This is a genomic window from Flavobacterium sp. B114r (assembly GCF_056824125.1).
Genome location: NZ_CP124858.1, coordinates 5,651,800 through 5,709,470 on the forward strand (window position 1 = coordinate 5,651,800; position 57,671 = coordinate 5,709,470).

51 protein-coding genes and 3 tRNA genes (2 of these 54 only partly in view) are annotated in these 57,671 nt (G+C 33.4%); 34 read left to right on the plus strand and 20 right to left on the minus strand.

Annotated features, from left to right (window positions below; genetic code table 11):
* The 10 genes from QLQ94_RS23480 to QLQ94_RS23525 form a co-directional block, all read left to right on the plus strand.
* Positions 1-557, plus strand: the 3' portion of a protein-coding gene (locus QLQ94_RS23480) for a hypothetical protein (protein WP_271334318.1). The gene continues 133 nt to the left of window position 1, outside the view; 557 of the gene's 690 nt are visible here — the last part of the coding sequence; the start codon falls outside the window, past its left edge; it ends in the stop codon at positions 555-557.
* A 5-nt stretch (positions 558-562) separates the two neighbouring features.
* Positions 563-1,342 carry an indole-3-glycerol phosphate synthase TrpC gene (trpC, locus tag QLQ94_RS23485; RefSeq protein WP_271334319.1) on the plus strand — a complete coding sequence of 260 codons (780 nt, stop codon included), beginning with the start codon at positions 563-565 and terminating at the stop codon, positions 1,340-1,342.
* Positions 1,343-1,508: 166 nt separating this feature from the next.
* Complete coding sequence (locus QLQ94_RS23490; protein WP_482498698.1) at positions 1,509-2,132, plus strand: phosphoribosylanthranilate isomerase; 624 nt, start codon at positions 1,509-1,511, stop codon at positions 2,130-2,132.
* A gap of 12 nt (positions 2,133-2,144) precedes the next feature.
* Positions 2,145-3,326 (plus strand): tryptophan synthase subunit beta, encoded by a 1,182-nt coding sequence (gene trpB, locus QLQ94_RS23495; RefSeq protein ID WP_271334321.1) that lies wholly within the window; start codon positions 2,145-2,147, stop codon positions 3,324-3,326.
* A 158-nt stretch (positions 3,327-3,484) separates the two neighbouring features.
* Positions 3,485-3,805 carry a gamma-glutamylcyclotransferase family protein gene (locus QLQ94_RS23500; RefSeq protein ID WP_271334322.1) on the plus strand — a complete coding sequence of 107 codons (321 nt, stop codon included), beginning with the start codon at positions 3,485-3,487 and terminating at the stop codon, positions 3,803-3,805.
* A 66-nt stretch (positions 3,806-3,871) separates the two neighbouring features.
* A complete protein-coding gene (trpA, locus tag QLQ94_RS23505; protein ID WP_271334323.1) occupies positions 3,872-4,633 on the plus strand; it encodes a tryptophan synthase subunit alpha in 762 nt (253 codons plus the stop codon).
* A gap of 600 nt (positions 4,634-5,233) precedes the next feature.
* Complete coding sequence (locus QLQ94_RS23510; RefSeq protein WP_271334324.1) at positions 5,234-5,863, plus strand: TetR/AcrR family transcriptional regulator; 630 nt, start codon at positions 5,234-5,236, stop codon at positions 5,861-5,863.
* Positions 5,853-7,172 carry a TolC family protein gene (locus QLQ94_RS23515; RefSeq protein WP_271334325.1) on the plus strand — a complete coding sequence of 440 codons (1,320 nt, stop codon included), beginning with the start codon at positions 5,853-5,855 and terminating at the stop codon, positions 7,170-7,172. The genes QLQ94_RS23510 and QLQ94_RS23515 overlap by 11 nt, the downstream gene beginning before the upstream one ends.
* A 12-nt stretch (positions 7,173-7,184) precedes the next feature.
* The gene (locus QLQ94_RS23520) at positions 7,185-8,264 is read left to right on the plus strand and encodes an HlyD family secretion protein (protein WP_271334326.1); all 1,080 of its coding nucleotides are present in this window, start codon (positions 7,185-7,187) and stop codon (positions 8,262-8,264) included.
* A gap of 4 nt (positions 8,265-8,268) precedes the next feature.
* Positions 8,269-9,855, plus strand: coding sequence for an MDR family MFS transporter (locus QLQ94_RS23525; RefSeq protein ID WP_271334327.1), 1,587 nt, complete (start codon positions 8,269-8,271; stop codon positions 9,853-9,855).
* A 489-nt stretch (positions 9,856-10,344) separates the two neighbouring features.
* On the opposite strand, the gene yaaA is transcribed toward QLQ94_RS23525, so the two are convergent.
* Complete coding sequence (gene yaaA / locus QLQ94_RS23530; protein WP_271334328.1) at positions 10,345-11,103, minus strand: peroxide stress protein YaaA; 759 nt, start codon at positions 11,101-11,103, stop codon at positions 10,345-10,347.
* 341 nt (positions 11,104-11,444) lie between these two features.
* Here yaaA and QLQ94_RS23535 point away from each other — a divergent pair, with 341 nt between their 5' ends.
* On the plus strand, positions 11,445-12,875 hold the full coding sequence (locus tag QLQ94_RS23535) for a CCA tRNA nucleotidyltransferase (RefSeq protein ID WP_271334329.1): 1,431 nt from the start codon (positions 11,445-11,447) through the stop codon (positions 12,873-12,875).
* Between the two features lie 364 nt (positions 12,876-13,239).
* Positions 13,240-14,265 carry a COX15/CtaA family protein gene (locus QLQ94_RS23540; RefSeq protein ID WP_271334330.1) on the plus strand — a complete coding sequence of 342 codons (1,026 nt, stop codon included), beginning with the start codon at positions 13,240-13,242 and terminating at the stop codon, positions 14,263-14,265.
* A 196-nt stretch (positions 14,266-14,461) separates the two neighbouring features.
* On the opposite strand, the gene QLQ94_RS23545 is transcribed toward QLQ94_RS23540, so the two are convergent.
* The 9 genes from QLQ94_RS23545 to QLQ94_RS23585 all read right to left on the minus strand — a co-directional run bounded on the left by QLQ94_RS23545 (position 14,462) and on the right by QLQ94_RS23585 (position 21,558).
* Entirely contained in the window at positions 14,462-15,229 is a 768-nt protein-coding gene (locus QLQ94_RS23545; RefSeq protein ID WP_271334331.1) for a LytR/AlgR family response regulator transcription factor, read from the minus strand.
* Positions 15,230-15,266: 37 nt separating this feature from the next.
* The gene (locus QLQ94_RS23550; RefSeq protein ID WP_482498703.1) at positions 15,267-15,635 is read right to left on the minus strand and encodes a 2TM domain-containing protein; all 369 of its coding nucleotides are present in this window, start codon (positions 15,633-15,635) and stop codon (positions 15,267-15,269) included.
* 17 nt (positions 15,636-15,652) lie between these two features.
* Positions 15,653-15,970, minus strand: a complete 318-nt coding sequence (locus QLQ94_RS23555) for a 2TM domain-containing protein (protein WP_271334333.1) — start codon at positions 15,968-15,970, stop codon at positions 15,653-15,655.
* Positions 15,961-16,290, minus strand: a complete 330-nt coding sequence (locus QLQ94_RS23560; protein WP_271334334.1) for a 2TM domain-containing protein — start codon at positions 16,288-16,290, stop codon at positions 15,961-15,963. The genes QLQ94_RS23555 and QLQ94_RS23560 overlap by 10 nt, the downstream gene beginning before the upstream one ends.
* Positions 16,291-16,292: 2 nt before the next feature.
* Positions 16,293-16,595 carry a 2TM domain-containing protein gene (locus QLQ94_RS23565; protein ID WP_271334335.1) on the minus strand — a complete coding sequence of 101 codons (303 nt, stop codon included), beginning with the start codon at positions 16,593-16,595 and terminating at the stop codon, positions 16,293-16,295.
* 2 nt (positions 16,596-16,597) lie between these two features.
* Positions 16,598-17,959, minus strand: a complete 1,362-nt coding sequence (locus tag QLQ94_RS23570; RefSeq protein WP_271334336.1) for a histidine kinase — start codon at positions 17,957-17,959, stop codon at positions 16,598-16,600.
* Positions 17,960-17,980: 21 nt separating this feature from the next.
* Positions 17,981-18,604 carry a hypothetical protein gene (locus QLQ94_RS23575; protein WP_482498705.1) on the minus strand — a complete coding sequence of 208 codons (624 nt, stop codon included), beginning with the start codon at positions 18,602-18,604 and terminating at the stop codon, positions 17,981-17,983.
* A gap of 45 nt (positions 18,605-18,649) precedes the next feature.
* The gene (locus QLQ94_RS23580; RefSeq protein WP_271334338.1) at positions 18,650-19,057 is read right to left on the minus strand and encodes a DUF2141 domain-containing protein; all 408 of its coding nucleotides are present in this window, start codon (positions 19,055-19,057) and stop codon (positions 18,650-18,652) included.
* A 341-nt stretch (positions 19,058-19,398) separates the two neighbouring features.
* Complete coding sequence (locus QLQ94_RS23585) at positions 19,399-21,558, minus strand: TonB-dependent receptor (RefSeq protein WP_271334339.1); 2,160 nt, start codon at positions 21,556-21,558, stop codon at positions 19,399-19,401.
* 137 nt (positions 21,559-21,695) lie between these two features.
* On the opposite strand from QLQ94_RS23585, the gene QLQ94_RS23590 reads away from it, so the two are divergent.
* From QLQ94_RS23590 to QLQ94_RS23630, 9 genes are all read left to right on the plus strand, one after another.
* A complete protein-coding gene (locus QLQ94_RS23590; RefSeq protein WP_271334340.1) occupies positions 21,696-22,154 on the plus strand; it encodes a DinB family protein in 459 nt (152 codons plus the stop codon).
* Positions 22,155-22,185: 31 nt separating this feature from the next.
* Positions 22,186-22,752 (plus strand): sugar O-acetyltransferase, encoded by a 567-nt coding sequence (locus QLQ94_RS23595; RefSeq protein WP_271334341.1) that lies wholly within the window; start codon positions 22,186-22,188, stop codon positions 22,750-22,752.
* Positions 22,753-22,759: 7 nt separating this feature from the next.
* Positions 22,760-23,149 carry an SMU1112c/YaeR family gloxylase I-like metalloprotein gene (gene gloA2 / locus QLQ94_RS23600; RefSeq protein ID WP_271334342.1) on the plus strand — a complete coding sequence of 130 codons (390 nt, stop codon included), beginning with the start codon at positions 22,760-22,762 and terminating at the stop codon, positions 23,147-23,149.
* A 331-nt stretch (positions 23,150-23,480) separates the two neighbouring features.
* Complete coding sequence (locus tag QLQ94_RS23605) at positions 23,481-24,794, plus strand: chloride channel protein (RefSeq protein WP_271334343.1); 1,314 nt, start codon at positions 23,481-23,483, stop codon at positions 24,792-24,794.
* 3 nt (positions 24,795-24,797) lie between these two features.
* Positions 24,798-25,397: an HPP family protein gene (locus QLQ94_RS23610; RefSeq protein WP_271334344.1), complete on the plus strand. Its 600-nt coding sequence runs from the start codon at positions 24,798-24,800 to the stop codon at positions 25,395-25,397.
* Between the two features lie 257 nt (positions 25,398-25,654).
* On the plus strand, positions 25,655-26,194 hold the full coding sequence (locus QLQ94_RS23615) for an IS1096 element passenger TnpR family protein (RefSeq protein ID WP_271334345.1): 540 nt from the start codon (positions 25,655-25,657) through the stop codon (positions 26,192-26,194).
* Positions 26,195-26,293: 99 nt separating this feature from the next.
* Positions 26,294-26,653 (plus strand): four helix bundle protein, encoded by a 360-nt coding sequence (locus QLQ94_RS23620; protein WP_271334346.1) that lies wholly within the window; start codon positions 26,294-26,296, stop codon positions 26,651-26,653.
* Between the two features lie 153 nt (positions 26,654-26,806).
* Entirely contained in the window at positions 26,807-27,865 is a 1,059-nt protein-coding gene (locus tag QLQ94_RS23625) for a nucleoid-associated protein (RefSeq protein ID WP_072963648.1), read from the plus strand.
* Positions 27,866-28,124: 259 nt separating this feature from the next.
* Positions 28,125-30,494 carry a GAF domain-containing protein gene (locus QLQ94_RS23630; RefSeq protein ID WP_271334347.1) on the plus strand — a complete coding sequence of 790 codons (2,370 nt, stop codon included), beginning with the start codon at positions 28,125-28,127 and terminating at the stop codon, positions 30,492-30,494.
* Between the two features lie 12 nt (positions 30,495-30,506).
* Here QLQ94_RS23630 and QLQ94_RS23635 read toward each other — a convergent pair whose 3' ends face one another.
* Positions 30,507-31,688 carry a Pycsar system effector family protein gene (locus tag QLQ94_RS23635; protein WP_271334348.1) on the minus strand — a complete coding sequence of 394 codons (1,182 nt, stop codon included), beginning with the start codon at positions 31,686-31,688 and terminating at the stop codon, positions 30,507-30,509.
* Between the two features lie 26 nt (positions 31,689-31,714).
* Here QLQ94_RS23635 and QLQ94_RS23640 point away from each other — a divergent pair, with 26 nt between their 5' ends.
* Positions 31,715-35,449, plus strand: coding sequence for a metallophosphoesterase (locus QLQ94_RS23640; protein ID WP_271334349.1), 3,735 nt, complete (start codon positions 31,715-31,717; stop codon positions 35,447-35,449).
* Between the two features lie 214 nt (positions 35,450-35,663).
* Here the strand turns inward: QLQ94_RS23640 and QLQ94_RS23645 are convergent, their stop codons facing one another.
* Together QLQ94_RS23645 and QLQ94_RS23650 are read right to left on the minus strand one after the other, a co-directional pair.
* Complete coding sequence (locus tag QLQ94_RS23645) at positions 35,664-36,524, minus strand: SdiA-regulated/phytase-like domain-containing protein (protein WP_271334350.1); 861 nt, start codon at positions 36,522-36,524, stop codon at positions 35,664-35,666.
* 85 nt (positions 36,525-36,609) lie between these two features.
* Positions 36,610-37,662: a hypothetical protein gene (locus QLQ94_RS23650; protein ID WP_271334351.1), complete on the minus strand. Its 1,053-nt coding sequence runs from the start codon at positions 37,660-37,662 to the stop codon at positions 36,610-36,612.
* Between the two features lie 95 nt (positions 37,663-37,757).
* Here QLQ94_RS23650 and QLQ94_RS23655 point away from each other — a divergent pair, with 95 nt between their 5' ends.
* From QLQ94_RS23655 to QLQ94_RS23670, 4 genes are all read left to right on the plus strand, one after another.
* Entirely contained in the window at positions 37,758-38,666 is a 909-nt protein-coding gene (locus QLQ94_RS23655; protein ID WP_271334352.1) for an ABC transporter ATP-binding protein, read from the plus strand.
* Between the two features lie 7 nt (positions 38,667-38,673).
* On the plus strand, positions 38,674-39,510 hold the full coding sequence (locus tag QLQ94_RS23660) for an ABC transporter permease (RefSeq protein WP_271334353.1): 837 nt from the start codon (positions 38,674-38,676) through the stop codon (positions 39,508-39,510).
* Between the two features lie 72 nt (positions 39,511-39,582).
* Positions 39,583-41,871, plus strand: coding sequence for a T9SS type B sorting domain-containing protein (locus QLQ94_RS23665; RefSeq protein WP_271334354.1), 2,289 nt, complete (start codon positions 39,583-39,585; stop codon positions 41,869-41,871).
* 116 nt (positions 41,872-41,987) lie between these two features.
* Positions 41,988-44,429 carry a T9SS type B sorting domain-containing protein gene (locus QLQ94_RS23670; protein ID WP_482498711.1) on the plus strand — a complete coding sequence of 814 codons (2,442 nt, stop codon included), beginning with the start codon at positions 41,988-41,990 and terminating at the stop codon, positions 44,427-44,429.
* A 115-nt stretch (positions 44,430-44,544) separates the two neighbouring features.
* On the opposite strand, the gene typA is transcribed toward QLQ94_RS23670, so the two are convergent.
* Positions 44,545-46,341: a translational GTPase TypA gene (gene typA, locus QLQ94_RS23675; protein ID WP_271334356.1), complete on the minus strand. Its 1,797-nt coding sequence runs from the start codon at positions 46,339-46,341 to the stop codon at positions 44,545-44,547.
* Between the two features lie 168 nt (positions 46,342-46,509).
* Here typA and QLQ94_RS23680 point away from each other — a divergent pair, with 168 nt between their 5' ends.
* The gene (locus QLQ94_RS23680) at positions 46,510-48,219 is read left to right on the plus strand and encodes a PAS domain-containing sensor histidine kinase (protein WP_271334357.1); all 1,710 of its coding nucleotides are present in this window, start codon (positions 46,510-46,512) and stop codon (positions 48,217-48,219) included.
* Between the two features lie 5 nt (positions 48,220-48,224).
* Complete coding sequence (locus tag QLQ94_RS23685) at positions 48,225-48,638, plus strand: response regulator (RefSeq protein ID WP_271334358.1); 414 nt, start codon at positions 48,225-48,227, stop codon at positions 48,636-48,638.
* Between the two features lie 339 nt (positions 48,639-48,977).
* Here QLQ94_RS23685 and rpsT read toward each other — a convergent pair whose 3' ends face one another.
* From rpsT to proS, 5 genes are all read right to left on the minus strand, one after another.
* Positions 48,978-49,229 (minus strand): 30S ribosomal protein S20, encoded by a 252-nt coding sequence (rpsT, locus tag QLQ94_RS23690; RefSeq protein ID WP_271334360.1) that lies wholly within the window; start codon positions 49,227-49,229, stop codon positions 48,978-48,980.
* A gap of 155 nt (positions 49,230-49,384) precedes the next feature.
* Positions 49,385-49,456: transfer RNA gene (locus tag QLQ94_RS23695), tRNA-Glu, on the minus strand.
* Between the two features lie 44 nt (positions 49,457-49,500).
* Positions 49,501-49,572 (minus strand) — tRNA-Glu (locus tag QLQ94_RS23700).
* A gap of 45 nt (positions 49,573-49,617) precedes the next feature.
* A tRNA-Glu gene (locus QLQ94_RS23705) sits at positions 49,618-49,689 on the minus strand.
* A 77-nt stretch (positions 49,690-49,766) separates the two neighbouring features.
* Positions 49,767-51,245 (minus strand): proline--tRNA ligase, encoded by a 1,479-nt coding sequence (gene proS, locus QLQ94_RS23710; protein WP_482498714.1) that lies wholly within the window; start codon positions 51,243-51,245, stop codon positions 49,767-49,769.
* 101 nt (positions 51,246-51,346) lie between these two features.
* On the opposite strand from proS, the gene QLQ94_RS23715 reads away from it, so the two are divergent.
* The 6 genes from QLQ94_RS23715 to QLQ94_RS23740 all read left to right on the plus strand — a co-directional run bounded on the left by QLQ94_RS23715 (position 51,347) and on the right by QLQ94_RS23740 (position 56,990).
* Positions 51,347-52,348: a hypothetical protein gene (locus QLQ94_RS23715; RefSeq protein ID WP_271334362.1), complete on the plus strand. Its 1,002-nt coding sequence runs from the start codon at positions 51,347-51,349 to the stop codon at positions 52,346-52,348.
* Positions 52,349-52,402: 54 nt separating this feature from the next.
* Positions 52,403-53,905, plus strand: coding sequence for an OmpP1/FadL family transporter (locus QLQ94_RS23720; RefSeq protein ID WP_271334363.1), 1,503 nt, complete (start codon positions 52,403-52,405; stop codon positions 53,903-53,905).
* 12 nt (positions 53,906-53,917) lie between these two features.
* On the plus strand, positions 53,918-54,049 hold the full coding sequence (locus QLQ94_RS23725) for a hypothetical protein (protein WP_271334364.1): 132 nt from the start codon (positions 53,918-53,920) through the stop codon (positions 54,047-54,049).
* A 75-nt stretch (positions 54,050-54,124) separates the two neighbouring features.
* On the plus strand, positions 54,125-55,438 hold the full coding sequence (rimO, locus tag QLQ94_RS23730; RefSeq protein ID WP_271334365.1) for a 30S ribosomal protein S12 methylthiotransferase RimO: 1,314 nt from the start codon (positions 54,125-54,127) through the stop codon (positions 55,436-55,438).
* A gap of 42 nt (positions 55,439-55,480) precedes the next feature.
* The gene (locus tag QLQ94_RS23735; RefSeq protein WP_271334366.1) at positions 55,481-56,050 is read left to right on the plus strand and encodes a hypothetical protein; all 570 of its coding nucleotides are present in this window, start codon (positions 55,481-55,483) and stop codon (positions 56,048-56,050) included.
* A 34-nt stretch (positions 56,051-56,084) separates the two neighbouring features.
* Positions 56,085-56,990 carry an N-acetylmuramoyl-L-alanine amidase gene (locus tag QLQ94_RS23740; protein WP_271334367.1) on the plus strand — a complete coding sequence of 302 codons (906 nt, stop codon included), beginning with the start codon at positions 56,085-56,087 and terminating at the stop codon, positions 56,988-56,990.
* A gap of 548 nt (positions 56,991-57,538) precedes the next feature.
* On the opposite strand, the gene QLQ94_RS23745 is transcribed toward QLQ94_RS23740, so the two are convergent.
* Positions 57,539-57,671, minus strand: partial view of an outer membrane beta-barrel protein gene (locus QLQ94_RS23745; RefSeq protein ID WP_271334368.1) — the final stretch only. The gene runs 962 nt beyond the window's last position; only the last 133 of its 1,095 coding nucleotides appear in the window; its start codon lies beyond the right edge, outside the window; it ends in the stop codon at positions 57,539-57,541.

Consider the following 57,671-nt stretch of genomic DNA (forward strand, 5'->3'; position numbering starts at 1 on the left):
CAGAAATGACAAAATTTGATAAAAAGGTGGTTTCATTAGATCCTATTTATCAATTTACAAAAGCCCAATTAAAACAAAGAATCGACGAAACTAAAGAAACCGTTATAAAACAAACGAGAGCTAATCAGGAGAATTTCGTTTGGAAAAACATTAAAAACGTAGATGAATTGGAGCAAATTCGCATGAGCGCAATGGCCAACTTTATTGACGATTTTGAAATAGGAAAAGAACAACAAAGATATATTTATCATCAGTTGCCGACGCCAACAAAATACGAAGCATTGGAATTTGATTTGGGCTTAAGCTCCCATTTTTTGATTCTATATTCGCAACTAGGATTGGATTTTCACATTCAATCAATTAGTGAGATGTTACGAATATGTAAAGAAATAAGAATATTTCCGATATTAAATTTAAATGCAGTGAAATCGGAAATTTTAGAAGACATCATTAATCATTTTAATTCTGATTTCATCGTAACTCTTGAATCCTCAGACTATGAATTTCAGAAAAACGGAAACGAAACATTGGTAATTAAACAAAAAAAGATCAATTAAAGAATATGAATATTTTAGATAAAATTATAGTTGACAAAAAAAGAGAAGTAGTTCTTAAAAAATCAATCATTCCGGTTTCGCAATTGGAAAGTTCTGTATTTTTTGAAAGACAAACGATTTCTCTAAGTCAAAAACTAAAAGTAAGTTCTACTGGAATTATTGCAGAACACAAACGTCGTTCTCCTTCAAAATCTGTTATTAATCACAGTTTTACGGTTGAAGAAGTAGTAAAAGGATATGAAAACGCAGGCGCTTGCGGAATTTCTGTTTTAACTGACGGAAAATATTTTGGTGGTTCTCTAGACGATTTACTTTTGGCAAGAGCAAGTGTAAATATTCCACTTTTGCGAAAAGAATTTATTGTCGACGAATACCAGATTCTGGAAGCAAAAGCTTTTGGAGCAGATTTGATTTTATTAATCGCAGCGGTTTTAACGCGTGAAGAAATCAAATCGTTATCTGAATTTGCAAAGAAATTAGGATTAGAAGTTTTATTGGAAGTTCATAATAAAGAAGAATTAGAAAAATCGATTATGCCAAGTTTGGATATGATTGGTGTGAACAACAGAAACCTAAAAACTTTTGAAGTAAGTCTTGATTTCAGTAAACAATTAGCATCACAAATTCCGGATGATTTCGTAAAAGTTTCAGAAAGCGGAATCTCGTCTATCGAAGCTATTTCTGAACTTAGACCTTACGGTTACAGCGGATTTTTAATTGGAGAAAACTTCATGAAAACTGATAACGCAGGAAAAGCAGCAACAGAATTTATAAAAGGCTTATAATAAATACAAATTTCACGAATAAGCACGAATAAAAATCAATAAAAACTTTGCGCCTTTGCGCCTTCGTGGCAAAACAAAACACAAAGCTTTGCGAACTTAGCGTTTTTAAGCACAATCAAAATATAAAAAACTTAGCGCCCTTTGCGGTAAAATACACACCACAACAATGAAACTCAAAATATGCGGCATGAAATATCCCGAGAACATAATCGAAGTAGGTTCACTCCTACCCGATTATATGGGATTTATTTTCTACGAAAAATCCGCCCGATATTTTAACGGAACAATTCCGGAACTGATAAAAACCATCAAAAAAGTTGGGGTTTTTGTAAACGAATCAGTTGAAAATATTATCAAGAAAATCGACGAACACAATTTACAGGCCGTTCAGTTACACGGGACAGAATCTGTTGAATTTTGTCAGGAATTAAAAAATAAGATCAATAAAAGAATCGAAATCATAAAGGTATTTTCAATTGGAGACGATTTTGATTTCGAGGTTTTACAACCTTTTGAGGATGTCTGTGATTATTTCCTGTTTGATACCAAAGGGAAATTACCCGGAGGAAACGGAGCAACTTTCAACTGGAAAATATTAAAAAATAATAAATCCAACAAACCATTCTTTTTAAGTGGTGGTATTGGACTTGAAGAAATAGCAGCGATTAAAAATCTAAAATTAACGGTTTATGCCATCGATGTAAACAGTAGATTTGAAATCGAACCTGGATTAAAAAACAAAAATTTATTAACCAATTTCAAACGAAAACTTGAAATTGTCAACCTTTAAAATTTCAACAAAATGAATTTTAACGTCAACGAAAAAGGATATTACGGAGAGTTTGGAGGAGCATACATTCCTGAAATGCTGTATCCAAATGTAGAAGAATTACGTGAGAACTATTTGAAGATAACAAGCGAACCAGATTTTAAAGCTGAGTTCGATCAATTGCTAAAAGATTATGTTGGGCGCCCTAGTCCGCTTTATTTTGCCAAGCGTTTGTCTGAAAAATACAATACCAAAATTTATCTCAAAAGAGAAGATTTAAACCATACGGGAGCACATAAAGTAAACAATACCATTGGACAAATATTGGTTGCAAAACGTTTGGGTAAAAAAAGAATTATTGCTGAAACCGGAGCTGGCCAACACGGAGTTGCAACGGCAACAGTTTGCGCTCTTATGGGATTGGAATGTATCGTTTATATGGGGGAAATCGACATTGCGCGCCAGGCACCAAATGTGGCTCGTATGAAAATGTTAGGCGCTGAGGTTCGTCCGGCACTTTCAGGATCAAGAACTTTAAAAGATGCTACAAACGAAGCAATTCGCGACTGGATCAATAATCCGGTTGACACGCATTATATTATAGGATCTGCAATTGGACCGCATCCTTATCCGGATATGGTAACTCGTTTTCAGAGTGTAATTTCTGAAGAAATCAAATGGCAGTTAAAAGAAAAAGAAGGACGTGAAAATCCTGATTACGTAGTCGCTTGTATTGGTGGTGGAAGCAACGCTGCAGGAACTTATTATCACTTTTTGCATGAACCAGAAGTTGGAATCATTGCCGTTGAAGCAGCCGGAAAAGGTGTTGATAGCGGATTTAGTGCAGCAACAAGTAAATTAGGAAAAGTAGGCGTTATTCACGGTTGCAAAACTCTTTTAATGCAAACTCCTGACGGGCAAATCACAGAACCTTATTCAATTTCTGCAGGTCTGGATTATCCTGGTGTTGGCCCAATGCACGCACATTTAGCACAAACAGGTCGTGGAGAATTTTTCTCGGTTACAGATGACGACGCTATGAACGCTGGTTTACAATTGACTAAATTAGAAGGAATTATTCCGGCAATCGAGAGTGCGCATGCGTTTGCAGTTTTGGATCAAAAGAAATTTAAACCTACAGATATTGTAGTAATCAGTCTTTCTGGTCGTGGCGATAAAGATTTAGACAATTACATCGATTATTTTAAATTGTAATAAAAATCGTAATTTCGGCATTCTCCGCCGCGGCGGATCGGGCTGTCTGCTATATCCCAATTAACAGAAAATAAGGATAAAAAGCCTTGTTTTTCTAAATCGGGAGATTTCGCTCGCATCCCTAACGCAAACAAATAACGAGAAAAATAATAATTATTATGGAACAGTTCTTTTCTTACGGAACATTACGATCGAAAGAAATTCAGATGCGAGTTTTCAATAGAATCTTAAACGGAACACCTGACCAGCTCAATGGTCACAAACTAAAGGATCTTCAAATCGAAGAAGAATTTGGAATTGAAGATTATCATGTAGCAGTAGCCAGTGAAAATCCTTCGGATACAATAAAAGGTATTCTTTTCACTATTTCGACTGAAGATTTGGCTAAAATAGATTTATTTGAATCTAATGCCTATAAAAGGGTTCAAGTAACTTTGAACTCCGGAACTGTTGCATGGATTTATACCGAAAATAAGTAATTATAGATAATATAAATAGCTGTCTAACCTGTTTAGAAAAACGTGTTAGGATAAAAAATAAAAACAATGAACAGAATAACTCAAAAATTACAAGAAGATAAAAAGATACTTTCTATCTATTTTTCGGCGGGGTATCCTAACTTAAATGATACCGTTCAAATCATTCAGGATTTAGAAAAAAACGGCGTAGACTTAATCGAAATTGGTTTGCCTTTTAGCGATCCTTTGGCTGATGGACCAACCATTCAGGCGAGTTCTACTCAGGCACTTAAAAACGGAATGACCACTCAAATTCTTTTTGATCAGCTAAAGAACATCCGCGAAAGCGTAAAAATTCCGTTGATCATTATGGGATACTTCAATCCAATGTTACAATACGGGGTTGAAGCTTTTTGTAAAAAATGTGCAGAAATTGGTATCGATGGTTTAATTATTCCTGATTTACCGGTTGACGTTTATGCAGATGAATACAAAGCAATTTTCCAAAAATACGGATTAATCAATGTATTCCTGATTACGCCACAAACTTCTGACGAACGCATTCGCTTTATCGACAGCGTTTCAAACGGATTCATTTATATGGTAAGTTCTGCAAGTGTTACAGGTTCTCAATCCGGTTTTGGAAATACTCAGGAAAGTTATTTCGAAAGAATTTCGAATATGAATCTTAAAAATCCACAAATTATTGGTTTCGGAATTTCGAATAAGGAAACTTTTAATCAGGCTACTAAATTCGCAAAAGGAGCGATTATAGGTAGTGCTTTTATTAAACATTTAAGTGAAAAAGGAAGTGGAAAAATTGAAGAATTTGTTGGGGAGATTAGGTAAATAAATCATTAGTTCAACAATCTAGATATCGTTTTGTTATTTCGAAGAATGAGAAATCACATCAAAAACGCTACAGAGAATAGCACCAGTCTTTATCGAATTATAAGTGTGATTTCTCATTCTTCGAATAACAAACTAAACGAAAATATTCTCATGAAAATGACTTACCTAGCACCAATAGCTATCAGGCAATGTCTTTAAGTTAAGGAAAAATATACAATGCTTTTGTCTAATTGATCTCGCGCAAAGTCGCAAAGCCGCCAAGTTTAAATCCATTTTCTTTGCGACTTTGCGCGATTTTTTTTAGCTATAATTGCCACAAAAGGCTTAATTTAATAACATTGAGCTACCGGGAGCCACAAAAGATTGAAACGGATAGCGGGATTAGCTCCTAAAAAAGTTGCTTTTATCATAGACAAAAAAAACACAAGGCTGAATCAATATCAAATGGTATTTTTTCAGCTTTTTTTATGTCTTTAAAAATTAAATATTTACAAAAAACAACTACAAGGTTTTCTGTTAAAATTATGTTAAAACAAAATTAAACAACTGTTTAATTTAAACGCTTGTTTAATTTTGTACCCGATTAGAAACAATATCATGTACAACATCGAATTAAACGATAAAAAAATTAAAATTCTTGAGGTTGCTGAAAAGCTTTTCTCTGAAAAAGGATTCGAAGGTACTTCCATACGAGACATCTCAAAACATGCAAAAATAAATATTGCCATGGTTTCGTATTATTTTGGTTCAAAAGAAAGACTGCTTGAAGCGCTAATCATCTACAAAACTTCTGATTTAAAACTACAGCTCGAAAATTTATTACAGGAAAATCTCGAACCTATTGAAAAAGTCAATAAATTAATCGAAATTTACATTAACAGGATTAGTTGTAACAAAGGGATTTTCAGGGTATTGCATTTTGAAATCAATGCAAAAAAGAGAGAAAAAAGTTTTATTGCTTTTACAGAGTTAAAAAAAGGAAACTTAAAATCTGTTGAGAGCATTATTACTCAAGGTCAGGAAAAAGGAATCTTTAGAAAAGATGTAATCATTCCTCTTATCACTCCTACTATCATTGGAACTTTTTTTCACTTTCATATGAATAAACCTTTCTTCGAAGAATTACTGAATTTAAAAACAGAAGCAATGTACAATGATTACATTAAAAACAGTCTTACAAAGCACATTCAACAAACTATAAAAGCTCTACTTGTTTATGAAAATTAATCAATTAATGCTCTTTGGTATTTTCTTTATCGGAATTTCATCAATAGAAGCACAAGAAAAAACAAGTTTAACCTTAGACGAAGCCGTAAAAATGGCTTGGGAGAAGAGTAACGAAGTTACGCTTGCCAATACTAAGGTAAACACAAAAAAGTACGAATTACAAGAAGTTAAAAACAGTCAGTATCCGGATATTAAAGTTTCCGGCCAATATCAACGACTTACAAAAGCTTCAATTAGTATGCCTAATCAGGGTGAAAATGCATCTCTGGCATCTCCTGACAGAGCAATGCTTGGAATGGCCAATTTAAGTTTGCCTCTTTTTGCAGGATTTAAAATTCAAAACAGCATTAACGCTTCTGATAATTTATACGGAGCTGAAAATGCAAATGCTGCTAAAACAAAAGAAGATGTTACGTTACGTGTAATTACTTACTACACCGCTTTGTATAAAGCTCAAAAAACTTTGGATGTTTTAAACGAAAATCAAAAAAGCGCCAAACAGCGTGTTACTGATTTTATTGAATTAGAGAAAAACGGTATCATTCCTAGAAATGATTTATTAAAATCGCAATTATTAGTTTCAAAAACACAATTATCAATTGATGAAGCAAATAACAATCTTAATAACATCAACTTTTATCTAACTACTTTATTGAAGTTGGATCCTGGTACAAAACTTCAGGTTAATGAAGCTGATTTCTTTAATTTAAAAACCAGCAATGCACCAACATCTGATGTTTTAGCTTTACAAAACAGAAAAGATTTAGAAGCTATTCGTTTTCAACAAAAAGCTTCGGACGCAAATATTAAAGTTGCAAGGGCAGCCTACTATCCTACATTAGCATTACTTGGTGGTTATACTGCTTTAGATCTTAAAGACATCATTACTGTAAAATATGCGATGAACTTTGGTCTGGGTTTAACTTATGACATCTCTGGAATTTACAAAAATAGTGCTCACGTAAGAGAAGCTGAAAGCAGAGCTTTGGAAGTTAAAAATACAGAAGCCGTAATGACAGACCGTATTAAGGTTGAGGTTCAAAAATCTATCGAAGATTATGACTTAGCCATCAATCAAAGTGTTGTCTATGACGAAGCACTTCAACAGGCATCTGAAAATTACAGACTTGTTAAGGATAAATTCGACAATGGTTTGGCGGATACCAATGATTTGGTTGAGGCTGATGTTGAGCAATTAAGTGCCAAAATAAATACAGCTGTGTCCAAAGCAACTATTATTCAAAAATATTACGAATTACTTTCAGTATCAGGACAATTATCACAATCATTCAATCTTTCTAAAATATAATCGATAGCTCTCATGGAAAAGAAAAAAACAAATACTAAATTCATCATTATACTAACCGTGTTGGTTTTAGTGGGCGGAACATACGGAATAACAAAATACTTACACTCCCAAGCTCACGAAGAAACAGATGATGCTCAAATCGAGAAAAAAATGAATCCAATTATTCCTAGAGTATCTGGATATATTAGTAAGGTGTATGTAAAAGATAATGACTTTGTAAAAAAAGGAGATACTTTATTTACTATCGACAAAAGAGATTACCAATTAAAAATCGACGAAGCTAACGCTGCTTTGCTAGGTGCTGAAGGTCAATACGAAGCTGCAAAAGCTGATATTGGTAGCGCAAATGCAAACATATCAGTTTCTGATGCGAATATGAGATCTGCAACTGGTTCTATCGAAAGTGCGAAAATTAGATTAAGACAAATTACAAACGATTATAACCGTTACAATAATTTGTACAAAACACATACGATTACAAAACAACAATACGAGCAGGCTTTATCTTCAAAAGAAGAAGCAGAGAATCAAGTACGTGTTTTAGAACAACAACAAAGAGCAAGTTCTTACCAAAAATCTGTAATTCAATCGAAATCTAAAGTTTCTGACAAACAGACTGAAGTTGCTGCTGCAAATATCAAAAGAGCCAAAACAATGTTGGATGTTGCTCACTTAAACTTAACCTATACTGTTGTAACTGCAGCAATTGACGGTCAGGTTTCTAAAGTTGACATTCAGCCTGGACAATTGGTTCAACCTGGACAATCTTTGTTCTATATCATCAATAATAATGAAGCGTGGGTTGTAGCTAACTTTAAAGAAACTCAATTGAACAAAATGATTGTGGGACAAAAAGTAAGCTTAAAAGTAGATGCTTACCCTAACTACGAATTCAAAGGAACTTTAACTTCTTTCTCTCCTGCAACAGGATCACGTTTTTCATTGTTACCTCCTGATAACGCAACGGGTAACTTCGTAAAAACAATTCAGAGATTACCGGTAAAAATTAGTTTGGATGAATCGAATGATCCTGAAAAAGTAAAATTACTAAGACCAGGTATGAATGTTGACGTAGACGTACATTTAAAATAATATAATGACAGCAGTACAAGGAGATGATGATTTAGTAGAATACGGTTATAGACGTGTGATTATTACGATTACTGCAGTACTTTGTGCACTGTTGGAAATTGTAGATACCACGATTGTAAACGTAGCACTAACAGACATGCGAGGTAGCCTTGGTGCTACTTTGACTGATGTGGCTTGGGTAATTACAGCATACGCAATTGCGAATGTTATTGTAATTCCGATGACGAGTTGGCTTTCGCAGCAATTTGGAAGACGTAATTATTTTGTGGCTTCTATCATACTATTTACAGTCTGTTCCTTTTTATGCGGAAATGCCACTAATATCTGGGAACTGGTAGCTTTTAGGTTCGTACAAGGTATGGGAGGAGGAGCTTTATTAGTAACAGCTCAAACTATTATTACCGAAAGTTACCCTATAGCAAAACGTGGTATGGCACAGGCTATTTACGGAATGGGTGTAATTGTTGGTCCAACCTTAGGTCCGCCTTTGGGAGGTTATTTAGTAGATAATTACTCCTGGCCTTATATCTTTTATATCAATATTCCGTTAGGAATTATTGCAACTATTCTGGCACTTACTTTCGTAAGAAGCCCAAAATATGGAGAAAAATTAAAAGCAAACCAGGTAGACTGGTGGGGAATTATACTTTTGGCTTCTTTTATTGGATCACTGCAATTCGTTCTCGAACATGGTCAACAAGATGATTGGTTCAATGATTCGCTTATTGTAACCTTAAGTGTTGTTACGGTTCTTGGATTGGTATTATTTATATGGAGGGAGCTTACTTATAAATATCCAATCGTAAACCTGAGTGTTTTAAAAGATGGGAATTTAAGAATTGGAACAGTAATGTGTTTTATTCTTGGTTTCGGTTTATACGGATCAACTTTAATTATCCCAATTTATACGCAATCTGTTTTAGGATGGACAGCGACTGATGCCGGATTATTATTGATTCCGGGTTCGATCACAACAGCGATCATGATGCCATTTGTTGGTAATATGATTCAAAAAGGTGTTCCGCAAGGTTATATGGTTGGAGTTGGATTTTTAGTATTCTTCTTTTTTACCTTTATGATGCAGACACGTATGACTCCTGATACTGGAGTTGAACATATGTACTGGCCTTTGATTTTAAGAGGAATTGGATTGGGATTACTATTTGTACCTATCACAACGCTTTCGCTTTCTACATTAAAAGGAAAACATATTGGTGAAGGAGCTGCTTTTACCGGTATGATGAGACAATTAGGAGGATCATTTGGTATTGCGATTATCACGACATTTATAACTCGTTTTAGTCAGGAACACAGAGTGAATTTGATTAATAATTTAGATCCTACAAACCACCAGGTTCAGGAACGCATCATAGGAATGCAAAGAGCTTTTGAATCAAAAGGCTATAGTTCAGATGTAGCATTACAAAAAGCGTATCAGGCTATAGATTATGCCGTTTTAAAACAAAGTACAGTAATGTCATACATTGATATTTTCATGTACCTAGGAATCATGTTTTTATGCTGTATTCCGATTATATTTTTCATTAAAAAAGGAAAAAACAAGATTAATCCTGCTGATGCAATGCATTAATAATAATTATTTATAATACGAAAAAGCCGGGCTATTTATTTAGTCCGGCTTTTTTATTTAACATAATTGGAATAATTCGGCTAAAGCCAATTTTAGATTTTATTAATTTCCTCCAGCTAAAGCTGGTGTCTATTCAATTTTAAACTGAAACAATTACAAACCTATGAACCTTTGTTTCTTTGAACCTTTGTACCTCAAATCAAAAGGATTAAAATCCCTCCCTACAATATAGTTCGAGTCTCCGACTCTCTTACAAAAAAACTTAGAATCTTAGCAACTTAGAGACTTAGCATCTTTTAAAAAAAAATCCCTCCCTACAATATAGTCCGAGTCTCCGACTCTCTTGCAAAAAATTTAGATTCTTAGCAACTTAGAGACTTAGCATCTTTTAAAAAAAAATCCCTCCCTACAATATAGTCCGAGTCTCCGACTCTCTTGCAAAAAACTTAGAACCTGAGCAACTTAGAGACTTAGCACCTCAAAAAAAACCTATCTTGTAAAAACCAAATGATTTCCTTCTGAAAGATTAGCATCAAAATGATATCCCTCATAATCGAAACCTTTTAAGTCATCAATTGTTTCTGCATTCGTATCGATAATATAACGAACCATCATACCTCTTGCCTTTTTGGCAAAGAAACTGATGATCTTAAGTTTCCCATCTTTATAATCTTTAAAATCCGGAGTAATTACAGGAACTTTTAAGGCTTTTACATCTACAGCCGAAAAATATTCATTACTGGCTAAATTCACAAACAACTCTCCTTTTTCAAGTTCTTTATTTAAAGCTTTAGTAACGGTTGGTTTCCAGAATTCATGCAGATTCTTGTATTCGCCAATTGGCAATTTTGTTCCCATTTCTAAGCGGTACGCCTGCATCAAATCTAATGGTTTTAAAACACCATAAAGTCCGGATAAAATTCTAAGTTTATTTTGTAAGACCTCTAACTTTTCAAGCGGAATTGTATACGCATCTAAACCTGTATAAACATCTCCATCAAAAGTATAAATTGCCGGACGTGCATTATCAGGCGTAAAAGGCGTTTTCCAATCCTGATTTCTTTTCCAGTTTAAATCTGCTAATTTATCTGAGATAGACATTAATTCAGATAGTTCAGACGGTTTTTTTTCTTTTAAAACTTTATGAACCTGACGCGCTTCTTTTAAGAAAGCAGGTTCTGTATATTGGGTAGTTGGTAATTCTTTTTCGAAATTTAAAGACTTCGCCGGCGATATAACAATTTTCATGTGTGCGTTTTTATAGAATTCAAAAATACAAATTGAATTTCTAAAAAGATATTATTGCAATTGATTTGTTTGATAACGGTATCAATGTTTTTTTTGCCACGAATTACACGAATTATCACTAATTAGATTCAATCGAATTAAGTTTACAAAAATAAAATTCGCGGAAATTCGTGCAATTCGTGGCAACCATTTTTCTGATTGATAAAATTCTCCACCTCAAACTGTGAATTTATTCAAAAAAGTGGACTATAGATTATAATAGGCATTTTCTATGTTGTAAATTTGCACACGTTTCATTCTTCTTAAAGAATAGAAATGTATTATTTAAAATTAGTGAATTAGTGGCTATACAAACAAACTATAAAGCAGCATTACAACATAAAATCTTCGAAGTTATTTCGAAAGCATCTCAGGAACTTAACGTCGACAGTTACGTAATTGGCGGATTTGTTCGGGATTTGCTTTTAAATCGGGGTTCTAAAAAAGACATTGATGTTGTTGCCGTTGGTAGCGGTATCGAATTGGCACTTAAGGTTTCTGAATTACTTCCAAAAAAACCAAAAGTACAAGTTTTCAAGACTTACGGAACAGCAATGTTGCGTTTTGAAGACACTGACATTGAATTTGTTGGCGCCCGAAAAGAATCTTACAATTTTGAGAGCCGAAATCCTATCGTCGAAAACGGAACTCTTGAAGACGATCAAAATCGTCGTGATTTCACGATTAATGCATTGGCACTATCATTGAACGAAAAAACGTTTGGCGATCTTTCTGATCCTTTTAATGGTTTGGCTGATTTAGAAAATAAAACAATCAAAACACCTTTAGATCCCAGCATTACTTATTCTGATGATCCTTTGAGAATGTTGCGTGCTATTCGTTTTGCCAATCAGTTAGGTTTCGAAATCGAGAAAAATTCTCTTGATGCAATTACCAAAAATGCTGAGAGAATCAATATTATTTCCGGAGAACGCATTGTTGATGAACTGAATAAGATTCTATCTACTGATAAACCTTCTATAGGTTTTTTACTTTTATATCAAACCGGGCTTTTAGATATTATTTTACCAGAGTTAACAGCGCTTAATCAGGTGGAAGAAATTGAAGGTCACACTCATAAAAACAACTTTTATCACTCACTTGAAGTAGTCGATAATATTTGCCCCAATACAGATGACGTCTGGTTGCGCTGGTCGGCTTTGTTGCATGATATTGGAAAAGCACCAACCAAACGTTTCAACAAGAAACAGGGATGGACTTTTCACGGACATGAATTTCTTGGCGGAAAAATGGCAAAGAAAATATTCGAGCGTTTGCATATGCCTTTGAATCACAAAATGAAATTTGTGCAAAAAATGGTTATTATGAGTTCTCGCCCTATTGTTTTGGCACAGGATATTGTGACAGACAGTGCGGTGCGTCGTTTGGTTTTTGATGCAGGCGAAGATGTCGAGGATTTAATGACTTTGTGCGAAGCAGATATTACAACCAAGAATCCATCGAAGTTTAAGAAATATCATAAGAACTTTGAAATCGTTCGAAAGAAAATTGTAGAAGTTGAGGAACGCGATCATGTGCGTAATTTTCAACCACCAATTTCCGGTGAAGAAATTATGGAATTGTTTGATTTAAAACCTTCACGAGAAATCGGAATGTTAAAAGAAGCTGTAAAAGAAGCCATTTTAGAAGGTGATATTCCTAATGAATATCAGGCTGCATATGATTTTATTATTAAAAGAGCAGAAAAGTTAAACTTAATACCTAAAAAATAATGGATCTATTAGTGGCTATTTTTTCTATTATTTTAATATTAATAGTTTTAGTAACTAATATTATTTTTATTAGAAAAATCAATAGAACTAAAAGTAGTAATTATAAATATAAAATCTTCTTTTTTTTAATCAGTATTGCTTCCATATCTGCTATAATGATTATAGGTGCAATATTTCAAAATACAGTTCTAATTGATTATTTTAAAATAACAATGGATATTAAAAGCTATCAATATAGAATAATAGTCATGACAGTGATCTTAATTATCAATATTATAGCAAACTTTACTTTATTAAAACTTTATTTAAAAAGAATAGGAAAAAGCAAAAACAAAATTAACGAGATCGAATTAATTGGAATAGAATGAAAAAAGAGAATAAATCAGTGATCATTTGGTTACTATCAGGTTGTGTTTTATTATTTTTAATGGTTGTTGTTGGCGGAATTACCCGTTTGACAAATTCAGGTTTATCAATGACGGATTGGCATTTGGTAACAGATACTTTCCCGCCTTTGACGGATGCAAAATGGAATGAGGCTTTTGAACAATACAAGAAGTTTCCTGAGTACCAAAAAATCAATATTCACAATGATTTTCAATTAGCCGATTATAAATTTATTTACTTCTGGGAGTGGTTTCACCGTTTTATTGGTAGAATCATCGGGTTGGTTTTCTTTGTCCCTTTTGTTTATTTCTTAATCAGAAAGAAATTAGATAAATCTACCATCAAAAAATGCATCGTTCTTTTGGCAATGGGAGGTTTTCAGGGTTTTCTGGGTTGGTTTATGGTTCGCAGCGGATTAATCGACAATCCTGATGTAAGTCATTTCAGACTTTCATTGCACCTTACTTTTGCCTTTATCACTTTTGCTTATACTTTATGGGTGGCGCTGGATTTAATTTATCCGGAAAGAACAATTACTAAAGTAATTCCACTTCGAAATATTGCACGATTTGCTTTGGTGGCACTATTAATCCAAATTATTTATGGCGGATTTGTGGCGGGTTTAAATGCGGGATTAATCCACAATCATTGGCCATTAATGAGCGACGGAGAATTTATACACGATTCTGTTTTTATTGAACAGCCTACTTTAATCAAAAACTTAATCGAAGGAAAAAGCGGTGTCCAGTTCGTGCACAGGACTTTTGCTTATGTTGTTGTTGCTTTCATTTTGTTTTTATATTACAAAAGCACAAAATTTTCGCTTACTCGAATGCAAACTAATTCGGTAAAAACTTTGGTTGTTTTTGTATTTATTCAATTTGCATTAGGGGTTTTTACGCTTTTATACAGCGTTCCTCTGGCTTTAGGATTAATTCATCAGATTATGGCTTTCTTCCTCTTAAGTGCCATGACTTTTACATTGCACAGATTGAGCAAGTAGATAACAAACTTTTATATAAAAAAACCTTCGGACGAAGGTTTTTTTATGTTTTTTTACGAACCTAAACCGTATTGAACTTAAACCGGATTAAAATCCGGCCCGATAAAATAGATCGAGCCGATGGTTCTTTAATATTGGATTGAATTCCTGAAGAATGACAAATATTGTATCTATGGATTTTAATTATAAGAACTTTTTAACTCAGCCAATTTTTAAAATCCTGTACTTTTTCGCGGCTTACAATTACTTCATCTTCTTTATAAGTTGGTAAAATTACTTTAAGTCTGGAGTTCGTATACACCTGAATTTCTTTTATTGCCGTAAGCGGAACAATAAATTTTCGGTTTACACGAAAGAAATTTTTTTTATCTAATTCCTGTTCTAAAATTTCTAAAGTCGCATCGATCAGATAATTTCTATTATCGAAAGTATGAATATAAGTGCCTTTATTTTCACTAAAAAAACATTCGATTTCGTCTGTTGTAATTACTTTTAAATGTTGCCCAATTTTAACGGTAAATCGTTTCTTGTAAATCTTTTCGAAAGGATTTGACAACATTTGGCGAATTTGCTCGAAGTCAAGCTGAAGATTTTGATTTCCCGGATTTACTTTCGGAATTCGGGTTTTGAATTTAGTAACTGCAACTTCTAAATCATCTTCGTCAATAGGTTTTAAAAGATAATCGATACTATTAAGTTTAAAAGCTTTCAACGCATATTCATCGTATGCTGTTGTAAAGATAATAGCACTTTGAATATCTATCTTTTCGAAAATTTCAAACGACAAGCCATCTGATAACTGAATATCCAGAAAAATCAGATCCGGATGCTGATTATTAGCAAACCAATGAATTGATTCTTCTACAGAATGCAGCATGGTTGCTACAGAAATATCTAACTTTTCGAGTTTTCGCTGCAATAATCTTGCTGCCGGTTTTTCGTCTTCTATTATTAATGTGGTCATTTAATACGATGCAAAAATTGAAAATTTTAATTTAAAGTTACTCCCATTTATTCTTATTCTGAGCTTCTTTCTCCATATATTTATGGATTTTCTTTTGCTCCCAATCTTTACTAAAAAAGACATCAGGACCAAATACGCTGAAGGCATGAATTAATAAAGCAATTCCCCAATAAAATGCTGTAGAATAGATTTCCCAATTTCTCAAACCTCTTATTTCAAAATGATTTCCTACATAACCTCTACTCAAGCTTGAAATAATGATAAAGGCATTCACTATGATATAAACCTTCAAGTGCGAATAAAAACCTTTAATCCTTTTCACTTTTCTATATGCATTATTATAATTTTCGTCTGTACTAAATTCATGTCTGTAATCATCGTACATGCGTCGTCTAAATCGTCCCATTTTTTATAATGTATAAATTATTGCCATTTATTTTTATTCAATTTTTCTTTCTCCATGAATTCTTTGATTTTTCTTTCTTCCCAATCTTTTCCCAGAACCGGGAATACTTCAGAAACCTTCAATCCATGAAAAACAACTCCAAATCCCCACCACATCAGGGGCCAGTAAAACCATAAGTGTTCTGGCGAAGTATATAAATTGATAAAAATCAAAACTACATTTACAGCGATAAATGCCGTCAGGTTTCCATAAAATCCCTTGATACTCTCCACTTTCTTTTTAGCCAGGTAGTATTTATCCTCTTCATTATAATTTACATCCATGATTACTCCCATTTTTGTTTTTTTATTTTTTTCTCTAAAATACTTTTCAACTTACGTTCTTCCCATTCTTCTCCAAAAATCCTGAACGATACAAATATGTCAATCGCAGAAACTAAGAAAAAAACGGTCCAGACTATCATTACAAACAGATTAATATGTTTTAAAGGAAAGAAATTAAAGGGAACTCCAAAATACTCCTTCAAAATAAAAAAAATCACTCCTACGATATAGACAAACATGTGCGAATAAAAAGCTTTCAGTTTAACTACTTTTTTGCTTGCCATTTTTTGAAGTTCAAAATCTTCCTGCTCCTTATAAAAATTAGTTTCCATAATTATTCCCAGGTTTGCTTGTTATTCTCTTTTTCTAAAATTTCCCTGATTTTTCGTTCTTCCCATTCTTTATTAAAAAATGGCGAATATTTAAAAGCTTTTAATCCATGCAATACAATAGCCATTCCCCATCCCAACAAACACCATATAAAATAAAGAAAACCAGGCGAAGTCATAAGATTTACCACTATTACAATAGGATTACAAAGAAGATAAACAGTCAAATGCTGATAAAATTTCTTGATTTCTTCTACTTTTTTTTGTGCCTGAAAATAACGTTCCGCTTCCGTATAATTTGTTTCCATAACTATTTCCAGGTTTGTTTGTTATTTTCTTTCTGTAAAATCTCTCTGATTTTTCGTTCTTCCCAATCTGAGCTGTAACCAAAAACTTTAAAGGCATGCATTACTACTCCAAATCCCCAGCCTAAAGCCGAAAACCAAAACCACTGAAAGCCCGGTGAAAACCTTAAATTTATAAATACCAAAAACGGAATCACACAAACATATGAGATAACATTTCCGTAAAAACCTTTTAGTTCTTCTACCCTTTTTTTAGCTCTGAAATAAGCTTTATTTTCATCTGTATTATATTCTGCATTTGTTTCCATAACTGCAACTTGTTTCGTTAGAATTGGAATCTTAACCGTAAAGTTTTTATCATTTTGCTCTATCAGTACTTTTCTATTGGTTATAATTCCGTATCGATTTACAATATTCTGCAAGCCAACTCCCTGCCTGTCCTGCAAAACTTCTTTTTTCTGAAAATCATTTTGTATCGCCAAATAATCCCCCTCAATAAAAATTCTGATATGCAACGGTTTTTGTTCACTTACAACATTATGTTTTACCGTATTCTCTAATAAAAGCTGCAATGATAACGGAACCACTTTTGCATCCGGATTTATATTTGTTGTTGGCAATTCGTAAAACAAACTATTTTCGAAACGCATTTTTAACAAATTCATATACGTTTTCGCGAATGACAATTCATCTTCAACCGAAACCAGTTCTTTGTCTTTTTGCTCTAAAACGTAACGATAAATTTTAGACAATGAAGTGGTGAAACGTTGCGCATTTTCCGGATTTTCTTCGATTAAGGAGCTTAAAACATTTAAACTGTTAAAAAGAAAATGCGGATCAATCTGATTTTTTAAACTTTCGAATTTAGCATTAGCCGTTCCTGCAATTATTTTTTGTTGTGTTATTTCAAATTTCGAAGCCCTTTTCCATTGTACCATAAAACTTCTGGCCTGCATGAAAGTCGAAACTCCTAAAGCCAGCATGATATAAAACAGGTGTATCCAGATCATTCTTTCGCTAAAGAATTTATCTAAAGGCAGATTCTGAAGATAAACAAAAATGTAATAATTGATTCCTAATACTACCGGGACCGTGTACAAAACAGTAACCAGAATACCGTAATAGACCCTTAAATTGGTTTGTTGCAGCCAATCCCATTTTTTATCCAGCAGTACATTAATATACCCATTGCCAAAACCTACCAGAAAAGAATACAAACAGCTTATAAAAAAGGTAATAAGAACGTTTTGAATGTTTAAGTCTTTTCCTAAACAAGCAGAAAATATTATTGTAAAGATCACAGAAATTTTGAAGGATACCATTGTTCCACTTTTCAAATCTGCATATGTACTTCTATGATCTTTCATTATAATCCGCTTATATTAATTTTATTTTTTACAGTTTTTTTGAGTTTCCAAAGCTCTGTCTAATCCCCATTTTGGAGAAAAAGGCGTTTCTGGCTTAAAAGTAGCAAAAAGTTCAACAGCTTTATCAACTTGCACACAAAGTGGCTTTGTATCAACCCCTGTCCATTTTGCGCCACCCAACTGATAATCAGCCTCACCAAAAACGATTCTCGGATTATTTGGGTCTATTGCTTTTCCTTTTGCATAAGCTTCCATTACTTTAGCCGAATATTTCATTCCGTTTGTCATTGGGTCTGTGACCACCCAAGCCGTATATATCAAAGCCTGCATCGCATATAACTCGGCATTATTTTGATCTTTTATCAATTCAACATCCAATGCGTCTTGCGCTTTAGTCAATAACAAATCAATCTTTGTTTTATCTTTTTCAGTAAAAGCCGATGTAGTATTAATAAGTGCTACATAATAATTTGGCAAATAACTTGTTTTTTCTGCCGCTGCAATTCTTTCAAACATTGCCGAAGCTTCTGTGTTTTTCCCTTCTTTCCAAAGCCCAAAAGCTTTTCCCATTCCTTGTTCAAATTGTGTTTGTGCAGAACTTATTACTACTACAAGCAGTGTAGCCAAAGTGATGATTTTTTTCATTTTTTAAGTAATTTTAATGGTTATTTTTAAGTGGTTAGTTATTATTTACAATATAATTTCAATTTTCGAATCTTTGTTGACAACAAATTTGGCATCTTTATAAGCAGGAGGCCCCATAAATCCTTTGGCATTGTTTGAAGCGGCATAATCTTCAGAAGGTATCCCCATCATATTTTTATCAAGTTTTCCGTTATTGTTTTCATCGTGATACGTCGAAATTGCATATTCTCCGGCAGGAATACCTTCAAATGTTACGATAACTTCGTTGTTTTTAATTTTCGAAGCCACACTTTTATAAATAGTTTTAAGAAATGTTTCATCTGAATTGTACAATCCTACCTTCACCATTCCGGTATTATTTTTTAAGCCTGAAACCGAAACAGTAAGATTTACATTTTGAGCAGACATTAAACTACAGATAAATAATGTGATTATTGTAATAATTTTGGTCATGAGTTCTTTTTTTTTAAGTTATTAAGGTTCTGAGTTGATAAGTCTTTAAGTTTTTTTGATGATTAAAACTCTGATTGTAATTTTGAGTCTCTAAATTTTTAAGGTGCTAATTATCTAAGTTTTTTTCTTAGTGTCTTAGCAACTTAGCCCCTTTATTATTTATACTTCAAAAGTACTTTGGTTTTTATTGTTATAAAATTAATTGATACTGAGTTGTTGATTTTTGCGACTGAATTGTTTTTTTAAAGGTTCTGAGGTTCTGAGTTGCTAAGGTTCTAAGTTTTTCACTTAACAACTCAGCAATAAAAACTCTGCAACTAAGAACCTTAGCAACTTAGCAACTATAAATTCTTCAATTGATTCTCATTCTTATTATCACTGATCGTCCAGAAGAAACCTACGAAGAAAAATCTGTCTGCGGTTGGTACAACAGCTTGTCTTTGGTAAACTCCGCTTGGATCAGGTAATTTTGCATAATCATACCCAAAAACGTTTTGAGCTCCTAATACATTCGAAACAGAAAAATAAAGAATCTTTTGAGTTGTTAATAAATATGCCCAGTTAAAACTCAAACTATTGTAAGACTTCGTTTTTCCGTTCATGAATTGTGTCTGGTTCGGATCATTATACGGGCGACCAGAACTAAAACTATTTGTGAAGCCTATTTGTGATTTCCAATCCGTGATGAAATATTTTGTTACAATCGACAAACTGTGATTGGCAATAAAGTTAGGAGTTGCCATGGTTGGAAAATTCTTGTATTGTCTTTCGGAATCGATATAAGAATAAGAAATCCAATATTCTAAGTTTTTATACAAATTGCTGTCTCTCCAGAACAAGTCCAATCCTTTTGCATAACCTGAACCATTATTATTGAAAACTGAATTGTACTGAATATCCTTTGTATCATATTGAACCAGATTGCTGTAATCCTTATAATAAGCTTCGGCCCTAAAAGTCTGACCTGGTTTTGTAAACTGATAATTCAGGATATAATGCCTTGCTTTTTCACTTTCGAACTGGTGATATTTAGAATATTTAATATAATCAACCACGGGAGTTTGAGAAAAATCTCCGTAAGCAAACGAAAACTGGCTGCTTTTAGAAACCTTGTAAGCCATCGAAGCCCTAGGTGCAATATTAGTTTCATCCAGTAAACTATTATTCGAAAGGCGGAAACCAACTTTTAATGCCAGCTTTTTCGAGAACAAAATATCTCCTTCTGTATAAAAAGCAGCAATATTAGAGTCGTAACCGTTTGAAGCTTTTATTGAAATATTATCATTAAAATTTTCATTGTATTTCGTGATAAAATAATCAGCCCCAAAAGACAATTTAAAATAGTTCGAGATGTTTTTTCTTAATTTCAATTTAAGCTGAGCAGCATTTTCGTTACTATCAACATCATTGATATCATATTTTATTTTGTTATTGCTATAACCGTAACTCACTCCCGATGTAATTTGCCAGCCGGTTCCAAAATCGCCTTTATAAGAACCATTAAAATAAAAGTTATTATTATTTAAATCCGTCCTGATTGGATTTACAAAATTTACATTTTTCTGATTCAAATCGAATTTTTCAGCATCAAAAGCAGCATACAATTTAAAAATTCCTCGTTCAAAATGATAGCGGTACACAGCTTCTCCTCCCAAAGATTGGTAAGGATTATTCCAATCTACATTTTGAGGAATCACCGCCTGATAAGGCGCCAAATTTACATAACTGGTATTGATACTAAATGAACTTTTTTTCCATTTTTGCGTGTTTCCAATTCCTAAACCAACAGTCATTAAAGAAATATCGGTTTTATTCTGGTCTGGTTCATCCTGCGTATTCAACAATAAAACACTTGACAAAGCTTCGCCATATTCAGCAGAATAACCTCCGGTTGAGAACGCAATTCCGCTAAACAAAAAAGGCGAAAATCTGCTTCGGGTTGGCAAATTATTTGTTGTTGCACCATAAGGCTGCGCTACACGAAGTCCGTCTACAAAAGTTTGCGTTTCGCTGGCTTCTCCCCCACGAACAAACAAACGTCCGTCTTCACCTACTGTTTGTGTTCCCGGTAAAGTTTGCAAAGCGGCAATAATATTTCCGGCAGATCCGGCAGTCGTAACAATATCTAAAGGTTTTAATACCGAAACCCTCGCTTTATCTCCGGATTCTAATGTTCCGGCAGTAATTACAACAGCATCAAGTGCATTGACGTTCTCTCTTAATTTTACAGTTTGATCTTTGTAATTCGTAACATCAATTTCTTTTTTGAATGTATCATAAAGTAAAAAGCTTATCACTAAAACCTGGTTTCCTGTTGCCGTTGTTTCAAAAGAAAAATCACCTGTTTCAGAACTTGTCGCTCCGTCATAAGTCCCATCAATATAAACATTTGCACCAGGAACAGGTTTCCCTTTTTGATCTGTTACTTTACCGGAAATCGTGTTTTGGGCAAAAATAAGAGAAGTAAATAATAATAAGATTAAAGTAAAATTGGTTTTCATTTCATTGGTTTTATGAGGCAAATATATTTTAACAGTTTTAGTTAAAAAATATTAAATAACCCAATTGTAGAATTTTGAGGATGAGTTGTAAAATACTTATTTGTATATTAGCTTTTGAGTTTTAAAAACGATCGATTATGTCAGAAAGTAAAAGAATTTCGAATCTATATCAATCCATTTATAATGGAAATCCATGGCTGGAAGTTAACTTGACAAATACATTAGAAAATGTAACTGCAGAGCAGGCTTACAGAAAAATAAACCCTAATCTTAATACCATTTGGGAAATTGTAAACCATCTCATTCAATGGAGAAGAAACATTTTAAGGCGCGTTGAAGGAGAAGTAGTTACAGCACCTGATCATAATTATTTTGTTCCTGTATTAGATCCTTCAGAAGCAGCATGGGAACAATCTCTTCAAAATTTGGCAAAATCACAAGAATCATGGAATACCTTTTTTGAAGATTTTGATGATGCCGATTTAGAAAAAATATATGTAAATAATGAGCATACATATTATGAGCACATTCACGGAATTATTCAGCATGATGTCTATCATCTGGGACAGATTGTTATTTTGAAGAAGTTGCTTTAAGACAAAAGACCGAAAAAAATATAATGCACTTATGAATACTGAAAAAGAAAAAATGATTGCGGGAGAATATTATCTTGCCGGCGATCCCGTTTTAGTTAAGGAACGCCGAAAAGCTAAAAATCTTCTCCACCGTTTAAACGTAACGGAATATCGTTTGACAAAAAAAGCAAAAGAAATTCTAACTGAATTAATCCCTAATACGGGAAAGAGTTTTTATATAGAACCCCCATTTCATTGTGATTACGGTTATAATATTTTTTGCGGTGACAACGTTTATTTTAATGTAAATTGTGTTGTTCTGGATTGTGCTCCTGTAAATATTGGATCGAATGTATTTTTTGCTCCCAATGTTCAAATTTACACAGCAACTCATCCACTTGACGCCGAATTAAGAAAAACACTCGAGAATGCATTACCCATTTCGATTGGAGACGATTGCTGGATTGGCGGGAATTCTGTTATTTGCCCTGGAGTAACTATCGGAAAAGGATGTGTGATTGGCGCAGGATCTGTTGTTACCAAAGACATTCCGGACAATTCATTAGCAGTTGGAAATCCGGCAAAAGTCATTAGAAAATTAAATCAAGAACCCCAATAAATTAAAAATGCTTACCTTAAATAAAGTTCACCATATTGCCATTCTGTGTTCTGATTATCAAAAATCTAAAACTTTCTATACAGAAGTTCTGGGTTTAACGATTATTAGGGAAATCTATCGCGAAGAACGTCAATCCTACAAACTCGATTTAGCCTTGAATGGTTCTTATATAGTAGAGTTATTTTCTTTCCCTAATCCGCCACAACGTCCGTCAAGACCTGAAGCTGTTGGTTTACGTCATTTGGCTTTTGAAGTAATTAATCTTGAAGAAACAATTGCTTTTTTAAACACAAAAAAAATCGAGTCAGAACCTATCCGAATTGATGAAACGACTGAAAAGCGATTTACTTTTATCGCTGATCCTGATTTGTTGCCTATTGAGTTTTATGAGCGATAAATTTTTGGCACGAAGGCACTAAGACACAAAGTTTAATTTTCAAATTAATGATTAAAACCAAATGTTTTCATTTCGACCGGAAGGAGACTGTAACGCTACAAAGATTGGCGATTTATACATGAGCAGAATGGCACACGGATGACACGGATTCGCAAGCGAAAACGCTGATAATCGCGGATTTTTATTTTTTTTCAATCTGTTTTTTTGCGACTTAGTACCTTTGTGGCGTCTTTTCTTGTTGAAAGAATTATCTCTCATAACAACTTTTAACACAATATATTGAGTGTTTTTCATTAAAAACCGAATTTGATTATCTAATTTTGTAATCCGCATGAAAATATTGCGATTTCAAAATCCACATCTGATGAACAAAACGGCGAAAATCAAAAAAAATCATCAATTTATTGTCCTTCAAAAATTAGTTATTGTTTCTGTTCTAATTGGCTTTTTATCCGCCTTTTTAGGAATCTCACTCAAAAAAATCACGGAATATTACGAAGAAATCTTCTTTCATGAAGTCACGGTAAATCCTGTTTTTTATATTGTTTTCCCGGTTTTCGGCTTATCTGTTATTTATTTCCTGAGACAATATTTATTTAAGAAAAAAGAAAACAAAGGCATTAAAGAAGTTTTTGAAAGCACAAAATCAACTTCAAAAAACTTACCTTCTTATAAAATTCCATCACACTTCATCAACGGATTATTGACTGTTGCTTTTGGAGGCTCAACCGGAATCGAAGTTTCTACCGTTGTTGCTACCGCCACAATTGGATCTGTTGCCCAACAAAAAGAAAACGTATTTCGTAAATATAAAACCGAATTAATTTGTGCCGGAGTCGCAGCCGGAGTTACAGCTTTATTCAGCAGCCCAATTGCAGGAATTTTATTTGCCCTTGAAGTTATTTCCCGAAAAGTAACACGTGCTTTTATCATATCGAATATTATTGCTGTTTCAGTTGCTTTTGGATTACTTTCTATTTTAAAAGAAGAACCTTTGTTTGCCGTTTCAATCACGACCTGGCATTTAAAAGCGATTCCGTATTTTATTCTTTTAGGAATTTTAGCCGGAATGAATTCCGTTTACTTGACACGTTGTGTATTGTTTTTTAAATCTCAATTTGGAAAAATCGATACACATTATTATAAAATCCTTATTGGCTCTGTTGTTTTAAGTATTTCCTTATTTATATTCCCACAATTATATGGTGAAGGATATCACGCTATTAAAGGCATTTTTAGTAATTCAGCTGAAATTCCGTTAACGTTAACTTTGGCGTTTACTTTTGTTGGCGTTTTATTACTAAAACCAATTGTAACTTCTATAACATTAGCTTCAGGAGGCGACGGTGGTGTTTTTGCACCAAGTCTTTTTATTGGAGCCTTTCTGGGATTATTACTGGCATCTGTTTTAAATACCTTTTTTCACGTACATGTAATTCCGGTTAACTTTATGATTATCGGAATGGCTGCTGTCTTAAGTGCGAGTATTCATGCTCCTTTTACAGCAATATTTTTAGTATGCGGATTAACAAATGATTATACTTTATTTTTACCGATTTTGGTGGTTTGCCTAATTTCAAAATATACAGCAAAACTCATTTATCCTTATACAGTCTATTCTTATTCTCCAAGTTTAATAAAATAAAAAATGCCAGTTCAAAAAATAAAAAGAGGTTATCGCAAAACCCGTTACATTCTTTACAAAGAAACTTTAGTTAATTATAAAGAACATTTTTGGTCATTTTTAGGATCATTTGTCGGCATCGGAATTTTGGCTTATTTTGAATCTATACATTTTGCAGGCCCGGACGTTGTTTATTTAATTGGTTCTTTTGGGGCTTCGAGTGTTTTAATTTATGGTATTATTCAAAGTCCGTTCTCGCAACCCCGAAATTTAATTGGCGGTCATTTAATTTCAGCATTTATAGGTGTTACAGTAAATAAATTAGTTCCGGATATTGTCTGGATTGCGGCTCCTTTGGCAGTTTCTCTTTCGATTATTTTTATGCAAATTACCAAAACCCTGCATCCGCCCGGAGGTGCGACAGCTCTTATTGCTGTTACAGCTTCAAAGCAAATAAAAGATCTGGGGTATATGTACGTGATTTCACCCGTTTTGGTTGGTGTTCTGATTTTATTTGTAACGGCTTTAATTTTTAATAATATGACTTCCAGCAGAACTTATCCGAGTCATAGTACGTATCACAAACATTATCACAAGATTAGAAAAAGACTGGTTGGGAGGTAAATTTTAAACCAAATACAGGTGTCATCCTGAGGACTAATTTCTTTCAAAAAAGAAATATAAATGACGGATTCTTTGGGTGTCATCCTGAGCGGAGTCGAAGGGCGCAACAATTGGAACGTAGGCTTCGACTCCGCTCAGCCTGACAATCGGAATGTGCTCAACCTGACAACTAAAAAATCTTTTCAACAAATCGTAATTCACAATTCGTATTTCGTTTTTAATATTTTACCTTTGACCTTTCAATAAAAACAAAGATTATGGTTTATAAATTTAGAGTAATTCTAGACGCCGAAGAAGATATTTTTAGAGACATTGCAATTCTTGAAGATGATACTCTTGAAGATTTACACAATGCTATCTTCAACGCTTTTGGTTTTGACGGAATGGAAGTAGCTTCGTTTTATACCTGCGATGAAACTTGGAATCAGGAAGATGAAATTGCACTTTTTGATACTGGCGATGTTCCCGGTGAACAAAGAACCATGAGCGATTATAAATTATCTGATCTCTTAGACGAGGAAAACACCAAGATTATCTACGTATACGACTTCATTAATATGTGGACATTCTTAGTTGAATTGGCTGCTATCGAAGATCAGATTGCAGGAGTTCCTTATCCTGAAACATTATTCTCTCACGGAGAAATGCCTGATGAAGCCATAGAAAAAAGTTTTGAAGCCGATATGCATGACGATATCTACGGCGAATTCGAAGATGACTTAGACGAAGATGATCTTGATATGTTCGAAGGCGATGATAGCTTTGAAGATTTTGGGTTGGAAGAGAATTGGAATTAGTTTTTTGAGGTTCCAAGGTTCAGAGTTGCTAAGGCTCTAAGTTTTTTATATTGAAGCTTTTTTCTTATATTTATTTTTAATACATAAAAATAAATATAAATGAGCAATTTTAGAACTCTTCTTATTTGGCAAAAGTCAATGGCCTTAATTACCAAAATCTACCTTATAACAAACAAATTTCCAAAAGAAGAAATCTTCGGATTGACTTCCCAAATCAAACGTTGCTCTATTTCAATTCCTAGCAATATTGCTGAAGGATCAGGACGAGAAAGCAATAAAGATTTTTTACGCTTTTTAAATATTTCAATAGGTTCTTTATTTGAAATGCAAACTCAATTAGAAATTGCTAAAAATATAACCTATCTTAACGAAGAAGAATTTAATAATTTATATGAGGACAGTCGCGAAGTAGAAAGAATGTTGGTTTCGTTTATTAAGAAATTAAAAGATAGAAACTAAAAAACTCAGAACCTTAGCAACTTAGAGACTCAGCAACTCAAAATATGAGGACAGTCGCGAAGCAAAGAGAATATTAGTTTCCGTTTATTTAATTAAAATACAGAAACTAAAAACTTAGAACCTTAGCAACTTAGAACCTCAGCACCTTTAAATATGATCAACTTATTCAACACCCACATCGAGACGCTTGCGATACACCGCGTAGGAAACAAAAGCAGAAACGAAGCGATTTTTTTATCGGAACAACCATTTAATTTAAATGATGAAATTGTGCCTTTGATAAAAGAGTACTTCTTTAAGCCTTTTAGAGAGAAAGAAGAAAACTATTATCAGTTTGCTCATGAAGTCGATTTGGATTACAACGACATGTTTAAATATGCTTCGGAGATTTTTGACAATCCGAATAATTTGCAGGAGGTTTCAAAAAGAATCACTACACATTTATTCGAGCAGTCAAATCACCCGCACATTAAAAACGGAGAGGTTTATGTAACGTATTTAACGAACCTTAGTATTGACAATAATGTAGTTGATGCTATCGGGATTTTTAAAAGTGAATTACAAGCAGACTTTTTACAATTTGAAGAAAAAAATAGTAACCTTGAAATGATCCTGCAACAAGGAATCAACCTAAGCAAATTAGATAAAGGTTGTTTGATTTTTAATTATAAAAAAGACGAAGGATACAAAATTCTAACTGTTGATAGTAACCGTTATGACGCGCGTTATTGGTTAGAGCATTTTTTATCTGTTGATGCTTTTGAAGATGAAAACTTTATCACCAAAAAATACTTGAAATTCTGTCAAAACTTTGCAAAAGATGTTGTTTTGCCGGCAGAAGACAAAAAAGAAGAGGTTATGTTTATGAACAGATCTGTGAATTATTTCGCAAAAAATGATCAGTTTGAAGAACAAAACTTCCTGAATGAAGTATTAGACAATCCAGACTTGATTCCTGAATTCAAAAATTATAAAGTTGATAAAGGAGAAAAATACAGCATCGAAGATGTAACCTCATTCCCTATCGCCAACGCAGCAGTTTCTGACGCTAGAAAATCGATTAAAAACGTTATTAACCTGGATACGCACATTCAGATTAAAATGGATTTCATCAACCCTGAAAGTGCAGAAAAATTTGTTGAAAAAGGCTGGGATGAAGAAAAACAAATGTATTACTATTTAGTTTACTTCAATAAAGAAGAAAAAAGCTAGTAGTTATTCATTTTCTATTACTTACTTAAGACAAAAAACGGCAACTACATTCATTTGTAATTGCCGTTTTTTTATTTTAATTCATACTTAATTCATCGTTTTATGCTTTATCAAAGTAAATAATTAGTCAAAATAATTCATCTTCCTGAAAAGACTGATTTAAAGCGATTAAAATCTATGGAACTATAAGCGAAAGAAATAATAAATTGGTGTACATTCTTAATATTTGCTTAATTTTGTAGTTAAAAAAAAACGGAACATGGATATTCATTTATATAAAGAAAGTCCCTTTACAACTATAATTTCATTTCATAAATTAATTGAAACGCTAGAAGAAATTGCTTTATCAAATGTTGATTACCGAGCCAACTACGCCACAGCCTTATTAAAACAAATAGAACCAATTCCTGAATTTAGAACTGGTATCCAGGATTTTTCGATTATTAAAAACAATGAAGCTTTAATTAAAAATTTATTAGCAGATTTGTTTCCGACTGCTTTAACTAATAATGAAATTAAAGCGGTTACGATTCCTTTTCAAAATATATCGTTTAATTATACAGATCGTTTCAAAAAAATCCTTCGCAATGCCGGAGATGAATTCTATATGGAAATTCGTGATTTCGACGATCATCAATTTTATATTAATAACTGTTGTCTAATTTTAGGCGTGTATTACAAACAAAAAATAGATTTCAACAAACCTTTTTTCTATGATATTCCGGATGAAGACGGGGTCGAAAAACACTATCGTATTCTATACAATGCAGATTTCATGGAAATTATTCCAAATGAAAACTCTCTTGATCTTACTCAGGATGATATTGATTTATTAATGGATAATTATGGAGATATTGAACTTTGGAAATCGAAATTCCCACCTGGAAGCTGGACTTTAAAAGGATTCGGAATTGTTTCTTTATTTGATGCAACGACTGAAAGTGCCATTTCTAATTTAAAAAGCAATTTACTCAAACCAGATGCTCAATCAGTGGCAACTGATGAAATAGTGACCAATATTTTTAAATCAATATTTAAAATTCCTGATCTAAAAGTAGGCTTTATCATCTATAATCCTGAAGAAGAAAAATTCATCAGACCCATAAAATTCGACAATCAGCTTCAGAGTTTCCTGCTTTCAAAAGATCAGGAAGTCGATTGCAAAAATGCTTTCTTCGGATGTTCATTTGAGAATTTATTAGATAATAAAGAACCTTTTATAATTTCTAACGTAAATAAATTCATTGAACAATCATCTAATAAAAAACTTGGCGAACATTTACTAAAACAAGGCATTCAGAGTTGTGTTTTTGCACCTGTTATCAAAGACGATCATTTATTAGGGATTGTTGAATTGGTTTCTAAAAATGTAATGGACTTAAATAGTGTCAACGCGACAAAACTCGAATTGGTACTTCCCTACTTAACAGATACAATCGATCGCTATAATACAGATATGCAGCATCAGATTGCATCTATTATTCAGCGTGAATACACGACAATTCATCCAAGTGTATATTGGAAATTCAAAAAAGAATCCCAAAATTATTTTCAGAATGCAAACCATACCAAAGATTATATTTTTAAAGAAATAGTCTTTAAAAATGTGTATCCTTTATATGGCCAAATCGACATCAAAGGCTCTTCTGAACATAGAAACGAAACGGTTAAAAAAGATCTTAAAAATCAATTAACAGCTCTATTAAAGATTTTCGAATCTCAGGATCCTAATACGAACTTAGTACTTCTGGAGCAAAGAAAATTTGAATTGGAATCTTTTCGAAATGATTTAGATTCTCCTTTAAAAGCAGATACAGAACAGTATATTCAACGTTATATCGAAGAAGAGATTCATCCTCTTTTAAAGAACACACCCGAAACTCAAAAGAGTAAAAAACTAGAGCGTCAGTATTTTGAAAGTCTTGACGAAAAAAGCGGCTTATTTTATCAGGAAAGAAAGAAATTTGATAATGCAATGTCTATTATCAATAAAAGACTGGCGACTATTTTAGATAAAAAGCAAATCGAAGCACAACAAATTTATCCACACTATTATGAGCGTTTTAAAACCGATGGTGTTGAGCATAATTTATATATAGGAGCCTCTATTGCGCCTACAAAACCTTTTGATATCATGTATTTGCACAACTTGCGTTTGTGGCAATTGCAGACTTTATGCGAAATGGAACTGGAGCATCATCAACTTAAGGAATCTTTGCCGTATGAGTTGGATGTAACTTCATTGATTTTGGTATTTAGTGCTGCGCTTTCGATCCGTTTTAGAATGGACGAAAAACGTTTTGATGTTGACGGAACTTATAATGCCCGATATGAAGTGGTAAAAAAACGTATTGACAAATCGAATATTAAAGGCACAAAAGAGCGTATTACAGAAAAAGAAAAGATTACGATTGTCTACTCTCAAAATAGCGAAGAGGCAGAATATCTAAAATACATCAAATATCTGCAGCACAAAAAAATCCTTGAACCATCAATTGAACAATTTGAGGTTGAAGATCTTCAGGGTGTTTCAGGCTTGAGGGCCATTCGTGTAAAAGTGATTAACAACAATACAAATCCGGTAAAACAAAAAATTACTTATCAGGACTTATTAGATGAGCTTAACTAATTATAGTTAAGCTTATTGAATAGTTTTAAATGCGATTACAAAAGCAACAACCGTCACAATGATTCCAATCATGAAAAAGTTGTAAGCAATACGCAATAAATTATATTTACGCTGTAGCACTAATCCCAGATAATATAAATCCTTGATCATGGTTGAGTATAAATAATCCCGATCTTTCATCATTTCATTCATTGCCCAGTCATACTCTTCTAAAGGCATTTTGTAGAAATTCCCAAAAAATAATAAATTTATCTTTTTAGCCTCGATATCTTCTCGGGTAAAAACTCCCGTCGTAACTTTTGGTCTTGTCGAAAGAATCGCAAAGATGATAGTAACGACACTAGAAATTAACATTATAAATGTTGGGATCACCAAATGCGCATTCTTCGGACTGTCTAATTTTGGAATAATAGATGAAAGTGCGATCGAAATAATAATTGCATTTACAGACAATAAAATATTCGCTTTACTATCAGCAATTCCGCTTAATCGCGTATGATTTCCCAGAGTAACACGAAACAAAGTATCTACGCCACGATCCGGTTTCTCTATTTTATCTTTCTTTTTATTTTCGTCTTCGATTTTATCTGCCGCTTTCTTTTGTTGCTTTTCAATTTTCTTTTGCACAAGTAGTAAGTTTTTCTCTTTTAAAGGTTGCCATTTTCTCAAGGCATAATCAGTATAGAACCGATGTTTGTTCATTAAAAAGTTTAAATTTTCTTTCGCCCATTCTGAATTCGAAAAATTTAAGTTCCAGGTATTTTTTAATTCAATACGCAATAACTCACAAGTAGTTGCATATTCATTTCCCATAAGGTGCGCAAAATCAGCATCTTTAATTATTTTTTCTAAATGAGTTTTTGGAATATACTCTTTTACCGTGGCCATAATTAAACTGGAAACGGTTGCAATAAACTCATCAGATTGCTCTTTTTCTTTCAAAAAAGCTGTTGCAATTTTCACACTTTCTTCTTCATGATTTTCATAACCTTCTACATATCCGGTGTCATGAAACCAAGCCGCAACAAGAAGCTTTTCTTTATCATTTTCTTTAACATCTTCTTTTTTACAGAGCTCTTTTACGGCATTTACTACCGATAAAGTATGGTTAAAATTATGATAAGAATATAAATTAGAAAGTTTATCTTTGAGTAAATTACTGACGAAATCTTCGGATTGTTCTATTAAATTCATAGAGAATATTTTTACACCACTAAATTATGAAATTGTTTTTGGATAATCATTTTATTACTAAAATTAAAAACTGTTCTTTAGCAATAGTTACATTATTACTTGCCTATTCCTGTGCGACGCATAAAGCACAATACGGGAAAAATGTGAGCGCTAACGAGACAGAAAACGCAACTGATACTATAAAAATTGCCCATACTCTTTATTTAGTTGGCGATGCAGGAAATGCAGATGAACTTCAAGCACAGCAAACACTTGAATTGTTGCATAAAAAATTAAAAAAAGCGAGCAAAAAATCGACTTTGATATTTTTAGGAGATAATATATATCCTAAAGGTTTTCCTGCTAATGATGATGCTTCAGAGAAGGCTTTGGCAGAAACAAAATTGACAAACCAATTAAAATTAACAGAAGGTTATCGAGGAAAAACAATCGTTATTCCCGGAAATCACGATTGGTATAACGGTATCAAAGGTCTTGAACGCCAGGCTGATTTTGTAACGAAATACCTAAATGATAAAAAATCATTCCTGCCAAGAAAAAGTTGTGCTATAGAAGATGTCAAAATCGACAGCACCACTACCATAATTACAGTTGATAGTGAGTGGTTTCTGGAAGACTGGGATAATCATCCTACAATTAATGACAATTGCGACATTAAAACCAGAGAAGATTTTTTTGATGAATTAGAAAGTCTTTTAAATAAAAATCAGGAAAAAACAGTTATTCTTGCTATTCATCATCCTTTGATGAGTAACGGAACTCATGGCGGACAATTCTCATTAGAGAAACAATTGTTTCCGTTAGAACAAAAAATACCATTACCCATAATTGGCTCTTTTATCAATTTATTGAGAAAAACATCCGGAGTAAGTCCGCAGGATATTCAGAACAAGCAATACACTATATATGCCAAGAGAATTAAAACGCTTTTGCAAAAGCAGAAAAATGTAATCGTCGTTTCCGGACACGATCACAATCTGCAATATGTTAACAAGGAAAACATTAAGCAAATTATTAGTGGTGCAGGATCAAAATCTGAAGCTGCCAGAGCTATAAATCCTACTGAATTCTCTTATGGAGGAAATGGTTATGCAACATTGACTTTATTTAAAAGCGGTGATGCAAAAGTGTCTTTCTACGGAAATGAAAACAACAAAGAAAAGCTGCTTTTTGAGCATGAAATCATTAAGGCAAAAGAAATTAATTGGGCTGCAAAAGTCGATAATAAATTCCCTGCAACGGTTACCACTTCAATCTATTCTGAAAAAATGACCCAGAAAAGTATTTTTCATAAATTCTTATTCGGAAATCATTACAGAAAATATTACAGCTTACCAATTGAAGCCAAAGTTGCAACCGTAGACACATTAATGGGTGGTTTGAAGCCTATTCGTGAAGGCGGAGGACATCAGTCAGTTTCTTTACGAATGTCAGATCCTAAAGGCAGAGAATATGTAATGCGTGCATTGAAAAAAAGTGCAACCGTATTTTTACAATCTGTTGCATTTAAAGATCAATATGTTGTTAACGATTTTGAAGATACATATGCCGAAAATTTCCTTTTGGATTTTTACACCACTTCTCATCCTTATACTCCTTTTGTGATAGGGAATCTGGCTGATCATTTAGGAATTTCCCACACAAATCCCATTCTATATTATATTCCGAAACAAAATGGCTTAAAAGAGTTTAATTCGAATTTTGGAGATGAATTATATATGGTTGAAGAAAGACCGGCTGATAATCATCTGGATGCGAAAAATTTTGGCAACCCGACTAATATTATTAGTACCGGTGATATGATGAAGAATCTTCATAAAGACGAGAAATACTCGGTTGATGAAAAAGAATATATAAAAGCACGTTTATTTGATATGCTTATTGGCGACTGGGACAGACACGATGATCAGTGGCGTTGGGGTGAATATAAAAAAGAGGGAAAGGTAGTTTACAAACCTATCCCGCGTGATCGTGATCAGGCTTTTTCAAAATATGACGGAACTTTGCTTTCGTTGTTAATGAACATTCCTGCGCTTCGCCATATGCGTAGTTTCAAAAAAGAAATCGATAATGTAAAATGGCTTAACAGGGAACCATATCCAATGGATTTGGCTTTCCTGAAAACTGCCGAAGAAAAAGACTGGATTGCCCAGGCGAAATATATTCAGGAAAACTTATCAGACAGTGATATCGATAATGCATTTAAAAGCCTTCCAAAAGAAGTTCAGGATGAAACGATTGAAGATATCAAACGAAAATTAAAAAACAGAAAAAAGGAACTTCAAAAATATGCTTCGAAATATTTTGATGTTTTGAGTCGTACTGTAATGCTTGCGGGAACAGATAAAAAAGATAAATTCATAATTAATCATGATGCTCATAAAAGTATCGAAATCAAAGCATACCGAATTAAAAAAGACGGTGATGAATTGGTATACACTAAAAAAGTGACTGATGCCAAAACTAAAAATTTATGGATTTATGGTTTAGATGACAATGATGTATTTGAGGTTGTTGGGAATCATAAATCAAAAATTAAAATTCGTTTAATTGGTGGTCAGAACAATGATACTTACAACATTGAAAACGGAAAAAGAGTTATTGTCTATGATTTTAAATCAAAACAAAACACTTATAATCTTGACGCTAAGACTAAAACAGAATTGACTGATGATTATGATGTGAATTTATACAATTACGAAAAACCAAAGTATAATGTGATATCAGGATTACCAAACATTGGTTATAATCCTGACGATGGTGTAAAAATGGGTGTAAATTTAAATTATACCGTTAACAATTTCAAACAGAATCCCTATACACAAAGACACGTTTTAAACGCATTCTATTATTTTGCAACAGGAGGTCTTGAATTTAATTATGCTGCACATTTCCCGGGATTATTGGGTAAATGGGTTATTGATGTTGACTCTCAATATACAACTCCAAATTTTGCAATAAATTATTTTGGATATGGAAACGAAACGGTAAATAATACTGATGCCTTTGGGATGGATTATAACCGTGTTCGTATTCAGAAATTTAATGTTTCAGGAGCGATCAGGCATGTTGGCAGATACGGAAGCGAATTTAGCTTTCAGCCTATGTTACAACAAATGAGGGTCGAAGAAACTAAGGACAGGTTTATTGACGCACCAAATATTATAAACCCAAATGTTTTTGACAGTCAGGTATATGGTGGGGCAAAAATTAAATATTCGTTTAAAAATGCTGACTTTGCTGCAAAACCTACATTAGGAATGGCTTTTATGGTTTCCGCAGCCTGGATGGCGAATTTAAGTGATTCTAAACAAAACTTTCCAACTATAGAAAGCTACTTAGGTTTTACGCATAAAATCGACCATAACGGCAAATTAGTACTGGCTTCTATCGTAAAAGGAAAAGCTATTTTAAATAATAACTATGAGTTTTACCAAGGGGCAACTTTAGGCGGCGATACTGATTTACGTGGTTATAGAAATGAACGCTTTTTAGGAAGTTCGTATTTTTCTCAAAGTACGGATTTACGACTGAGCATTGGTAAAATACAAAAAACAATTGCGCCTTTGACTTACGGAATCCTTGGTGGTTTTGACTATGGAAGAATATGGCTTGATGGTGAAAGTTCCAGAAAATGGCACCAGGATTATGGTGGCGGACTTTGGATTAATGCTATCAATGTTCTGACAGCAAGAATATCTTATTTTAAATCTCCTGACGAAGAAGGCAGGGTGATTTTTGGAGCTGCATATAGCTTTTAGTAACGTACTGAGGTGCTAAGCTGTTAAGCTTCTAAGTATTTTTTTAGCTTAGGGTAAAAGCAGCAAAGATTTTAGCCACGAATTTCACTAATATATAATTTATGGAGATTCGTGAAATTCGTGCCAAACTTTTTTATTCTTAATTTGTTTTGTCAGTTGAAACTTCTTTTTGTAAAGCTTAATGACTAGAAGCTTAGCAACTCAGAACCTTAAATTACTTTAATTTAAACTCGTAAACGTTCCCTCCTACTTTTTTTGTTTTTTCGTCGGCGATCAGTAATGTATTGTTGTCTTTAAAAACAACTGCTTCTTTTTGCGAATAGTGATTTAGTTTTATTTCTGTTTGAGTTCCTTTGTGAAACAAATCATCTTTGAAACCAGTAAATAAAACAATCTTATCATGACTTAATAAAACTACTTTTTTTCCATCAGGACTAATTGTTGCTCCGGTTAACACACAATGACTGTAATTATCACAGGTTTTAAATTCACCAATTTTAGTCGCTTTTTGAGTTCCTGCAGCATTTAATATTTTATAAACAAAAGCTGTTCCGTCAAAATCTTTGCTTCGGTTTTTAGTAAAAAGGTAAAAATAATTTCCATGTTCAAAAAAACCTTCAACATCAAAGAACATTTCTTTTTTCTTTGGCGGAAATTCAGTTTGTTCCGGATATGAGAAAGAAATTTTATATTCGGCCACAGCAAGATCTTTATTCAATTGGTCTTTATTCACTTTATAAATACACAAATCTTTGCGTTCATTATCATTGTTTCCAAAATCTCCAATATAGATATTGCCGCTTTTATCTTTTGTAATATCCTCCCAATCTACATTTGTAGCGTTAGAAATGGTGATAGTTTTAGCCAATTTACCTTCTGAATTAATAGCGTAGATTGCATTTTTATTTCCACTGTCTTCTAAAGTATAAATTAAATTTGTCTCTGGAAAATAGGTAATTCCAGAAACCTCCTTTAATTTTTTAGGAAGCGCATAAAGTGTCTTAAAATCAGTATTTGATTGTTGCTGACAAGCCAGTAAAGCAATAGAAACCCCAAGTAAAAAAAACTTTTTCATAATATTATTTTTATTTTCAATCATATAATATAATTTAAAAACATTACGTTGATATGAACTTATTTAACTTATATGGTTAATAATTTTAAATCAAATTTGTGTTTTTAAAGTTGCGCGTGATAAACTCAAACGCTGCATACATAATATGCCCCATTGATTTGGCATTTTTAAACTTCATATCATTTGTATAACGGTACAATTCCATTTTTAGTTGATTCAAATGCTCTTCGGTCGAAATAGTATCGTGACACATTATATTCAATAGTTTTTTGATTCTGTTTTCTGCAGAATGAATACGTTTAGCAAGAATTGCTCTTTCTTCGTCTTTGTATTGAATAATAGATCGGTCTTCTAATTTTTCTTTGATCAGTTGTATCATAGGATAATTTTCCTTGAAAAACTGGGGACGATAAACTTTAAAATTCCCTTCGTAACATTGTTGGTCAAAATCAATTGGACGAATTTTATAAACTACCTGATCAAAATCGTGAATTGGCACAATCACATAATTATAAGCTCGCATATCGCCCAAAAGTCTGATCATACAACGTTCATTAAACTTCACGAACTCTTTTGCAATCTGGGATTTTTCAGTCTCGGTGCAATTATGCAACAAAGTGTCCATAAAAACATCACCCGGAATCCCTATAATATGTTCCTCGATTAAAGTGTCTTTGTAGACCAAGAAGTTAATTTTATCAGGCGAAAGAATATCCTCTAATTCCAGTCCGTAAATTCTCGAGGCATCAGCTTTTTTAATATAGAAATGAACATAATTATCATTGAGAATATTTCGAACTTTAATTCTAAAAGGTTTTGAGTTTCCAAAAGTGCAATAATCAATCGCATCAACATTCAGGAACTGGATGATCTCGCTATTTCCGTCAGAATGCAAAAGCGAATAGATTTTTTTCAGATTTAAGTCAATTTCGCTTCTTTCGAATTCATTATAATAAACCCTAATCCACAAAGTATCCGTTTCATTTTTATCATATACATTTACAGAACCTGAAAATCGCAATAAATCATCATAGAAGACAGACACTTTCGAAATGCGCTCGTATCTTTCTAAATAACTTAAAAGCGATGGTATTAAGGGATAAGATGGTTTTTTTAAAACCATTAAAGGTTCACTCATTTTGAATATCTTTATTACAAATTTACATTAAATAAAATTTAGCGTAACAATATACAGACTGAATCGTCATACTAAAAACTAAAACTGAAATAAATTTGGAAACCATACTTACTATTGAGAATCTTCATAAAAGATACGGGCGAATTCAAGCCTTAAAAAATGTTTCTTTTGAAATACAAAAAGGCCGCGTTTATGGCATTTTAGGACCAAACGGAAGCGGTAAATCGACCACGTTAGGGATTGTTTTAAATGTTGTAAACCGTACATCAGGAAGTTACAGCTGGTTTGGAGGAAAAGTTCAGACTCACGAAGCCCTAAAAAAAGTTGGGGCTATTATAGAAAGACCTAACTTTTACCCGTACATGACTGCCGAAGAAAACCTGAAATTGGTTTGTAAAATAAAAAGTATCAATTATGCTAAAATCAACGAAAAACTTGATTTAGTAGGTTTAACCGAAAGAAAAGAGAGCAAATTCAGCACTTTTTCTTTAGGAATGAAACAACGTCTTGCGATTGCATCAGCCCTTTTAAACGATCCCGAAATTTTGATTTTAGACGAACCTACAAATGGTTTAGACCCTCAGGGAATTCATCAGATTCGTGATATCATCAAAAAAATAGCTTCGCAGGGAACTACAATCTTACTTGCTTCGCATTTATTAGATGAAGTCGAAAAAGTTTGCTCGCATGTAATTGTTTTACGAAAAGGCGAAATTCTTTACTCAGGTTCAGTAGATGCCATGTCTGCAAACGAAGGCTTTTTTGAAGTTATGGCAGATGATAATACTACACTAAAAAGTATCCTGATAACACACGCAGCAATAGACAGAATTGCAGAAGAAGACGGGAAAATTTTGGTTTATTTAAAATCAGATTTATCAGCATCAGAACTCAATCAGTTTTTATTTTCTAAGAATATTACATTAAATCATTTAGTAAAACGTAAAAACAGTTTAGAAGCTCAATTTTTAGAATTAACCAAAAACACCACTACCAAAAACTAACTAAGCCATGAACAGACTTCTCTCTATAGAATTACAAAAAATCTGGAAAAACAAAGCCAGCCGTGTCCTTACTTTAACTTATTTCATATTACTTTCGTTCATTGCATTAATTGCTTCAATAAAGTTTGATATAGGACCAATTCATATCGACCCATCCGAAATGGGAATTTTTAATTTTCCGTTTATCTGGCATTTTACTACTTATTTTGCAGCAGTGCTTAAATTTTTTCTGGCCATAGTTATTGTATCCATGATGGCCAATGAATATAGCTACGGTACTTTGAAACAAAATCTAATTGATGGCTTAAGCAAAAAAGAATTTATTTTATCTAAATTTCTAACTGTTGTCCTTTTTTCTTTAGTCTCTACTGTTTTCGTTTTTATTATGAGTTTAATCCTCGGATTGTGTTTTTCATCCTATAATGAATTTGGCATAATTTTCAGTGATTTGGACTACCTGTTGGCTTTTTTCGTAAAATTATTAGGATTCTTTTCTTTTTGCCTTTTTCTGGGAATTTTAGTCAAAAGATCTGCATTTGCACTTGGTTTTTTATTAGTCTGGGTATTTATCGAATCAATAATAAAAGGTCTTTTAGTTTTTAAAATCTTCCCAAATAGCAATACAGGCTCGTATATCACACAATTTCTTCCTTTAGAGGCAATGTCAAACTTAATTGTTGAACCTATTTCAAGATTACAATTGATAAAAACCATTGGCACACAAATGGGCGTTGAAAATACTAAAGATTATAGTGTACATTATTTCTCGATTTTAATCGTTTTGGTCTGGACATTTTTATTCATTTACTTTTCTTACAAACTATTAAAAAATAGAGATTTATAGTATATTTGCTACGCTATGAATTATTTTAAAGTTTTTTCCTTTGTTTTGTTTTTCTGCTGTTCATCCGTAAAGATGAATGCGCAAAATATTACCGTAGATGATACAAGAACTCCCCAACAGCTTATTGAGAATACTTTAGTAAACAGCTCTTGTGCTGCTGTTTCAAACTCAACAGGCAACGGAGATACATTTAGGCCAGGGAAGCAAAGTTTTGCTTATTTTAATAGAAATGGAAGCAGTTTTCCTTTTGAGGAAGGCGTAGTATTACTAACGTCAACAAGTCAAAGTGCGGTTGGACCATTTGTTAGCAATGCTAACGACGGTCAGGATGACAATACTGGATGGGGACGTGATAGCGATCTGGACGATATACTGGGAATCACTTCTGTAAATACTACAGTTTTAGAATTTGATTTTATAGCTTACACAAGTTCCCTGAGTTTCAATTATATTTTTGCTTCAAATGAATATCAATATAATTATCCTTGCGACTATTCTGATGGATTTGCTTTTTTAATCAAAGAAACCGGAACTACTGATCTTTACAAAAATTTAGCCGTATTACCCAATACAAATACCCCCGTTTCTTCTGTAAATATTCGCCCAAAAATTGAACCTGGAGTAAGACCGGGCGGCATTGCTTACACAGGCTGCGAGGCTTCAAACCTAAATTATTTTAATGGAACAAATGGCAGTACAAGTCCGGTAAATTACGCTGGGCAAACTGTAGTTATGACCGCAGAAGGCACAGTGGTTGCAGGAAAAACATATCATGTAAAATTGGTAATTGGTGATGCTACGATTAAGTTGCAAAATTCAGCTATTTTTCTTGAAGCCGGGAGTTTTGCTTCAAAAATTGTACTTGGAGGAGATCGTACCATAGCTACTAATAATCCTGCATGTTTTGGAGAAAAGATTATTTTAGACAGCAAACTAACAGCTGCTGATTATAATTTTAAATGGTCAAAAAAAAGTGATCCTACAGTTACTTTGGGTACAAATTCAACTTTTGAGGTTACAGATGCCGGAAATTACATAGTAGAAGCCACTGTAAAAGGCACAACATGTATATTATCCGGGCAAATTAAAATTGAGTATGCTCCCGAAATTCTATCAACTAATACGACCTTACTACAATGTGATGCTGATACAGACGGAATTACAGTTTTTAATTTAACAAAAGTTGACAATATCGTCAAGAATAATGTAGCAGAGAACCTTAATAAAGGATATTATGAATCATTAATTGATGCTCAGGCAAAAACAAATCTAATAGGAACACCTCAGAATTATACAAATAAAATTCCTGACCAAATTCTTTTCGCCAGAATTGAAAACCAATACGGCTGTTTTAAAATTGCCGAAGTAAAATTACAAGTTCCCACCACAGCAATTCCGGATCAAAATCCAATTGCGACTTGCGACGGAGATGACAAACAAGATGGTTTTTATCAATTTGATTTTAGTGCAGAAGTTACTCCACAAATTTCAGCAGGTTTACCCGGAGGATTAGTTTTTAATTATTACTTAAATACTAATGACGCATTAAATGATATGAATGTTCTACCAAACATCTTTAAAAATACCGTTGCTTTTAACCAAATTATTTATGCTAAAGCCACGAACGGAGCCGATTGTTTTGATATTACTCCAATTACTCTTGTTGTAAATACTTTTGATCCTCCAAGTTTTCAGGATGAATCAATATATTTATGTAAAGGAGAAAATACAACACTAACTGTTGCTACAGGTTTTACCAGTTATTTATGGAGTACAGGAAGTACTGCCAATTTCATCACCGTAAATTCTGCCGGTGATTATTCCGTAGTTGTAACAGATGTAAACGGTTGTGAAAAAACGAAAAAATTTAAAGTAACTTTATCTGAACCTGCTTTAATAACCGAAACTGTTGTTAAAGATTTTTCAGGGGTTGATAACTCCGTTTTAATAAAATATACCGGAAGCGGTAATTACGAATTTTCTTTAGATGGAAATGTTTTTCAGGATGATCCGTTGTTCACTAACGTAAAACCGGGAATCTATAATGCAATTGCGAGAGATAAAAATGGTTGTGGATTGTCTAATTCACTTATTACTTATGTTCTGGACTATCCAAGGTTTTTTACTCCAAACGGAGATGGCTATAATGATTTATGGCTTATCACAAACATAGATAAGCTTCCTGATTATAAAATCTATATTTTTGATCGTTATGGCAAATTTTTAAAACAGATGGATCAAAATAGCAGTGGCTGGAATGGTCTTTATAATGGCCAGCAGTTACCCGCAGACGATTATTGGTTTACTTTAGAATTTGTAGACGGCAAGACTGTGAAAGGACATTTTAGTTTAAAAAGATAATTTTTTTGATTTTAAAAAATATTGATTCTGCAAAATATTAAGAATTGAAATAAACATTTTTTTACAAATAACTAAAAATAACTGATTTATCTTATATTTACATCTTACTTAACAAGATGGGACCATTTAAATTATCATTTTTTTTATTTTTTATTTCAATACATTTTTACGCACAAAATGATTGCACTGATGCAATTACTGTCTGCGGAAATTCAGGGTTTCAGGGTTTATCTGTTAGTGGATACGGGAATGTTAATGAGTTTTCTTTTTCAAACAGTTGCATGCAACGTGAAAATAATAGCATTTGGCTAAAACTTTCTATTAAAACCGCAGGAACTTTAGGGTTTATTCTAAAACCGGACAGCACAAATCTAAATGAAGATTTTGATTTTATAATCTTTGGACCCAATGCAACATGCAACGCTCTTGGCAATGTATTGAGATGCTCAAGCACAAATCCGTTAGAGGCACAACTTAGTAATAATTACACCGGAATGACCGGCACAGCTACAGATATCTCTCAAGGTCCGGGACAAAATGGGAACGGCTATGTTAAGTGGATAAATGTTAATCCCGGCGAATCTTATTTTCTTGTCATTGACAGACCAATAGGAACCAGTAATTTTTCACTGGACTGGCTCGGAACAGCAACTTTTAATACTCCTCCGGATCTGAATGTCTTAAATCATACTGCTCTTAACATGGAAGACGCAGATATCAGCGGGACTGAAAATCAATCGTTAACTTTTGATTTAACGAAGAACAACGCTACAATAATTGGAGGACAATCTGATGTCAAAGTAACTTTTCATTTATCTTCTAATGATGCCATAACAAATTTAAACCCTATTGCAAATCCAACGCAATATAAAAACATTCAGAATACGCAGATCATTTTTACCCGAATTACGAACACTATAACTAATTGTTACAATTGGACATCTTTTACTATTAAAGTTAGCGACAAGGTTATTTTCCCGAAAAACAAATACGAAACCTGTGATGAGAATGATGCAAATGGTAAAGATGGAAAAACAAAAATAGATTTAAACAAAGTTACGGCTGCCATTTTTGATAATAAAAATGTATCTAACCTGACCATTAATTATTATTTCTCAGAAAATGATGCAAAAAACAATACTAATCCAATATTAAATAATTTTATAAATAATATCCCTTTTGAACAATCGCTCTTTATCGCAGCCTTTAGCGAGAAACTAAGCCGTTCTATACAAGAAATTAAATTAATTATAAATCCTCTTCCTGACATTATAAATTACACATTGGTACAATGTGAAACAGGAATATCCCCAAAAGGTTTGTCTCTTTTTAATTTAAATGAAGCTAATTCGGCTTTTAATACGAGTCCGGATGTTACAACAACTTATCATATAAGTAATGAAGATGCTTTAGACAATAAAAATCCTTTAAACGCCACGTATACAAATATCAGTAATCCGCAAACAATATTTGCACGCAATACAAATCAAAATACTACTTGCGCCACCATTAATAATTTGACATTGAAGGTGAATGCAATTTCAGAAACAGTATACAGCTTAGATCCTGCTTGTGACGATGATGGCACTGAAGACGGATTATACAGTTTCGATTTAACAAAATCAAACATACCAATTCCGGCCAGCCAAACTTTAAAATATTACTCAAACGAGAATGATGCCTTATTAGAACTTAAGCCAATTCAAAATCCTGCATCTTATCACAATGAAACTCCCTATAATCAAGATGTATTCGCCCGAATTGAAGAAGGAAATGATTGTTATGCAATCAGCAAAATTAGATTAGAAGTAAACAGACTTCCTAATCTTAAAACAAATACGACTACAAATGTATGCGAAGATAACCCGGCATATTCTACAATTTTAGAAGCAGGATTATTAGATAGCACTACTTCGTCCAGTGATTTTACTTACCAATGGAAAAAAGATGGTGTAGAAATACCAAACAAAATTACTTCAAGTTTAGAAGTAAATAAAACCGGCATTTATGAAGTGACGGTAAGAAACAAATCAAACTGCACAAAAACAAGGACTACTGAAGTTACTGCATCAAATCTTGCAAAAATTCTAAGTATTGATATTGAAGATTTAATGATGGGCGATTCTAATAAAATAACTATAAATATTGTTGGAAAAGGAGATTACGTATACAGTCTTGACACACCAAATGGTCCTTATCAAGAGTCAAACGTTTTCGAAAATATAACTTCAGGTATTCATGAAGTTTACGTAAATGATAAAAAAAATTGTGGTACAACAAATAAGATAGTTGCCGTCATTGGTGCTCCAAAATTTTTTACGCCAAATAACGATGGTTATAATGATTACTGGAATATTAGCGGACTTACTGCTACAAATAAAAATGCCACTATTTATATTTATGACCGCTTCGGGAAATTATTAAAACAAATTCGTCCGTTAGATCCAGGATGGGACGGGCTATTTACCGGAAATCCTCTTCCGGCAGATGATTATTGGTATACATTAAAACTAGAAGATAACCGGGAAGTAAAAGGTCATTTTAGTTTAAAAAGATAATCGCTATAAAATTCTAAATATTTAATAACAGATTCTCGAATATCAGTACGGGATCAAAAAAAATCCCAAACTCCTTAATTGGAATTTGGGATTTTTATATTGAAATTTAAATTTATTAGAATTTAAATCTTTTTCTATCAGTTTCTGTCAAATAGATTTTTCTCAAACGAATAGACTTTGGTGTAACCTCTACATATTCATCTTTTTGAATATACTCTAAAGCTTCTTCAAGAGAGAAAATAATTGGTGGGATGATTCTTGCTTTTTCATCATTTCCAGAAGAACGAACGTTAGATTGTTTTTTCTCTTTAGTTACGTTTACACACATATCATCGGCACGAGAGTTTTCTCCAATTACCTGACCTTCGTAAATTTCAGCATTTGGTTCAACAAAAAACTTACCACGATCTTGTAATTTATCGATAGAATAAGGAATCGCTTTTCCTTTTTCCATAGAGATCAATGAACCTTTGTTACGTCCAGAAATTTCTCCTTTGTATGGCTCATATCCTATAAAACGGTGTGCCATAATAGCCTCACCTGCTGTTGCAGTAAGTAATTGATTACGCAATCCAATAATTCCACGAGATGGAATATTAAATTTCACAATCATACGTTCCCCTTTAGTTTCCATAGAAAGCATTTCTCCTTTACGCAATGTAACGAATTCAACTGCTCTTCCTGAAAGATTTTCTGGCAAATCGATTGTCAATTCTTCAATTGGCTCACATTTTTTACCATCAATTTCTTTGATGATAACTTGTGGCTGACCAATTTGTAACTCATACCCTTCTCTTCTCATTGTTTCAATAAGAACAGATAAGTGAAGTACTCCACGACCAAAAACCATGAATTTATCAGCAGAATCAGTTTCACCTAACTTCATAGCTAAGTTTTTCTCTAATTCTTTTGTCAATCTTTCTCTAATATGACGAGAAGTTACAAATTTACCCTCTTTACCAAAGAATGGTGAATCGTTGATTGTAAACAACATACTCATTGTAGGCTCATCAATTGCGATAGTTTGTAAAGCTTCAGGATTTTCAGAATCGGCGATTGTATCTCCAATTTCAAAACCTTCAACTCCAATAATAGCACAAATATCTCCAGCGATTACTTCTTGTACTTTTTTACGGCCTAAACCTTCAAAAGTATGTAATTCTTTAATACGTGATTTTATAACTTTACCATCTCTTTTTACCAAAGAAATTGGCATACCTTCTGTCAATACACCTCTTTCAAGACGACCAATAGCGATACGACCTGTAAATGCAGAGAAATCTAAAGATGTAATCAACATTTGTGGTGTTCCTTCAGATACTTTAGGAGCCGGTACGTTTTTGATAACCATATCCAATAATGCTTCAACATTATCAGTTACGTTTTCCCAATGATCAGACATCCAGTTGTTTTTAGCAGAACCATAAACAGTTGGAAAATCTAATTGCTCTTCTGAAGCACCTAATTCAAACATTAAGTCAAAAACTTTCTCATGAACTTCTTCAGGAGTACAGTTTTCCTTATCAACTTTATTGATAACTACACAAGGCTTAAGACCTAAATCAATAGCTTTTTGTAATACAAAACGCGTTTGTGGCATTGGACCTTCAAAAGCATCAACTAGCAAACATACACCATCGGCCATGTTTAATACACGTTCTACTTCTCCTCCAAAATCGGCGTGACCAGGAGTATCGATAATATTGATTTTTGTTCCTTTATATTGAACTGATACGTTTTTTGAAGTAATAGTAATACCTCTCTCACGCTCTAAATCGTTATTATCAAGAATTAAATCACCTGTGTTTTCGTTGTCACGAAATAACTGACAGTGATACATAATTTTATCAACCAAAGTGGTTTTACCGTGATCGACGTGGGCAATAATTGCAATATTTCTAATAGATTCCATCTGAGATTTTTAATGGGTGCAAAGGTACACTTTATTTTGATATAAAAAACGTTTCTGCGATAGTTTGCGTCTAGACAAGTAATTAGTTCATCAAAACAACGTAAATTTTACCATCGAAATGAACTTTCCTTATTGTTTAATTATAGTTAATTTAACTATATTTGAGTAATGAAAAGTAAAACTCTCCAAATTACTCTAGTTTACGTTATCATATCGCTAATTGTGGCTATAATCTGCCATAAAATACTTACTACCTACTTTTCTAAGATAGAATACTTTTATTTATTTGTTATAAAAGACGTCCTTTTTATACTCATTACAGGATTAATTTTCAGATACATACTATCGAAAAATGAAAAGAAAAACATCTCTATTTTCGAAAAATTAAAAAAAACAAATGAAGAGATCAAAGAATCGAACGAAAAATATGACATTGTTGCAAAAGCGACTAGCGACACTATTTGGGATTGGAAAATTCAGGAAGACAGTATTAATTGGAACAAAGGAATCGAAAGCGTATTTGGATATAATCCCGCAGATGTAGGAAACACATCAAAATGGTGGTTTGATAAAATTCATCCTGAAGACAGTATCAGAATGTCTATCAAATTATATTCATTTATTGAACAAAAAACTGAAAAATGGCAGGATCAGTATCGCTTTAGATGTGTTGACGGAAGCTATAAATACGTACTTGACCGGGGGTTTTTATTGAAAGATGAAAACGGAAGAGCCATTAGAATGATTGGAGCAATCCAGGACATTACCAAACAAAAAGAAGAAGAACAACGATTAAAACTTCTGGAAACTGTAATCACACAATCTAAAGATTCTATTCTAATTACAGAAGCGAATTCAACAGATCGTAAAATCCCTAAAATAGTATATGTAAATCCCGCTTTTTCACAAATGTCCGGATATCTCTCTCATGAAATAATTGGGAAATCTCCAAATATTTTCAAAGGACCAAAATCAGACTCAGAAGAATTAAAAAAACTATTAAGAGCAATAAAGAATAAAGAAGAATGCTTAATAGAAACCATTAGTTATACCAAGAAAAAAGAAGAATATTGGGTTCGATTTTCAATGATCCCCATTTTTAATAATGAAGGATCAATTTCGCACTGGATTTCTATACAGCGAGACATAACAGATGAAAAAAAATTAGAAACAGAAAAAGAACATCTTATCAGGGAACTAACCCAAAACAACAAGGATTTAAAACAGTTCTCCTATATAACATCACACAACCTGAGAGCGCCTTTATCCAATTTAATCGGACTATTAAATTTAATAGAAGATATTCCTGTTGAAGATCCGGAACTTCAGGAAATCCTTGCCGGCTTTACCAAATCAACACATTTATTAAACGAAACCATAAATGATCTGGTAAAAGTCATCATCATCAAAGACAATCCTTCTATGCAAAAAGAAGAAGTTTCTTTAAAAGAAGTTTTTGAGAATGTCTTTAGCCAATTGTCTTTCCAGATAGAATTACACAAACCGATAATTAAATTAAATTTCGAAAAAGTTCCACTGCTAAACACAAACAAGGCTTACATCGAAAGCATCTTACTTAACCTACTGACTAACTCCTTAAAATACAAATCGGAAAACAGGAAATTAAAGATATCGATTACCGCCGAACAAATAGATCACAAAGCTATCTTAACTTTTAAAGATAACGGAATTGGAATTGATCTGGACAGGAATCGAGACAAAGTTTTTGGCCTCTATCAACGATTTCACAATTATCCTGACAGCAAAGGACTAGGCTTATACCTTGTAAAATCACAAGTAGAAACTATGGGAGGAACAATAACCATTGAAAGCGAAGTCAATAAAGGCACAACATTCACAATAACATTCAAAAATTAATTCACATGCTCGAGCAAATTTTATGCATTGATGACGACCCAATCACGCTCATGTTATGCAAAAAAGTAATTTCGAAATCATCATTCTCTAAAGAAATCATCACTGCTCAAAATGGTGAAGAAGCACTGATGCATTTCAACACTTTAAAATACACCAATATTAAAAACAAAGTAAACAAAAAACCAGAATTGATCTTCTTAGACCTGAACATGCCAGTCATGGGTGGCTGGGAATTTTTAGACCACTTTACGTCTCCTGCTTACGCAGAATTCAACACTGCGAATGTCATTGTATTATCTTCTACTATTGACCCTGAAGATTTAGCCAAAGCAAAAAAATACCCTATTATCATAGACTTCCTCTCAAAGCCTGTTACTCTGCCAATGCTTGAATACCTTAAAAAGAAAATAGGAATTTAAAAACAAACCCATTGCAAACTAAACAACAATAGAAGGTCACTTAAATAAAAATCCAACATTACAATAAAACCGAAACAAATCAAGCAGGAATTGAAATGGATTAAAACAAACGCTTCAGCAGAATCTTTTAATGCCAAAGTAAAAGCATTTAGAAGTCAATTTAGAGGAGTACGAAAAGTAGATTTTTTCTTATTCAGATTATGCAATCTTTTTGCGTAATCCCCAACTTTTGCGTTTGATCCCATTTAACATAGACACTTTGGGATTTTCATTTTTATTCAAACAAAAAAAAGTCCTCTAAAGAGGACTTTTTTTATATATTTAGGAAATTGTAATTAATTACAATTTAGCAACATGTTTAGTTAATTTAGACTTCAAGTTAGAAGCTTTATTATCATGAATGATGTTCTTTTTAGCTAATTTATCTACCATAGAGATTACAGTTGATAATTTTGAAGCTGCATCAGATTTATCAGTAGCTAATCTTAATGCTTTAATAGCGTTACGAGTAGTTTTGTGTTGGTATCTGTTAAGAACTCTTCTTTTTTCGTTACTTCTGATTCTTTTTAATGCTGACTTATGATTTGCCATTTTTTTTAATTTTTAGATGTAATAATTATTATAAATACTAGTTAAAAAAGAAAAACCTCCCACAATTGAAAAACAATCACTTTGGTTTTAACTAATAAAACAAAAATCGAGACACCAACTTTTATTTTACAAAACTTATTTACAACTAATTGTAGTAGTCTGTAAGGGAATCGAACCCCTGTTACCAGGACGAAAGCCTGGAGTCCTAACCCCTAGACGAACAGACCAGTATCCTCTAAGTTTTCTCCAATTTTAATAAATTGAAATTTTGTAGCCCGTAGCGGAATCGAACCGCTCTTACATGGATGAAAACCATGCGTCCTAACCGATAGACGAACGGGCCATTTTAATTCTCAGTATTTCAAGAAAAAATTCGCAGTAAAAGTAGTAGCCCGTAGCGGAATCGAACCGCTCTTACATGGATGAAAACCATGCGTCCTAACCGATAGACGAACGGGCCTGCTTCTCTAATGCGGATGCAAAAATACAACTATTTTTAAGATGTACAATACCTGATGCAAAAAAAATTAAAAAAAATTAATACGCCTTAGCAAACAACACTCTTTTTGAAGAAGGATTACCAGTAAACACACAGGTTCCCGCCTCTTCTACAGCATCTAATGGGATACAACGAATCGTTGCTTTTGTCAAGTCTTTTATTTTTTCTTCAGTAGCGGCTGTACCATCCCAATGAGCAGATACAAACCCTCCTTTACCATCTAAAACTTCTTTAAATTCCTCAAAGCTATTTACTTCCGTGATATGAGTATCACGATAATTTAATGCTTTATTAAATAAATCAGTTTGTATTTGCTCAAGCAAGTCATTTATATAAGTAACGATTCCTTCGCCGGAAACAGTTTCTTTTGTCAATGTATCACGTCTGGCAACTTCAAAAGTTCCGTTTTCTAAATCTTTTGGACCAACAGCAATTCTTACAGGAACACCTTTTAATTCCCATTCAGCAAACTTGAATCCTGGTTTTTGAGTTGTTCTGTCATCATATTTAACTGAAATTTTCAACTTTTTAAGCTTAGCAGTTAAGTCATTTACTGCCGTTGTAATCTCTGCTATTTGCTCATCTGTTTTATAAATAGGCACAATAACAACTTGTATAGGTGCCAAATTAGGAGGCAGCACTAATCCCTGATCGTCAGAGTGCGTCATCACCAAAGCTCCCATTAAACGAGTAGAAACTCCCCATGAGGTTCCCCACACGTGTTCTTGTTTCCCTTCGGCATTTGCAAATTTCACATCAAAAGCTTTTGCAAAGTTCTGACCTAAAAAGTGAGATGTTCCTGCCTGTAATGCTTTTCCGTCCTGCATTAATGCTTCAATACAATAGGTTTCATCGGCACCGGCAAAACGCTCCGTTTCAGTTTTTATACCTTTAACAACCGGAATAGCCATAAAGTCCTGAGCAAAATCAGCATATACATTCATCATCTTTTCAGATTCTTCTAGTGCTTCTGCCTTTGTAGCATGTGCTGTATGCCCTTCCTGCCATAAAAACTCAGCAGTTCTTAAAAACAAACGCGTACGCATTTCCCAACGAACAACATTTGCCCATTGATTAATCAATAAAGGCAAATCTCTGTACGATTGTACCCATCCTTTATATGTAGACCAAATAATTGCTTCACTGGTAGGACGAACAATAAGCTCCTCTTCTAACTTCGCATTTGGGTCAACCATTAATTTTCCAGGTCTGTCCGGATCATTTTTTAATCTATAATGTGTTACGATAGCACACTCTTTTGCAAATCCTTCTGCATTTTTTTCTTCCGCCTCAAACATGCTCTTAGGCACAAATAAAGGGAAGTACGCATTTTGATGTCCTGTTTCTTTAAACATTCGGTCTAACTCAGCCTGCATTTTTTCCCAAATAGCATATCCGTACGGCTTAATAACCATACATCCTCTAACGCCTGAATTTTCAGCTAGATCTGCTTTTACAACCAGCTCGTTATACCATTTTGAATAATCTTCTGATCTTGTAGTGAGGTTCTTACTCATATTGAATAGTTTGGCACAAATTTTGTTTTAATAATTTTAACTAAATAGTTTGACAAAACTAACTATTTTTGTAATGTGCAACAATAAAAAACTCCACAGATATGAAAACTTATACAACTCTCCGCCAAAACTCAAGTCATTTTTACTTAATTGGATTATTGAGTTTTCTACTAGCATCATGTGGTTCTTACCAAAATACTTCTTATCATGACAATGATGGAGTATACGGCGGCTCACCAAGAACCTATGCTCAAACAACTACCACAAATACAAATAATCAATATAAGGATTACTTTAGATCATTGCAAGATGACAATCAGTCAACTGAAATTTTTACAGATGTAGATAATTATGGTAATTATTCTGACAGCGATAGTATACAATCAGTCGCAAATGCTTACCCAGCCTGGGGAAGCGCCAATTCAGACGTTTCTGTAAATATTTATTCTGACCCTACATGGTCAATGGGATTCGGACTTGGATTTGGATATCCTTATTACGGATGGGGTTACGGAGGAGGATGGGGTTATCCTAACTACTGGGGACCTGGATGGGGCTACCCGGGATGGGGTTATCCTGGATATTGGGGACCTGGCTACAATAGATACAACAATTACTCATATAGCTACGGAAGAAGAGGATCTGCATCTTATTACGGAGACAGAAACTATGCTTCTAACAGAGGAGGTTACACCAACAGAAGCTTTACAACGAACAGAAGCTATACTACCAGAAATTCTAATTCTGACAGAAACTACAATTCAAATAGAAACTATACAACCAACAGACAAAGTGGTTATACAGATTTCAGAAGAAGTTCTGGCACAAATGGAAGAACCTATGATTCTTCAAACCCTAATTTTACAAACAGAAGAAGTTCGTCAACTCAAGGACAAAACAACAGCTACGACTATTCTAACAGAAGATCAAGTAGTTCTACTTCAACCAGAAATTACAATAGCAGCAACGGCAATGCTCCATCAAGAAGCTACTCTCCTAGCCCATCACGTTCTATGAATAGTGGCGGCGGAAGCATGAGATCATCTGGCGGCGGTGGCGGTGGCGGAAGATCTTACGGTGGAGGTGGAGGCGGAAGAAGATAATCCCTTCTTTCACTTTTCACTTATACAAAAAAAATAAACTAAAAACTTATCCAAATGAAAAAAATATTATTCCTATTTATTACAGGATTAACTGCCAGCGTCTCACACTCGCAAGAAGTTTCAGACGCTCTTCGTTACTCACAAGACAACCTAACGGGAACAGCAAGATTCAGAGCAATGAGTGGCGCATTTGGAGCAGTTGGCGGAGACTTATCGTCTCTGAGTGTCAATCCTGCAGGATCTGCTATTTTCACAAACAACCAGACAGGAATAACTTTTAGTAATCAGAGCATTAAAAACAACTCAAACTATTTTGGCACTCAAACTAGTGATAAAGAAAATACATTTCTTCTAAATCAAGCAGGAGCTGTTTTTGTTTTTCATGATCATAACCCGAATAATAACTGGAAGAAAATTTCTATTGGAGTAAATTACGAAAACACGAACAATTTCAATAATAGTGTTTTTTCTGCAGGAACAAACCCGACGAACTCCATTGATAAATATTTCTTAGCCTACGCCAACGGAGTACCTTTAGGAGATATAAAACGCTTAGACTATAGAGATATGTCCTACACGCAACAGCAAGCCTTTTTTGGCGGAGAAGGCTATGTAATCAATCCCGTTACAGCCGATAACAACAACACCCAATATACTAGTAACGTACCAGCAGGAGGTAATTATTACCAGGAAAACAACATTTACACGAGCGGATACAACAGTAAATTAAGCTTTAATATTGCAACCTCATATAAAGACAGAATTTATTTTGGAGCGAATTTAAATGTACACATCACTGATTACAGAAGATCAAGTAGTTTTTACGAACAGAACAGCAATCCACTGCAACCAAACGAAACTATATCTGATTTAGAATTCAACAACAATCTTTACACATACGGAAATGGCTTCTCTTTTCAACTTGGTGCCATCGCAAAAGTTACAGACTCATTCAGACTTGGTTTAGCATATGAATCTAATACTTGGTACGACCTATACGATGAAGTTTCTCAGAGCCTCTATACTACTACGCAAGCTTTGGGCGGACAACCAATAAACAACACGGTTAACCCAAAAATTATAAACGTTTACGATTCTTATACTCTGCAAACTCCCGGAAAAACAACTTTTAGTGCAGCTTATGTATTTGGAAAATCCGGTTTAATTAGTGTTGATTACGCTATTAAAGATTACGGAAACGCTAAATACAAACCAACAAACGATGCCGGATTTAGAGGTGTAAACAATGACATCAGCAATCAATTAACAAACGCGGGCGAATTGAGAGTTGGTGCTGAATACAAGATAAAACAATTAAGCCTTCGCGGGGGATATCGTTTTGAAGGAAGCCCATATAAAAACGGAACTACAATTGGAGATTTAAACAGCTACTCAGGAGGTCTGGGCTATAACTTTGGAGGGACTAAACTAGATTTAGCTTACTCGTATTTAGAAAGAAAATCGAATCAGGGCTTTTTTGCCAAAGGATTTACAGATGGCGCTAACATTACATCGAAACTAAATAATGTTTCTTTGACTTTATTATTTGAATTGTAATTAAGTAAATAGATGAATGGAAATTTCCGTCAGGCATTACCTGACGGATTTTTTTTTAACGCTAATAAAAGAAAATCTCTTTATGGCGTTCACGAAACTTCGGCAACTATAAAAGATAGAACAACTACCGAATTACCTTCATAAAAAACACGTAAAAGAAACCCAAACAAGCGGTGTTTGGATAAAAAAGTGTAATTTTGCACTCCAATTTATAAAAGTATGAGAACCAAGTCTTTAAAAAAGAACAAAATTAACGTAATCACTCTTGGGTGTTCGAAAAATGTATATGACAGTGAAGTGTTAATGGGTCAACTTCGTGCAAACGGAAAAGAAGTTGAACATGAAGCTCCAGCAGAAAGAGAAGGAAACATTATCGTAATCAACACTTGTGGGTTTATTGATAACGCTAAAGCAGAATCAGTAAACATGATTTTGGAATATGCAGACAAAAAAGACAAAGGATTAGTTGACAAGGTTTTTGTTACAGGATGTTTGTCTGAGCGTTACAGACCTGATTTAGAAAAAGAAATTCCTAACGTAGATCAATATTTTGGTACAACAGAATTACCTCAGTTATTGAAAGCTTTAGGAGCAGATTATAAACATGAATTATTAGGAGAACGTTTGACTACTACTCCAAAAAATTATGCTTACCTGAAAATTGCCGAAGGTTGCGACAGACCTTGTAGTTTTTGTGCGATTCCTCTTATGCGTGGTAAACACGTTTCTCAAACTATCGAAAAATTAGTTAAAGAAACTGAAGGTTTAGCTAAGAATGGCGTAAAAGAATTGATCTTAATCGCTCAGGATTTAACTTATTATGGTCTTGATATTTATAAAAAGAGAAATCTTGGAGAACTTTTAGAAGCATTGGTAAAAGTAGAAGGAATCGAATGGATTCGTTTACACTATGCCTTCCCTACAGGTTTCCCGATGGATGTTCTTGAAATAATGAAACGCGAACCTAAGATTTGTAATTATATTGATATTCCGTTACAACATATTTCGGATTCTATATTAAAATCGATGCGTCGTGGTACTACTCAGGCTAAAACAACTCAATTATTAAAAGATTTCCGTGCTGCCGTTCCAGGAATGGCGATCAGAACTACTTTGATCGTTGGATATCCCGGAGAAACTCAGGAAGATTTTGAAATTTTGAAGGATTTCGTTCAGGAAATGAAATTTGACAGAATGGGATGTTTTGCTTATTCTCACGAAGAAAACACGCATGCTTATTTACTGGAAGATGATGTTCCGGACGATGTAAAACAAGCCAGAGCAAACGAAATAATGGAATTGCAATCGCAAATTTCATGGGATATGAATCAGGAGAAAGTAGGCCAGGTTTTTAAATGTATTATTGACAGAAAAGAAGGCGCTCATTTTGTGGGAAGAACTGAATTTGATAGCCCGGATGTTGATAACGAGGTTTTAATTGACGCATCTAAACATTATGTAAAAACAGGGGAATTTGTTAATATAAGAATAATAGAGGCTACAGAATTTGATTTATACGGAGAACCTGCTTAAATTTACGCTAAAGAATTATCAATTTTAGATAAAAACATTTTTATGAAACCTACACTATCTTTATTTCTTTTGGTTTTTACCTTATTCTGCTTCAATTCTGTTTCGGCTCAATACGGAAACGGATATAATAATGGTTACGGCGGTGGAGGAGGCTATGGCGGCGGTAACGGATATGGAAGAGGCGGAGGAATGGGTATGGACAGAAGTATGATGGGAGGACCGCAAGGAAATACCAGCAAACCTAAAGAAACACCTCCGGAAGAAACAGCTGCTAAAATTGTAGAACAAATGAAACCGGTAGTAAATCTTGATGAACTTCAGGCAATTGCTATTGCAAATGTTTTTACTGACAGCATGAAAGAACAAGGAATTCTTTTGAAAAACGAAAGCAGCAGTCAGGACCAAAAATTAGAGCAAATTAAAGCTTTAAGAGAAAGCACTACTAAAAAAATAACTGCTTTTTTGAATCCTGATCAGGTAGAAAAATACACTGCTTTTATGGCTGATTTTAAAGAGATAAAAAAGCCATCTAAATCAAAAAAGAAAAAAGATTCTAAAGATAAAGACACAAAAGAAGTCAAAGAAGATACTGAAACAAAGATTCAAGAATAATTGTTTCAGTCTTATCTAAAAAAACGTAACTATTATGGCAAAAAAACATTTTTGTTATCTGATTTTAGCCCTTATCATTACTGGTTGTTCAACAAATCCTTACAAAAGCACAGAGAAGGTTTATGATCAGCAGCTTAAAACTTTAGAAAATCAAATTACGAGTAAAGAACCTCAACCAATTCCTCCGGTAAGCCCTGTAGTTATTGATACTACATATGCTCAACAGCTTGGAATTGTAAAAGATACTTTATCAAAAACGGGATCTACTTATTTACTAAACGGCATTAATACAGAATGGATCGGTACTGTAAATTTTAATTTAAGGAAACCAAGTTTTATCATTATTCATCATACTGCCCAGGATTCTATTCAGCAAACGATTAAGACGTTTACCAAAACTAAAACACAGGTAAGTGCACACTATATAATTTCTGAAAATGGAAATGTAGTTCAAATGCTAAATGATTATTTAAGAGCATGGCATGCTGGAGCTGCAACTTGGGGGAAAAATACAGATATCAATTCTTCTTCAATTGGGATAGAGCTTGATAATAATGGCTTTAAACCTTTTACAGAAGCGCAGATTGGAAGTTTAGTCGCTCTTTTGACAAAATTAAAGAAAGACTATAACATCCCGACGCAAAACATATTAGGGCATGCTGATATCGCTCCAGGCAGAAAACAAGACCCGAGTGCTTTATTTCCCTGGAAAACATTAGCAGAAAAAGGATTTGGAATTTGGCCGGATGCTGTTTTAGAAGAAGCTCCATTTGATTTTAAAATTGAACCCGCATTGAGAATTATAGGATATAATACCAAAAATCTCTCAGCAGCCATTATGGCATTCAAATTACATTATATTCAAACTGATGTAACTGCTACTTTAGACCGAAAAACAATAGATACGATTTATTCGATTTATAAAAAGCAGGTTCAATAAAAAGAGAAAATACTCAAAATACAAACGCGTTTCTAAACATTTAGAAACGCGTTTTTTTTTATTGAAGTTGCCGCAAATTGCACAAGTTGGAACAAATTAAGAATGCAGAATTTAGTGACTGATTACTGGAATTAAAAAGATTAATTTTTCTTTATGAAACTTTTTTTTGCCACAAATGCGCAAATTAGCACAAATTAAAAAGCTGAATTTAGTCGCCGATTTCTGTTGTCAAAAACAATTAATCTTCCTTAGGCAACTTTTTTTTTGCCTCAAATGCGCAAATTAGAACAAATTGAAAATACTGAATTTAGTCAATTACAATAGCTATCCGGATAAAAGTTTAAAGCAGGTTAAAATGATTTACTCCCTGGATTTAGTGATAAATATATCTGCCAAAATCTTTTTTAAATCTGCGTGAAAAATATTTTACTTCATTTATTTACCAATGCTTGAGTCGTAACAAAAAAAGCTCTCAAATAAAAAAGCTGCCAAAACATTAGTGTGTTTCGACAGCTCCAAAAAAAAAAAAAAAATATCAATCTTTATCTCTAGAAAGAGTATGTTGTAGCAATTAATGCGTAGAACGAACCACCTGTTGGCATAGCATCTTTATCTAAAAAGATATCTTCAGATGCGGCATCGTATCTTAACTCAGGAATTATAGTCAGTTTACCTACTTTA

Bases quoted from the DNA above. Each gene is read 5' to 3' on its own strand.
- trpB (WP_271334321.1), top strand. From the start codon at position 2,145: ATGAATTTTAACGTCAACGAAAAAGGATATTACGGAGAGTTTGGAGGA.
- QLQ94_RS23525 (WP_271334327.1), top strand. From the start codon at position 8,269: ATGACAGCAGTACAAGGAGATGATGATTTAGTAGAATACGGTTATAGA.
- QLQ94_RS23615 (WP_271334345.1), top strand. From the start codon at position 25,655: ATGGTTTATAAATTTAGAGTAATTCTAGACGCCGAAGAAGATATTTTT.
- QLQ94_RS23500 (WP_271334322.1), top strand. From the start codon at position 3,485: ATGGAACAGTTCTTTTCTTACGGAACATTACGATCGAAAGAAATTCAG.
- QLQ94_RS23635 (WP_271334348.1), bottom strand. From the start codon at position 31,688: ATGAATTTAATAGAACAATCCGAAGATTTCGTCAGTAATTTACTCAAA.
- yaaA (WP_271334328.1), bottom strand. From the start codon at position 11,103: ATGAAAATTGTTATATCGCCGGCGAAGTCTTTAAATTTCGAAAAAGAA.
- rimO (WP_271334365.1), top strand. From the start codon at position 54,125: ATGAGAACCAAGTCTTTAAAAAAGAACAAAATTAACGTAATCACTCTT.
- QLQ94_RS23595 (WP_271334341.1), top strand. From the start codon at position 22,186: ATGAATACTGAAAAAGAAAAAATGATTGCGGGAGAATATTATCTTGCC.
- QLQ94_RS23510 (WP_271334324.1), top strand. From the start codon at position 5,234: ATGTACAACATCGAATTAAACGATAAAAAAATTAAAATTCTTGAGGTT.
- QLQ94_RS23565 (WP_271334335.1), bottom strand. From the start codon at position 16,595: ATGGAAACAAATTATACGGAAGCGGAACGTTATTTTCAGGCACAAAAA.
- QLQ94_RS23720 (WP_271334363.1), top strand. From the start codon at position 52,403: ATGAAAAAAATATTATTCCTATTTATTACAGGATTAACTGCCAGCGTC.
- QLQ94_RS23570 (WP_271334336.1), bottom strand. From the start codon at position 17,959: ATGAAAGATCATAGAAGTACATATGCAGATTTGAAAAGTGGAACAATG.
- QLQ94_RS23640 (WP_271334349.1), top strand. From the start codon at position 31,715: ATGAAATTGTTTTTGGATAATCATTTTATTACTAAAATTAAAAACTGT.
- rpsT (WP_271334360.1), bottom strand. From the start codon at position 49,229: ATGGCAAATCATAAGTCAGCATTAAAAAGAATCAGAAGTAACGAAAAA.
- QLQ94_RS23560 (WP_271334334.1), bottom strand. From the start codon at position 16,290: ATGGAAACTAATTTTTATAAGGAGCAGGAAGATTTTGAACTTCAAAAA.
- QLQ94_RS23630 (WP_271334347.1), top strand. From the start codon at position 28,125: ATGGATATTCATTTATATAAAGAAAGTCCCTTTACAACTATAATTTCA.
- QLQ94_RS23605 (WP_271334343.1), top strand. From the start codon at position 23,481: ATGAAAATATTGCGATTTCAAAATCCACATCTGATGAACAAAACGGCG.
- QLQ94_RS23540 (WP_271334330.1), top strand. From the start codon at position 13,240: ATGAAAAAAGAGAATAAATCAGTGATCATTTGGTTACTATCAGGTTGT.
- QLQ94_RS23645 (WP_271334350.1), bottom strand. From the start codon at position 36,524: ATGAAAAAGTTTTTTTTACTTGGGGTTTCTATTGCTTTACTGGCTTGT.
- trpA (WP_271334323.1), top strand. From the start codon at position 3,872: ATGAACAGAATAACTCAAAAATTACAAGAAGATAAAAAGATACTTTCT.
- QLQ94_RS23550 (WP_482498703.1), bottom strand. From the start codon at position 15,635: ATGGGACGATTTAGACGACGCATGTACGATGATTACAGACATGAATTT.
- QLQ94_RS23735 (WP_271334366.1), top strand. From the start codon at position 55,481: ATGAAACCTACACTATCTTTATTTCTTTTGGTTTTTACCTTATTCTGC.
- QLQ94_RS23670 (WP_482498711.1), top strand. From the start codon at position 41,988: ATGGGACCATTTAAATTATCATTTTTTTTATTTTTTATTTCAATACAT.
- gloA2 (WP_271334342.1), top strand. From the start codon at position 22,760: ATGCTTACCTTAAATAAAGTTCACCATATTGCCATTCTGTGTTCTGAT.
- QLQ94_RS23650 (WP_271334351.1), bottom strand. From the start codon at position 37,662: ATGAGTGAACCTTTAATGGTTTTAAAAAAACCATCTTATCCCTTAATA.
- QLQ94_RS23515 (WP_271334325.1), top strand. From the start codon at position 5,853: ATGAAAATTAATCAATTAATGCTCTTTGGTATTTTCTTTATCGGAATT.
- typA (WP_271334356.1), bottom strand. From the start codon at position 46,341: ATGGAATCTATTAGAAATATTGCAATTATTGCCCACGTCGATCACGGT.
- QLQ94_RS23660 (WP_271334353.1), top strand. From the start codon at position 38,674: ATGAACAGACTTCTCTCTATAGAATTACAAAAAATCTGGAAAAACAAA.
- trpC (WP_271334319.1), top strand. From the start codon at position 563: ATGAATATTTTAGATAAAATTATAGTTGACAAAAAAAGAGAAGTAGTT.
- QLQ94_RS23520 (WP_271334326.1), top strand. From the start codon at position 7,185: ATGGAAAAGAAAAAAACAAATACTAAATTCATCATTATACTAACCGTG.
- QLQ94_RS23575 (WP_482498705.1), bottom strand. From the start codon at position 18,604: ATGAAAAAAATCATCACTTTGGCTACACTGCTTGTAGTAGTAATAAGT.
- QLQ94_RS23685 (WP_271334358.1), top strand. From the start codon at position 48,225: ATGCTCGAGCAAATTTTATGCATTGATGACGACCCAATCACGCTCATG.
- QLQ94_RS23625 (WP_072963648.1), top strand. From the start codon at position 26,807: ATGATCAACTTATTCAACACCCACATCGAGACGCTTGCGATACACCGC.
- proS (WP_482498714.1), bottom strand. From the start codon at position 51,245: ATGAGTAAGAACCTCACTACAAGATCAGAAGATTATTCAAAATGGTAT.
- QLQ94_RS23585 (WP_271334339.1), bottom strand. From the start codon at position 21,558: ATGAAAACCAATTTTACTTTAATCTTATTATTATTTACTTCTCTTATT.
- QLQ94_RS23620 (WP_271334346.1), top strand. From the start codon at position 26,294: ATGAGCAATTTTAGAACTCTTCTTATTTGGCAAAAGTCAATGGCCTTA.
- QLQ94_RS23725 (WP_271334364.1), top strand. From the start codon at position 53,918: ATGAATGGAAATTTCCGTCAGGCATTACCTGACGGATTTTTTTTTAAC.
- QLQ94_RS23545 (WP_271334331.1), bottom strand. From the start codon at position 15,229: ATGACCACATTAATAATAGAAGACGAAAAACCGGCAGCAAGATTATTG.
- QLQ94_RS23590 (WP_271334340.1), top strand. From the start codon at position 21,696: ATGTCAGAAAGTAAAAGAATTTCGAATCTATATCAATCCATTTATAAT.
- QLQ94_RS23665 (WP_271334354.1), top strand. From the start codon at position 39,583: ATGAATGCGCAAAATATTACCGTAGATGATACAAGAACTCCCCAACAG.
- QLQ94_RS23610 (WP_271334344.1), top strand. From the start codon at position 24,798: ATGCCAGTTCAAAAAATAAAAAGAGGTTATCGCAAAACCCGTTACATT.
- QLQ94_RS23715 (WP_271334362.1), top strand. From the start codon at position 51,347: ATGAAAACTTATACAACTCTCCGCCAAAACTCAAGTCATTTTTACTTA.
- QLQ94_RS23740 (WP_271334367.1), top strand. From the start codon at position 56,085: ATGGCAAAAAAACATTTTTGTTATCTGATTTTAGCCCTTATCATTACT.
- QLQ94_RS23580 (WP_271334338.1), bottom strand. From the start codon at position 19,057: ATGACCAAAATTATTACAATAATCACATTATTTATCTGTAGTTTAATG.
- QLQ94_RS23680 (WP_271334357.1), top strand. From the start codon at position 46,510: ATGAAAAGTAAAACTCTCCAAATTACTCTAGTTTACGTTATCATATCG.
- QLQ94_RS23490 (WP_482498698.1), top strand. From the start codon at position 1,509: ATGAAACTCAAAATATGCGGCATGAAATATCCCGAGAACATAATCGAA.
- QLQ94_RS23555 (WP_271334333.1), bottom strand. From the start codon at position 15,970: ATGGGAGTAATCATGGATGTAAATTATAATGAAGAGGATAAATACTAC.